The sequence below is a fragment of the Aeromicrobium sp. Root495 genome (genome assembly GCF_001426755.1).
Classification (GTDB): Bacteria; Actinomycetota; Actinomycetes; order Propionibacteriales; family Nocardioidaceae; genus Aeromicrobium.
This window is the reverse complement of the sequence record NZ_LMFJ01000001.1, coordinates 2,528,909-2,585,101: the sequence shown is the minus strand read 5'-3', so window position 1 is coordinate 2,585,101 and position 56,193 is coordinate 2,528,909. Positions and strand designations below refer to the sequence as shown.

General features: G+C 71.3%; 54 protein-coding genes (1 of these 54 running past the window's edge). 37 read left to right on the top strand and 17 right to left on the bottom strand.

The annotated features are described in order from the left end of the window. The 3 genes in view from ASD11_RS12905 to ASD11_RS12895 are tightly spaced (each overlapping or abutting the next) and all read left to right on the top strand, a layout consistent with a single transcriptional unit that may run on beyond the window. Positions 1-404 carry the 3' portion of a CDP-alcohol phosphatidyltransferase family protein gene (locus tag ASD11_RS12905; RefSeq protein WP_056287719.1) on the top strand. The gene continues 319 nt to the left of window position 1, outside the view, so 404 of the gene's 723 nt are visible here — the last part of the coding sequence; its start codon lies off the left edge, out of view; it ends in the stop codon at positions 402-404. Next, entirely contained in the window at positions 398-1,780 is a 1,383-nt protein-coding gene (locus ASD11_RS12900) for a hypothetical protein (RefSeq protein ID WP_056287717.1), read from the top strand. The genes ASD11_RS12905 and ASD11_RS12900 overlap by 7 nt, the downstream gene beginning before the upstream one ends. Further along, positions 1,770-3,284 (top strand): lipopolysaccharide biosynthesis protein, encoded by a 1,515-nt coding sequence (locus ASD11_RS12895; RefSeq protein ID WP_056287715.1) that lies wholly within the window; start codon positions 1,770-1,772, stop codon positions 3,282-3,284. Before ASD11_RS12900 ends, ASD11_RS12895 begins: the two co-directional genes overlap by 11 nt. Positions 3,285-3,579: 295 nt before the next feature. Here ASD11_RS12895 and ASD11_RS12890 read toward each other — a convergent pair whose 3' ends face one another. Continuing rightward, entirely contained in the window at positions 3,580-4,836 is a 1,257-nt protein-coding gene (locus ASD11_RS12890) for a hypothetical protein (RefSeq protein WP_056287713.1), read from the bottom strand. Between the two features lie 351 nt (positions 4,837-5,187). Here ASD11_RS12890 and ASD11_RS12885 point away from each other — a divergent pair, with 351 nt between their 5' ends. The 11 genes from ASD11_RS12885 (at position 5,188) to ASD11_RS12835 (ending at position 15,614) form a co-directional block, all read left to right on the top strand. Further along, positions 5,188-6,168 (top strand): sigma-70 family RNA polymerase sigma factor, encoded by a 981-nt coding sequence (locus ASD11_RS12885; protein WP_056287711.1) that lies wholly within the window; start codon positions 5,188-5,190, stop codon positions 6,166-6,168. Then, positions 6,152-7,048: a glycoside hydrolase family 16 protein gene (locus tag ASD11_RS12880; protein WP_056287708.1), complete on the top strand. Its 897-nt coding sequence runs from the start codon at positions 6,152-6,154 to the stop codon at positions 7,046-7,048. The genes ASD11_RS12885 and ASD11_RS12880 overlap by 17 nt, the downstream gene beginning before the upstream one ends. Before the next feature lie 139 nt (positions 7,049-7,187). Beyond that, positions 7,188-7,637: an adenylyltransferase/cytidyltransferase family protein gene (locus ASD11_RS12875; RefSeq protein ID WP_056287706.1), complete on the top strand. Its 450-nt coding sequence runs from the start codon at positions 7,188-7,190 to the stop codon at positions 7,635-7,637. Continuing rightward, entirely contained in the window at positions 7,634-8,578 is a 945-nt protein-coding gene (locus ASD11_RS12870) for a glycosyltransferase family 2 protein (protein WP_235503319.1), read from the top strand. Before ASD11_RS12875 ends, ASD11_RS12870 begins: the two co-directional genes overlap by 4 nt. A gap of 18 nt (positions 8,579-8,596) precedes the next feature. Then, positions 8,597-9,046 carry a UDP-N-acetylglucosamine--LPS N-acetylglucosamine transferase gene (locus ASD11_RS12865; RefSeq protein ID WP_056287701.1) on the top strand — a complete coding sequence of 150 codons (450 nt, stop codon included), beginning with the start codon at positions 8,597-8,599 and terminating at the stop codon, positions 9,044-9,046. Further along, positions 9,043-11,013 (top strand): exopolysaccharide biosynthesis polyprenyl glycosylphosphotransferase, encoded by a 1,971-nt coding sequence (locus ASD11_RS12860; RefSeq protein WP_056287699.1) that lies wholly within the window; start codon positions 9,043-9,045, stop codon positions 11,011-11,013. The genes ASD11_RS12865 and ASD11_RS12860 overlap by 4 nt, the downstream gene beginning before the upstream one ends. Before the next feature lie 84 nt (positions 11,014-11,097). Continuing rightward, a complete protein-coding gene (locus tag ASD11_RS12855) occupies positions 11,098-12,690 on the top strand; it encodes an AMP-binding protein (protein ID WP_162246487.1) in 1,593 nt (530 codons plus the stop codon). Positions 12,691-12,742: 52 nt separating this feature from the next. Then, entirely contained in the window at positions 12,743-13,129 is a 387-nt protein-coding gene (locus ASD11_RS12850; RefSeq protein WP_235503318.1) for a type II toxin-antitoxin system PemK/MazF family toxin, read from the top strand. Next, on the top strand, positions 13,126-14,247 hold the full coding sequence (locus tag ASD11_RS12845; RefSeq protein WP_056287692.1) for a YihY/virulence factor BrkB family protein: 1,122 nt from the start codon (positions 13,126-13,128) through the stop codon (positions 14,245-14,247). Before ASD11_RS12850 ends, ASD11_RS12845 begins: the two co-directional genes overlap by 4 nt. A gap of 11 nt (positions 14,248-14,258) precedes the next feature. Beyond that, positions 14,259-14,702 carry a cold-shock protein gene (locus ASD11_RS12840; RefSeq protein ID WP_056287690.1) on the top strand — a complete coding sequence of 148 codons (444 nt, stop codon included), beginning with the start codon at positions 14,259-14,261 and terminating at the stop codon, positions 14,700-14,702. A 69-nt stretch (positions 14,703-14,771) separates the two neighbouring features. Continuing rightward, the gene (locus ASD11_RS12835; RefSeq protein WP_162246486.1) at positions 14,772-15,614 is read left to right on the top strand and encodes a dioxygenase family protein; all 843 of its coding nucleotides are present in this window, start codon (positions 14,772-14,774) and stop codon (positions 15,612-15,614) included. Positions 15,615-15,623: 9 nt separating this feature from the next. Here the strand turns inward: ASD11_RS12835 and ASD11_RS12830 are convergent, their stop codons facing one another. Further along, positions 15,624-17,090: an MFS transporter gene (locus ASD11_RS12830; protein WP_156464716.1), complete on the bottom strand. Its 1,467-nt coding sequence runs from the start codon at positions 17,088-17,090 to the stop codon at positions 15,624-15,626. 66 nt (positions 17,091-17,156) lie between these two features. Between ASD11_RS12830 and ASD11_RS12825 the strand changes: the two genes are divergently transcribed. Beyond that, the gene (locus ASD11_RS12825) at positions 17,157-17,894 is read left to right on the top strand and encodes a DUF3027 domain-containing protein (protein ID WP_056287685.1); all 738 of its coding nucleotides are present in this window, start codon (positions 17,157-17,159) and stop codon (positions 17,892-17,894) included. 75 nt (positions 17,895-17,969) lie between these two features. Further along, complete coding sequence (locus ASD11_RS12820) at positions 17,970-19,565, top strand: MDR family MFS transporter (protein WP_056287683.1); 1,596 nt, start codon at positions 17,970-17,972, stop codon at positions 19,563-19,565. On the opposite strand, the gene ASD11_RS12815 is transcribed toward ASD11_RS12820, so the two are convergent. Continuing rightward, positions 19,513-19,896 (bottom strand): DUF6907 domain-containing protein, encoded by a 384-nt coding sequence (locus ASD11_RS12815; protein WP_056287681.1) that lies wholly within the window; start codon positions 19,894-19,896, stop codon positions 19,513-19,515. The two genes, ASD11_RS12820 and ASD11_RS12815, sit on opposite strands and share 53 nt — an antisense overlap. 155 nt (positions 19,897-20,051) lie before the next feature. Here ASD11_RS12815 and ASD11_RS12810 point away from each other — a divergent pair, with 155 nt between their 5' ends. Beyond that, on the top strand, positions 20,052-20,336 hold the full coding sequence (locus ASD11_RS12810; protein WP_235503317.1) for a helix-turn-helix domain-containing protein: 285 nt from the start codon (positions 20,052-20,054) through the stop codon (positions 20,334-20,336). 2 nt (positions 20,337-20,338) lie between these two features. Here ASD11_RS12810 and ASD11_RS18690 read toward each other — a convergent pair whose 3' ends face one another. Beyond that, positions 20,339-20,743, bottom strand: coding sequence for a DUF2530 domain-containing protein (locus ASD11_RS18690; RefSeq protein ID WP_235503316.1), 405 nt, complete (start codon positions 20,741-20,743; stop codon positions 20,339-20,341). A gap of 62 nt (positions 20,744-20,805) precedes the next feature. Between ASD11_RS18690 and ASD11_RS12800 the strand changes: the two genes are divergently transcribed. The 3 genes from ASD11_RS12800 to ASD11_RS12790 all read left to right on the top strand — a co-directional run bounded on the left by ASD11_RS12800 (position 20,806) and on the right by ASD11_RS12790 (position 23,956). Continuing rightward, positions 20,806-21,849, top strand: a complete 1,044-nt coding sequence (locus ASD11_RS12800) for a hypothetical protein (protein ID WP_056287679.1) — start codon at positions 20,806-20,808, stop codon at positions 21,847-21,849. Positions 21,850-21,938: 89 nt separating this feature from the next. Further along, positions 21,939-23,387, top strand: a complete 1,449-nt coding sequence (locus ASD11_RS12795; RefSeq protein ID WP_056287677.1) for an NCS2 family permease — start codon at positions 21,939-21,941, stop codon at positions 23,385-23,387. Positions 23,388-23,434: 47 nt separating this feature from the next. Further along, positions 23,435-23,956: a gamma carbonic anhydrase family protein gene (locus ASD11_RS12790; protein ID WP_056287674.1), complete on the top strand. Its 522-nt coding sequence runs from the start codon at positions 23,435-23,437 to the stop codon at positions 23,954-23,956. Positions 23,957-23,999: 43 nt separating this feature from the next. Here ASD11_RS12790 and serC read toward each other — a convergent pair whose 3' ends face one another. Beyond that, positions 24,000-25,112, bottom strand: coding sequence for a phosphoserine transaminase (gene serC / locus ASD11_RS12785; protein WP_056287672.1), 1,113 nt, complete (start codon positions 25,110-25,112; stop codon positions 24,000-24,002). A gap of 127 nt (positions 25,113-25,239) precedes the next feature. On the opposite strand from serC, the gene ASD11_RS12780 reads away from it, so the two are divergent. From ASD11_RS12780 to meaB, 4 genes are all read left to right on the top strand, one after another. Beyond that, positions 25,240-26,790: a polysaccharide pyruvyl transferase family protein gene (locus ASD11_RS12780; RefSeq protein ID WP_056287670.1), complete on the top strand. Its 1,551-nt coding sequence runs from the start codon at positions 25,240-25,242 to the stop codon at positions 26,788-26,790. Between the two features lie 79 nt (positions 26,791-26,869). Continuing rightward, positions 26,870-28,681 (top strand): methylmalonyl-CoA mutase subunit beta, encoded by a 1,812-nt coding sequence (locus tag ASD11_RS12775; protein ID WP_056287667.1) that lies wholly within the window; start codon positions 26,870-26,872, stop codon positions 28,679-28,681. A 76-nt stretch (positions 28,682-28,757) separates the two neighbouring features. After that, positions 28,758-30,941: a methylmalonyl-CoA mutase gene (gene scpA / locus ASD11_RS12770; protein WP_056287665.1), complete on the top strand. Its 2,184-nt coding sequence runs from the start codon at positions 28,758-28,760 to the stop codon at positions 30,939-30,941. A 4-nt stretch (positions 30,942-30,945) separates the two neighbouring features. Continuing rightward, the gene (meaB, locus tag ASD11_RS12765; protein WP_056287663.1) at positions 30,946-31,929 is read left to right on the top strand and encodes a methylmalonyl Co-A mutase-associated GTPase MeaB; all 984 of its coding nucleotides are present in this window, start codon (positions 30,946-30,948) and stop codon (positions 31,927-31,929) included. A 119-nt stretch (positions 31,930-32,048) separates the two neighbouring features. Here meaB and ASD11_RS12760 read toward each other — a convergent pair whose 3' ends face one another. Next, positions 32,049-33,209 carry an HNH endonuclease gene (locus ASD11_RS12760; RefSeq protein ID WP_056287662.1) on the bottom strand — a complete coding sequence of 387 codons (1,161 nt, stop codon included), beginning with the start codon at positions 33,207-33,209 and terminating at the stop codon, positions 32,049-32,051. Positions 33,210-33,415: 206 nt separating this feature from the next. Here ASD11_RS12760 and ASD11_RS12755 point away from each other — a divergent pair, with 206 nt between their 5' ends. After that, entirely contained in the window at positions 33,416-34,417 is a 1,002-nt protein-coding gene (locus ASD11_RS12755) for a trypsin-like serine peptidase (RefSeq protein WP_082554345.1), read from the top strand. Between the two features lie 377 nt (positions 34,418-34,794). Here ASD11_RS12755 and ASD11_RS12750 read toward each other — a convergent pair whose 3' ends face one another. Then, the gene (locus ASD11_RS12750) at positions 34,795-35,619 is read right to left on the bottom strand and encodes an aldo/keto reductase (protein ID WP_056287658.1); all 825 of its coding nucleotides are present in this window, start codon (positions 35,617-35,619) and stop codon (positions 34,795-34,797) included. Continuing rightward, on the bottom strand, positions 35,616-36,797 hold the full coding sequence (locus tag ASD11_RS12745) for an MFS transporter (protein WP_056287657.1): 1,182 nt from the start codon (positions 36,795-36,797) through the stop codon (positions 35,616-35,618). The genes ASD11_RS12750 and ASD11_RS12745 overlap by 4 nt, the downstream gene beginning before the upstream one ends. 107 nt (positions 36,798-36,904) lie before the next feature. On the opposite strand from ASD11_RS12745, the gene ASD11_RS12740 reads away from it, so the two are divergent. After that, positions 36,905-37,354, top strand: a complete 450-nt coding sequence (locus ASD11_RS12740; RefSeq protein WP_056287655.1) for a MarR family winged helix-turn-helix transcriptional regulator — start codon at positions 36,905-36,907, stop codon at positions 37,352-37,354. An 88-nt stretch (positions 37,355-37,442) separates the two neighbouring features. Here the strand turns inward: ASD11_RS12740 and ASD11_RS12735 are convergent, their stop codons facing one another. Continuing rightward, on the bottom strand, positions 37,443-38,558 hold the full coding sequence (locus ASD11_RS12735) for a citrate synthase 2 (RefSeq protein WP_056287654.1): 1,116 nt from the start codon (positions 38,556-38,558) through the stop codon (positions 37,443-37,445). Between the two features lie 50 nt (positions 38,559-38,608). Here ASD11_RS12735 and pdxH point away from each other — a divergent pair, with 50 nt between their 5' ends. After that, positions 38,609-39,262 (top strand): pyridoxamine 5'-phosphate oxidase, encoded by a 654-nt coding sequence (pdxH, locus tag ASD11_RS12730; RefSeq protein ID WP_056287652.1) that lies wholly within the window; start codon positions 38,609-38,611, stop codon positions 39,260-39,262. A gap of 12 nt (positions 39,263-39,274) precedes the next feature. On the opposite strand, the gene ASD11_RS12725 is transcribed toward pdxH, so the two are convergent. Next, positions 39,275-39,760 (bottom strand): TspO/MBR family protein, encoded by a 486-nt coding sequence (locus ASD11_RS12725; RefSeq protein WP_056287651.1) that lies wholly within the window; start codon positions 39,758-39,760, stop codon positions 39,275-39,277. A gap of 142 nt (positions 39,761-39,902) precedes the next feature. Between ASD11_RS12725 and ASD11_RS12720 the strand changes: the two genes are divergently transcribed. Together ASD11_RS12720 and ASD11_RS12715 are read left to right on the top strand one after the other, a co-directional pair. Beyond that, positions 39,903-40,577, top strand: a complete 675-nt coding sequence (locus tag ASD11_RS12720; RefSeq protein WP_056287649.1) for a DedA family protein — start codon at positions 39,903-39,905, stop codon at positions 40,575-40,577. Positions 40,578-40,648: 71 nt separating this feature from the next. Then, positions 40,649-41,920 carry an MFS transporter gene (locus tag ASD11_RS12715; RefSeq protein ID WP_200940130.1) on the top strand — a complete coding sequence of 424 codons (1,272 nt, stop codon included), beginning with the start codon at positions 40,649-40,651 and terminating at the stop codon, positions 41,918-41,920. On the opposite strand, the gene ASD11_RS12710 is transcribed toward ASD11_RS12715, so the two are convergent. Next, positions 41,917-42,624, bottom strand: coding sequence for a hypothetical protein (locus tag ASD11_RS12710; RefSeq protein ID WP_056287648.1), 708 nt, complete (start codon positions 42,622-42,624; stop codon positions 41,917-41,919). The genes ASD11_RS12715 and ASD11_RS12710 overlap by 4 nt on opposite strands. Before the next feature lie 16 nt (positions 42,625-42,640). Then, positions 42,641-43,993, bottom strand: coding sequence for a cryptochrome/photolyase family protein (locus ASD11_RS12705; protein ID WP_056287647.1), 1,353 nt, complete (start codon positions 43,991-43,993; stop codon positions 42,641-42,643). Between the two features lie 46 nt (positions 43,994-44,039). Between ASD11_RS12705 and ASD11_RS12700 the strand changes: the two genes are divergently transcribed. Next, the gene (locus ASD11_RS12700) at positions 44,040-44,732 is read left to right on the top strand and encodes a metal-dependent transcriptional regulator (RefSeq protein WP_056288885.1); all 693 of its coding nucleotides are present in this window, start codon (positions 44,040-44,042) and stop codon (positions 44,730-44,732) included. A 16-nt stretch (positions 44,733-44,748) separates the two neighbouring features. On the opposite strand, the gene ASD11_RS12695 is transcribed toward ASD11_RS12700, so the two are convergent. From ASD11_RS12695 to ASD11_RS12685, 3 genes are read right to left on the bottom strand one after another with little or no spacing between them, the layout of a single operon-like run. Next, on the bottom strand, positions 44,749-45,351 hold the full coding sequence (locus tag ASD11_RS12695) for a vitamin K epoxide reductase family protein (RefSeq protein WP_082554344.1): 603 nt from the start codon (positions 45,349-45,351) through the stop codon (positions 44,749-44,751). Between the two features lie 47 nt (positions 45,352-45,398). Further along, entirely contained in the window at positions 45,399-46,205 is an 807-nt protein-coding gene (locus ASD11_RS12690; RefSeq protein ID WP_056287644.1) for a DUF1295 domain-containing protein, read from the bottom strand. Beyond that, entirely contained in the window at positions 46,202-47,518 is a 1,317-nt protein-coding gene (locus tag ASD11_RS12685) for an SAM-dependent methyltransferase (RefSeq protein WP_200940129.1), read from the bottom strand. Before ASD11_RS12685 ends, ASD11_RS12690 begins: the two co-directional genes overlap by 4 nt. Before the next feature lie 109 nt (positions 47,519-47,627). Here ASD11_RS12685 and ASD11_RS12680 point away from each other — a divergent pair, with 109 nt between their 5' ends. The 3 genes from ASD11_RS12680 (at position 47,628) to ASD11_RS12670 (ending at position 50,375) form a co-directional block, all read left to right on the top strand. Then, the gene (locus tag ASD11_RS12680) at positions 47,628-48,074 is read left to right on the top strand and encodes a PGPGW domain-containing protein (protein ID WP_056287642.1); all 447 of its coding nucleotides are present in this window, start codon (positions 47,628-47,630) and stop codon (positions 48,072-48,074) included. 65 nt (positions 48,075-48,139) lie between these two features. Next, positions 48,140-49,381, top strand: a complete 1,242-nt coding sequence (locus ASD11_RS12675) for a S8 family serine peptidase (RefSeq protein WP_056287640.1) — start codon at positions 48,140-48,142, stop codon at positions 49,379-49,381. Between the two features lie 13 nt (positions 49,382-49,394). Then, on the top strand, positions 49,395-50,375 hold the full coding sequence (locus ASD11_RS12670) for a 1-aminocyclopropane-1-carboxylate deaminase/D-cysteine desulfhydrase (RefSeq protein ID WP_056287639.1): 981 nt from the start codon (positions 49,395-49,397) through the stop codon (positions 50,373-50,375). Positions 50,376-50,387: 12 nt separating this feature from the next. On the opposite strand, the gene ASD11_RS12665 is transcribed toward ASD11_RS12670, so the two are convergent. Continuing rightward, on the bottom strand, positions 50,388-51,380 hold the full coding sequence (locus ASD11_RS12665) for a DNA topoisomerase IB (RefSeq protein ID WP_056287637.1): 993 nt from the start codon (positions 51,378-51,380) through the stop codon (positions 50,388-50,390). Between the two features lie 58 nt (positions 51,381-51,438). On the opposite strand from ASD11_RS12665, the gene ASD11_RS12660 reads away from it, so the two are divergent. Further along, positions 51,439-52,833 (top strand): dihydrolipoyl dehydrogenase family protein, encoded by a 1,395-nt coding sequence (locus tag ASD11_RS12660; protein WP_056287635.1) that lies wholly within the window; start codon positions 51,439-51,441, stop codon positions 52,831-52,833. Between the two features lie 2 nt (positions 52,834-52,835). Further along, complete coding sequence (locus ASD11_RS12655) at positions 52,836-53,762, top strand: alpha/beta hydrolase family esterase (protein WP_162246485.1); 927 nt, start codon at positions 52,836-52,838, stop codon at positions 53,760-53,762. Here the strand turns inward: ASD11_RS12655 and ASD11_RS12650 are convergent. Further along, positions 53,749-54,303, bottom strand: a complete 555-nt coding sequence (locus ASD11_RS12650; RefSeq protein ID WP_056287631.1) for a TetR/AcrR family transcriptional regulator — start codon at positions 54,301-54,303, stop codon at positions 53,749-53,751. The two genes, ASD11_RS12655 and ASD11_RS12650, sit on opposite strands and share 14 nt — an antisense overlap. 63 nt (positions 54,304-54,366) lie before the next feature. Between ASD11_RS12650 and ASD11_RS12645 the strand changes: the two genes are divergently transcribed. Both ASD11_RS12645 and ASD11_RS12640 read left to right on the top strand, forming a co-directional pair. Continuing rightward, positions 54,367-54,834 carry a PaaI family thioesterase gene (locus ASD11_RS12645; protein ID WP_056287629.1) on the top strand — a complete coding sequence of 156 codons (468 nt, stop codon included), beginning with the start codon at positions 54,367-54,369 and terminating at the stop codon, positions 54,832-54,834. Between the two features lie 53 nt (positions 54,835-54,887). After that, a complete protein-coding gene (locus tag ASD11_RS12640) occupies positions 54,888-56,051 on the top strand; it encodes a PQQ-dependent sugar dehydrogenase (protein WP_056287628.1) in 1,164 nt (387 codons plus the stop codon). Positions 56,052-56,193: the final 142 nt, after the last annotated feature.

Below are 56,193 nucleotides of genomic sequence, written 5' to 3'. Positions count from 1 at the left end.
TGGCTGGGGAGTGGCTCGACCACGTCGTCGACGCCGGCCGTTTGCTGCTGTTCCACCTGGCCGTTGGCGCAGCGATCGTGCGTCACACCGAGCTGTCCCTCGCGTGGCTGCTCCTGCCGGCGGTCTTCGGCTGGCTGGCCTCGGTCCGCTTCTTCGCCCAGATCCTGGCCGAGCAGCTGCACCGCGCGGCGCCGGCACAGGAGGTCCCGGCCGCGCCCGAGCCCGTCACGTCGCGTTCCCCGTGGATCCAGCTCCCGGCCGACGCCGGCATCGTCAACGCCGTGCTCCTGCTGTGGCCCTGGACCACGATGTTCCTCCTGGGCTACGGGGCACTCGCCGCCGCCACGGCTCTGCTCACCGTCGCGACCTTCGTGCGCAAGCGCCGCGCGCTCAGGGCGTGGTGAGCACCACGGTCGCCGAGCGGTCCGATCGTCCCACCGTGGCGACCGGGCGAGCGGTCGACCTCCCGGCGTGGCCGGTCCTGGTCATGCTGTGGGGCTTCCCCGTCATGTGGCTCCTCGGCGTCACGGTGATCCCCATGGCCGTGTCCATGACCCTCGTCATGGTGTCCTTCCTCGTGCGCCACCGCGCCGCCGTGGTGGTCCCGGGCGTCGGGGCCTTCGGCGCGTTCGTCCTCTGGACGGTCCCCACGGCACTCATGCTCGACTCGGCCACACGAGCCATGGGCTTCGTGTTCCGCGGCATCATCCTCGTGTTCGTGCTGACGGCGTTCGTCTACACGATCAGTGCGGCCCGCACCCTCACCCGCCGGGCCGTCGTCTCGGGGCTCACCGTCGTGTGGGGCTTCACGATCGTCGGTGGCGTGCTAGGCATGCTGTTCCCCGGGGTCCGCCTCACCACGCCGGTCGGGATGCTGCTGCCCGGCGCGATCGCCGACAACTCCTACGTGCGCGACCTCTTCTTCCCGCCGCTGGCCGAGGTGCAGCACCCGTGGGGCTCTCCCACGGAGTTCGTCCGGCCCTCCGCGCCGTTCCCGTACGCCAACAGCTGGGGCGTCGCGGTGCTGCTCCTCACGCCGGTCGCCGTGGCGTGCTTCATGATGGCCCGCTCGTGGTTCGTGCGGTGCCTCCTGCTGGTGGCCGCGGTCGTGCTGGTGGCACCGGCCGCCGCCACGTCGAACCGAGGGATGTTCGCGGCGCTGGGCCTCTCGGCCGCCTACGTCGTGGTCCGCCTCGCCCTGCGCAACCGGGCCACGCCCGTCATCACCCTCTCCGTCCTGGGGGTGGCGGCCCTGCTGGTGCTCTGGTCCCGAGGGCTCTTCGACCAGATCTCCCAGCGCCAGGAGTACGGCCAGTCCAACGAGGCCCGGTTCACGCTCTACCGCGAGACCGTCGAGCGGACGCTCCAGTCCCCGCTCCTCGGCTTCGGCGCGCCGAGGCCGTCGACCGGCCAGGAGCTGTCGGTGGGAACGCAGGGATACGTCTGGACCCTGATGTTCAGCTACGGGTTCGTCGGGCTCGGGCTCTTCCTGCTCTTCCTGTGGGGCATCACGTGGCGGACGCGAGGCGCGGCGGACGACGTCGACGTCGTGCTGCACTCCGTGCTCGTCGTGGCCAGCCTCGTGATCCTGGTCTACGGCCTCGACATCATGCAGATGCTGTCGCTGGCCCTCGTCGCGGCGGTGCTGGTGCGGCGACGGTACGGGCTGGAGCCCGCGCCACCGCCGGCCCTGCACGGCGGCCCGGGACACGTCCGTCCAGGCCACGACGGTCCAGTCCACGACGGTCCAGGCCGCGACGGTCCGGCCCATGACGACTGAGGTCGCCGGGCCGGGGACGGCCGGCGCCGACCGGTCGCGCGGCGTGGGGGCCGTCGCCCTGGTGAACCTGGCCGCGGGCGGCGTCGGGTCCGTGATGGGGCTGCTCACGGCGGCTCTGATGGGCCGCACCCTGGGGGTCGACGGAGCGGGTGCCTACTTCGTGGTCGTGGCCGCCGCCGTCATCGTGGCCAACGTCGCCGAGCTGGGCGTCGACACCGGACTCGTGCGCTTCGTCGCGGCGGCCCGTGCCACGGGGCGCGACGGCGACGTCGTGGGCCTCGTCCGGTCGGGCACCCGCCCGGTCGCCCTGGTCGGGCTCGGCGTGGTGGTCGTCGGTCTCGTGCTGGGGCTCCTGGGTGTCCATCCGGACGCACTCCCCGGCTGGTCCGTCCCGCTCGTCGCCCTGGGTGCGGCGGCGTCGTCGATGCTCGCCGTCCTCCTCGCGGTCACGCGAGGGCTGGGCGACGCGCTCACCTACCCGGCCCTGCAGAACCTCGCGCTCCCGGTGTCGAGGCTCGTCCTGATGGCCGGCGTGGTGGCGCTCGGCGGCGGCGCGACCGGCGCGGTCCTGGCGTGGAGCCTGCCCGCGCTGGCGGTGCTGCTGGCGGCGGCGGGCCTCGTCCGGCGACGTCTGGGCACTCGTGCTGCTCCGTCGGGTCCCGGGGTGGCAGCACCCCGGCCTCCGACCCGGGAGCTGTGGCGATTCAGCGGGATCCGCGGTGTCTCGGCCGCGGTCGAGGTGCTCCTCGAGTGGGTCGACGTGCTGCTCGTGGGGCTGCTGGCCGGCCCCGCCGAGGCCGGCATCTACGCCGTCGTGACCCGCTGCGTGCGCGCCGGGGAGGTGGTCCAGCAGGCCGCGCGGCTCGTCATCGGCCCCACGGTCAGCGGCGCCTTCGCGCGCGACGACCGAGTCACGGTGCGCCGGGTCTACGGTCTCGTCACGGCCGCCATGATCTGGCTGGCCTGGCCCTTCTACCTCCTGCTCGCGGTCTTCCCCGGCTCGGTGCTGTCGGCGTTCGGCCCCGGCTTCGGCCCGGGTGGCCCGGCGCTCGCGGTGCTGGCCCTCGCCCTGGCGCTGGCCACGGCCGCCGGCGCGGTGCAGACCATCGTGCTCATGGCCGGTCGCAGCCGGTGGCAGCTGATGGACAAGAGCATCGCGCTCGCCGTCCTGGTCCTGCTCGACGTCGTGCTCGTCCCGGCGTGGGGCATCACGGGCGCGGCCGTGGCGTGGGCCGTCTCGATCGTCGTGGACACCGCGCTCGTGGTCTGGCAGGTGCACCAGGGACTCCAGGTCGAGCCGCACGGGCGGCCCATGCTGTGGGCCGCGGGTCTTGCGGTCGGCGCCGTGGCGGTCCCGGCGCTGCTCGTCCGACTGGCCTGGGGCGATCGTCCTGCGGCGATGCTCCTCACGATGGCCGTGCTGGTCCCGGCGTACCTGGCGCTGTCGTGGTCGCTCCGCGAGCGGCTGGGCCTCCCGGCCCTCCTCGCCGAGCGCCGCGCCTGACCCCCGCCCTGGACGAAGGATGAGGGTTCCTGGTCGCGTCGACGACCCCGATCCCTCGTCGTCGGTCCGGGGTGACGATGGGTGAGGGTTTCTGGTCGTGGTGGCGACCCGGATCCCTCATGGTTGTTCGGGGGTGACGATGGATGAGGGTTTCTGGTCGTGGTGGCGACCACCATCCCTCGTCGTTCGTCCCCGCCTGGAGAGTCCGTGGGGAACGACGAGGGGCCGGGGCCGCTGTGGCGACCCCGACCCCTCATCGTTCGTCCAGCCCCCGAGGGCCGGACCGCAGCTCGCGTCAGGCCAGGAGCGAGATCCGCTCGGGGGCCGGGGGGAACAGCACGGCCAGGCTGACGTCGGCCTGCTTGGAGTGCAGCAGCCCGATGAGGCGGCTCAGGTCGCTCGCGTCGTCGGAGGTGGTGCGGGCCAGGACGACGGAGTCGGAGCGCGTGCCGATGGCCACGCGCAGCGCGTCGGAGGACACGAGCGTGGTGTCGATGACGACGATCTCGCCCGACCAGAGGCTGCGCTTGCGGTCGGTGGGCCAGCCGCGGCTGATCTTGCCCTCGTTGACCGCACCGGCGTCGACGAGGCGGGCCGGCTGACCGCGACGGGCCAGGGCGTCGACGAACTCCTGGCCGGGTGCCGGACGACCGGGCGCGGACTCGGAGTCGAGCATGATGAGGAACGGGTCGTCCTCGGGCTGCAGCTGCGGCGTCATGAGCATGAAGGCCGCGATGTCCCACGTCTCGGCGCGGTCGACGTCCTTGGTGCCGTCGAGCACGAGCTCGCGGTTCACGCCGAGGAAGGCGTCGGTGGACGAGATGCCGGTGTCGACCTCGTCCTTGCGCACGAGGGCGACCGGGATGCCGATGAGGAGACCGAGCACGAGGCCGCCCAGGCCGAGGGGGAGGAAGCCGGGGGTGGCCTTGGCGGCGTAGCCGCGCGCCGGGCTGACGACCTCGCCCGGGTCGAGGTCGGCGGCGGTGAGCGCGGCGAGGCGACGGCTGAGCTCGTCGATCTGCACCTGACGCGTGCGGTTGGAACGCAGGGCCCCCAGCTCGTTGATGCGGTCGTCGACCTTCTTGCTCAGGTCGGCAGCGAGGTCGGTGGCGTCCTCCTGGCGGATCGTGAGGTAGGCCGCGGCGACCGCGTCGGCCCCGTCGCCGGCCTTCCTCGCGGAGTCGCCGTGGAAGGTGATGCGCAGCACCTCGGAGTCCGGGGTGGCGCTGACCTCGGTGGCGGACTGGACGTCGGAGGGGCTCACGCCGTCGTGGCGCTCCTCGAGCGACGCCGACGCGACCTCGGCGACGCGCCAGGAGCTGGCGATGGCCGACTCGGTGGCCATGGTGGGCGTGGAGGACCCGTCGTCCGAGGAGTCGTCCAGCACGCGCACGACGACCGACGAGGTGGCGGTGTAGCGGGCTGGGACGACCAGCGCTGCGACGAGTCCCAGGACGAGCCCGATGAGGGCCGCGGCCGCCAGGATGCTGCGGTGTCGGTTGAGCGTGCTGAGCACGTCGGTGAGCTGTGCCGGCTGAGCAGGTGTGCCCATGGATGTGATTCCTCTCGGTCCCCGGGAGCGCCCGGAGTGCCGTGGCGCTTCAGGAGGGGAGAGTCCCGGGGGCCTGGTCCGTGACGCAGGCCTCCAGGGGTGTGGATGAGTGCATCGTCACGTTCGCCGCAGTGCGGCAGGGTGAGAGGGGCCGAACGGCCCGGAACGACGGGGACCACCCGGCACTGTCCACGCAACCGGTTGACGACGAAACTTGTTCACGACGTGTCTTCCGGGTTGTCCCGACATGCAGGGGTGCCTAGTTTCCTTAAGTGCGTAACCACCAGTTACCTCGGGCCGTAGTCGTCCTCACCCAGGACGGGAGGCCTCCATGATCGGGGGATCAAAAAAGTGTCACGTGCTCCACTCACCACACCAGACCTGACGGTCGAGGTCATCTCCTCGCGCCGTCCCGTCCAGCAGGACCTCGACGAGGCCGGGACGTCGCTCGACGCCGTCGGCACCCTCGCCGATCTCGACGACCTGATGCTGCTCGACCTGGCCCGTGCCGGGAGCGAGGGCGCCTTCGACGAGCTCTACCGTCGGTACAGCTACCCGGCGCTGCGACTGGCGCGCCATCTCGGTCCGGCCGTCGAGGCCGACGACGTCGTGGCCGAGACCTTCGCCCAGGTGCTGGACCAGGTACGTCGGGGCCGCGGACCGCAGACCGCCTTCCGGGCGTACCTCTTCACGTCGGTGCGCCACGAGGTCGGCCGTCGGCTCAAGCAGCGGGCGCGGGTGCGTGTCACCGACGAGCTCGAGGAGCTCGACGGCACGGCCACCCTCCACGGCGGCGGCCTCGAGGGCGTGGAGCAGGAGCTCGTGCGCGACGCCCTGGCCCAGCTCCCCGAGCGCTGGCGCCTCGTGCTCTGGCGCGTGGAGGTGGAGGGACTGCGTCCCCGCGAGGTCGCCGAGGAGCTCGGCATCCGGCCCAACGCCGTGTCGGCCCTGGCCTACCGGGCCCGGGGTGCGTTGCGCCAGGCCTACCTCGACGCCCACGTCACCCGCACGATCGACTCGCTGCCCGCTGCGTGCCGCCCCGTCCGGGTGCTCCTCGGTGGACGCGCGCGCCAGTCCCTGACCCGCCGCGACCGGCAGGTCGTCGACGCCCACCTCGACGCGTGCTCCGGCTGCCGGGGTGCGCTCGCCGAGCTGCGCGACGTGAACCGCCACCTCGCGGACGCCGTCCCGCGCACGGCCGCGCCCGCTCCGGTGCGCCCCGTCGCCGAGGCCGGGCCCGCCCTCGACCAGCAGGCATCGGTCCACCCGCTCGGACGAGATCGTCACGACCAGCGGTGCGGCTGTCTCGAGGGACGTGCGCGCATCGCCTGAGCGACGTCGGCGGACCCTCCTCCTGGGCGTCGCAGCGACCCTCGTGGCGGGCCTGGCCGGGTGGACGTGGCTGTCGCGCGACGGGTCCGGGACCTCCACCGGTCCCGCGGCGTGCTCGAGCGGGCAGCTCCGGTCGCTCGACCTCAGCCGTCAGGACCAGGGCCGTCTCGCCTGGTCCGACGACTTCGACGGGCCCACCGTGGACCGCGATCGATGGACGGTGCGCGACGACACGTCGCTGTCGTTCGACCAGGCACGGATCGAGCGCTCCGCCGTGAGCGTGAAGGACGGCCGGCTGCGCATCACGGCCCGCTCCGGCGGCACGCCCGAGCGCCCGGTCGTCACGGGCTACCTCGACACGATCGGTCACCACGAGCAGCGCTACGGCCGGTGGGAGATGCGAGCCCGTCTGCCCGTCGACGCGGGTCGATCCCGCGCGCTCTGGCCGGCCTTCTGGCTCCGCGAGACCGACGGTCCTGCCGAGATCGACGTCATGGAGGCCTGGGGGACCCCCGTCACCGACGGGCGCTCGCTCCCGGGCTCCGCGGCCTGGGCCGTCCACTCCGACACCGAGAGCGGCCCGGGCTCGCAGAGCCTGCGCGGCTGGTCGGCGCCGGACCTCCAGCTCGACCGCGGCCTGCACGACTTCGCCGTGGACCGCGTCCCCGGGTGTCTGCGGTTCTCGGTCGACGGCCGGACCACGGGCGTCGTGCAGACGCGTGACGCCCCGTGGCTCGCCTCCACCGGCGCGCTCAACATCCGGCTGAACCTCCAGGTCGGTGGCGCGTACTGGGGCCGGCTCGACCCCTCCCGCCCAGGCACCACGCGGCTTCCGGCCACGTTCGAGGTCGACCGGATCCGGGTCTACCTGCCCCGTTGACCCGGGTCCTCGCCGGGACAAGTCGGGCCGTCCGGCGCGTCATGACCGGCCGTCTCGACGCTCTCCTCCTCTGAAGGACGCAGCACGCGTCATCAAGGGGGAGGGAACCAGTGACACCTCAGCTCGGGAGACCGATCGCATGAACGCCGCAGCCCAGAAGTTCGGCGTCGGCTATGCGAGCGGCGTCTACGACATGTTCCACGTCGGCCATCTCAACCTGCTCCGCCGCGCGCGGAACCACTGTGACCACCTCGTGGTGGGCGTGGCGAGCGACGAGTACGTGGCCTACCTCAAGGGTCGTCCTGCCGTCGTGCCATGCGACGAGCGGATCGACATCATCTCCGCCCTCGGCATCGTCGACGAGGTCGTGATCGACCGTCACGCCGACAAGCGCCAGATCTGGCACCAGCGCCCGTTCGAGGTCATCTTCAAGGGCGACGACTGGCAGGGCACGCCGCGGGGTGCGCGGCTCGAGCGCGAGATGAGTGAGCTCGACGTCGCCGTCGTCTACTTCCCCTACACGACCCACACGAGCAGCACCATGCTGCGCTCGTTCCTCTCCGCGCACGAGCTCCAGGTCGAGCGGTGAGCAGCGTGCCGAGGACGGCGGTGGACGTCGCGTCCGCCCCCGTCACGGCGGTCGTGCCCACGCACCGCCGGCCCGAGCTCATGCGTGCCGCGGTGCAGAGCATCCTGAGCCAGGACTACGCGGGACCCATCGAGGTCGTCGTGGTGTTCGACGCCTGCGAGGCCGAGCTCCCCGACGTCGAGCTGGCCGCCGACCGCACCCTGCGCGCCGTCGTGAACGAGCGGACGCGTGGTCTCGCCGGCGCCAGGAACGCCGGCATCCTGGCCGCCTCCCACGACTTCGTGGCCTTCCTCGACGACGACGACGTCTGGCTCCCGGGCAAGCTGGCCGCCCAGATGCCGCTCTTCGAGGCCCATCCGCAGGCCCGCCTCGTGGGCACCGCGTCCCGGTTCGACGACGGCCGCCGCGGTCACGACCGCCTCGCGCCGTCCGACCTCATCACCCACGGCGACCTGGTCGAGGACCGCATCACGGCGCTCCACTCGAGCAGCTTCGTGTTCCGCCGCGCGGCCCTCGTGGGGGAGATCGGGCTGATCGACGAGGAGCTGCCGCGCGGCTACGGCGAGGACACCGACGTCCTGCTGCGCGCGTCGGCCGTCGCCGACATCCCGCTCGTCAACCGTCCGCTCGTCTCGGTCCGCTGGCAGGGCCAGTCGTACTTCCTCGGCCAGTGGGCCCAGTACGCCCAGGCGCTCACCTACCTGCTGGCCAAGCACCCCGACATCGAGCAGTCGCCCGCGGCGGCAGCGCGCCTGCGCTCGCAGATCGCCTTCGGTCTGGTGTCCTCGGACCAGCGCCGCGAGGGCCGCGAGGTCGCTCGCCAGGTCCTGCGCGTCCAGCCCACCAACCTGCGCGCGTGGCTCGCCCTGGCCATCGGCCTGCGCCTCGCCACGCCGCACTTCGTCCAGGCGGCAGCCCGCCGTCTGGGCAAGGGAATCTAAGGAAGCAGGAACACGTCGATGAAGATCTTGATCGCATGCTCGTCCGGGGGTCACCTCGCCCAGGCGCTGGCGCTCAAGCCCTGGTGGGAACGTCACGAGCGGCTCTGGGTCACCGGCCCCACCGCGGACGCCCGCATGAAGCTCGCCCGCGAGCGCGTCGTCGAGTGCCACTACCCCACCCAGCGGAACGTGCCCAACCTGCTCCGCAACGCTCGTCTCGCCCGCCGGATCCTGCACGAGTGGAAGCCCGACGTGGTCTTCAGCACGGGTGCGGCGGTCGCGGTCCCCTTCATGTGGCAGGCGCACGCGGTGGGCGCCCGCACCATCTTCATGGAGACCGTCGACCGCATCGACAAGCCGTCGCTCACGGGCCGGCTCGTCTACCCGGTCGTCGACGAGTACCTGACGCAGTGGGACCAGCTCGTCGAGCGCCTGCCGAAGGCACAGAACGTCGGCGTCGTCCTGTGAGGAAGCCGTTCACCGTCGCCGCCAGCGTCGGGACCTATCACCATCCGTTCGACCGGTTCGTCGACTGGCTCGAGCCGTGGGCCGCCGCCCACCAGGCCAAGGTGATGTTCCAGCACGGCTCCACGCGGCCCATCGAGGGCGCCGACAACCACGAGATGCTCGACTCCCGGGCTCTCCTGGAGCACTACCGCAGCGCCGACGTCGTGGTCCTCCAGGGCGGCGCGGGCGGTCTCATGGACGCCCGCAAGGCCGGTCGCATCCCCATCGTCGTGCCGCGCGTCCCCGTCGACGACGAGGTCGTCGACGACCACCAGGTCGTGCTGAGCCGACGGCTCGCCGCCATGGGACTCATCCACGTCGCCGAGACGCAGGAGGAGCTCGACCGGCTCCTTGCCGGGGTGCTCGACGGCAGCGTGCCGTCCCGGCTCTCGTCGCAGCGGCCCACCCAGGGCGTGTCCGAGGCGGTCCGGCACCTCAGCCGTCCCGTGGGCCGCCCGCGTCCCACCGCCCAGCAGTCGCTCGAGCGCCGCTCCACGGCGCGCCCCTCGGGTCCGTCGCCCCGCGTCACCGACGACCAGCCGTTCGGCGAGCACTACCTGCGCGCCAGCCACGAACGCTCGGCGCGGTCCCTCGGCTCGAGCCTCAGGGCTGCGGTGCAGCAGGGTCTGCTCGGCTACGTCGGCGCGTTCGTCGCCGGACTGGTCGCGCTGCGTCAGCTCTCCGTGGGCCAGCCCACGGCCGCCGTCACCACCGCGTCCATCGCGGTGTGGCTCGTCTACTCCTTCTGCGCGCTGCCCGCCTACGAGCGGGCCCGCTCGCTCGTCCCGGCCACGCGGCTCGTCGCGGCGGCGGGTGTCGTCCTGCTCGGGCTGGTGCTGGCGGCCGTCACCGACGTCCCCGACCTGAGGCAGGGACTCGCGGCGACCCTCGTCGCAGCGGCGGTCCACGCCGGCGCCGCGCTGCTGAACCGTCGCGTGCTGCGTCGTCAGCGCACGGTCGTCGTGGGCGAGCAGGGTCGCTCCGCCGAGCTGGTGAGGCGGTGGCAGGACGACCCGGACATCGAGGTCGTGGCCACGTGCGTCTGGCGGCAGGGGGCCGAGCGGATCCCGGCCGGCGCCATCGGCTCCATCGACCGCGTCGTCCCCGAGGTGATGGGCGCCGTGGCGCGTCACCGGGCCACCACCGTGGTCGTGGCGGCCGACGCGGCTCTCACGTCACCCGCCCTGCGCCACCTCGCGTGGGCCATGGAGCGCGTCGGCGTGGAGAGCGTGGTGCTCACCGACCTCAACGACCACGTCGAGTACATCCGACCCCGCCAGCTGGGGGGTCAGGTCGTGCTGGGCATGCGCCCGCCCAACCACCACCTCGTGTCGGCCGGTGTGAAGTCCGGCTTCGACCGGCTGGCCGCGGCCCTCGCGCTCGTGGTCATCTCGCCCCTGCTGCTCCTCGTCGGGCTGGCCGTGCGGCTGGACTCTCCTGGCCCGGTGATCTTCCGCCAGGTCCGGACCGGTCGCGACGGTCATCCGTTCACGATGCTCAAGTTCCGCACCATGACCGCGGACGCCGAGGAGCGCCTCGCCGACCTCGCGCTGTACGACGAGGGGGCCGGCCCGCTCTTCAAGCTGACCAACGACCCGCGCATCACCCGGGTCGGGCGTCTCCTGCGCCGGTCCTCGCTCGACGAGCTGCCACAGCTCGTCAACGTCCTGAGGGGCACCATGTCCTTCGTCGGCCCCAGGCCGGCCCTTCCCACCGAGACCGCCGAGTACAGCGAGTGGATGTGGCGCCGTCTGCACGTGCGCCCCGGCATCACCGGACTGTGGCAGGTGAGCGGCCGTTCGCGGCTCACGTGGGAGGAGTCCATCCGCGTCGACCTCCAGTACGTGAACACCTGGAGCCTGTGGCTCGATGCGCGGATCCTGCTCCGGACCTTCGGTGCGGTGCTCACCCGCGACGGGGCGCTCTGAGCCCAGGTCCCGGTACGAGGGGCCGTCCCTGTCACTCGTTGTTACACTCGCGAGGATTCCTGGCTGACGACGATGTGGAGCACGATGAGCGACCTCACGTACAAGGTGAAGGTGTTGCGGCAGATCGGGCTCCTCGCGCCCCAGCCGCCCCACCGGCTCCTCAAGGCCGGCATCAAGCTGGCCACCTGGGGCCCCGGGTTCCCCGCCGCCGTCGGCGCGGCCGCGGCCCGGTTCCCGAACCAGGCCGCCATCATCGACGATGCGGGCGAGCTCACGTGGAAGGAGCTCAGCGCCGAGATCAACCGCACGAGCGCCGCGCTGAAGAAGCGAGGCGTCGGGGTGGGCGACGGCGTGGCGGTCCTGTGCCGCAACCACCGCCACATGGTCGTCGCGATGGTCTCGATCATGCAGATCGGCGGCAAGGTGCTGCTGCTCAACACCATGGCCAGCGCCGGCCAGCTGTCCGAGCTCGCCAAGCGCGAGAGCGCCCAGCTCACGATCCTCGACCAGGAGTTCCTCGAGGTCGCCAAGGACGTCGACCGCGAGGCGGTCGTTGTGGCGTGGGAGGACGACGACTCGCACGGACTGCCCACCCTGTCCTCGCTCGCGGCCGACGAGTCCTCCAAGGACCACAAGAAGCCCGAGCGCCCCGGTGGCATCGTCATCTTCACGTCCGGCACCACGGGCCTGCCCAAGGGCGCCAACCGCAAGGAGCCGGAGAACCTCGACCCGCTCCTCACGTTCTTCGGGTCCATCCCGTACCGCGGCAACAGCACGGTCGTGCTCGCCGCGCCGCTGTTCCACTCCTGGGGCCTGCTGAACTTCGGGTTCGGTCTCTCCACCGTCCCCACCTACGTGCTCCGCCGCAGGTTCAAGCCCGAGCAGGTCCTGCGCGACATCGACCAGTACAAGGCCAAGGTGCTCGTCGTGGTGCCGCTCATGATGCAGCGCCTCGTCGACGCCGACCCCGCGGTCATCGAGAAGACCGACGTCTCCAGCCTCACCATCACCGCCTCGAGCGGCTCGGCGCTGGCCGGCGGCCTGGCCACGCACTTCATGGACACCTTCACCGACTCCGTCTACAACTTCTACGGCGCCACCGAGACCGGCTGGGTCTCCATCGCCTCGCCCGAGGACCTGCGGGCCGCTCCCGGCACGGCCGGCCGCGTCCCGTGGCGCACCGTCGTCAAGGTGCTCGACACCGACGGCAACGAGGTGCCCGCGGGTGAGACCGGCGTCATCTACGTGGGCAACGAGATGCAGTTCGGCGGCTACACCGACGGCAACTCCAAGGACTTCCGCGACGGCCTGATGCACTCGGGCGACGTCGGCTACTTCGACGAGGACGGACGCCTGTTCGTCGCCGGACGCGACGACGACATGATCATCTCCGGCGGCGAGAACGTCTTCCCGCGTGAGCTCGAGGACGCCCTCATCGACCACCCCGACATCTCCGACGTCGTGGTCACCGGGATCCCCGACGAGTCCTGGGGCCACTGCCTCGCGGCGTACGTCGTGGTGAAGAACGGCAAGAGCCTCGACCAGGACGCCGTCGTGGCCTACGCCAAGGAGCACGTCGCCCGGTTCGCCGTGCCCCGCAAGGTCAAGTTCCTCGACGAGCTGCCCCGCAACCCCACCGGCAAGGTCATGAAGCGAGAGCTTCCTGACTTCGACTGACCACGGCGGCGAGGTCCGGCTCGCGGACCGACGCGTGTGGCAGGCTGGCGCCGTGGACCGCACCTACGCCCCGGAGCCGGACGGACGTCCCGACCCCGGCGAGGTCGTGTGGGCCTGGGTCCCGTTCGAGGAGGACGCGTCTCAGGGCAAGGACCGTCCGGTGCTGCTCGTGGCGCGCGACGGCGAGCGTCTGTTCGGCCTCCCGCTCACGTCCAAGGACCATGACCGCGACGTCGAGCAGGAGGCCCGGGCCGGTCGTCACTGGCTCGACCTCGGCACCGGCGCGTGGGACGGCCAGGGCCGACCCAGCGAGGTGCGGCTCGACCGTCTGGTCGAGGTCGACCCCGAGTCCGTCCGACGTGAGGGCGCCGTGCTCGACCAGGCGCGCTTCGAGGCCGTGGTCGCCGCGGCCCAGGAGCACCTGGGCACGTCGCGGTGAGCGCGCTCTCCCGGGTCGACGACTTCCAGCGGTCCCACCCCGTCATCGGCTTCCCCCTCGGCGTCATCTACAAGTACTTCGACGACCAAGGCCCGTACCTGGCCGCGATCATCAGCTACTACGCCTTCATCGCTGTCTTCCCCCTCCTGCTGATCGCCAGCTCGGTGCTGGGCTTCTTCCTGCAGGACGACCCCGAGCTCCGCAACCAGCTGCTCAAGACGGCTCTCAGCCAGTTCCCGATCGTCGGCACCCAGCTCGAGAGCCAGGACGGTCTGCGCGGCAGCACGTCGGCGATCGTGCTGGGGTCGATCACGGCGCTGTACGGCGCCATGGGCCTGGGCCAGGCCTGCCAGAACGCCGCCAACATCGCCTGGTCGGTCCCGCGCAACAGCCGGGCCAACCCGATCCTGATGCGACTGCGCAGCATCCTGTTCCTCGCGATCGCGGGCCTCGGCATCCTGGCCCTCGCGGTGTCCACGTCTGTCCTGGCGAACCCCGACGCCTTCGGCGACACCATCGAGCCGGCCATCCGTTGGGTGGTGCGGCTCCTGGGCTTCGCCCTGACGACGCTCATCTTCGTGGCGCTCTTCCGGCTCGTGAGCCACGGACGCGCCGGGACCCGCTCGGTCCTGCCCGGCGCCGTGTTCGCGGCCGTGGGCTGGCAGCTGCTCCAGCTGGGCGGCAACGCCTACGTCGAGCACGTCATCAGCAATGCGGAGAAGACCGTGAACGGGACGTTCGCGCTCGTCCTCGGGCTCATCGCCTTCATCTTCGTGGCGGCCGTCCTGGCGGTCCTGGGCCTGGAGATCAACGTCGTCCTGCGCCGCCGGCTCTACCCGCGGGCCCTCCTCACGCCGTTCACCGACCGCGTCTCGCTCACGACGGCCGACATCAAGGCCTACACGGCCTACGCGAAGGCCCAGCGGCACAAGGGCTTCCAGTCCATCGAGGCGCGCTTCGAGAAGACTGCGGAGACCGACACCGAGAGGACGGCCGACGAGACGTCCGTCGCGCAGGCCCCGGCGGCCGCGCGCCCGGCCGCCGTCGGTCCTCCCGTGGCAGCGCCGACGTCGGCGTCTCCCACTAGGCTGGAGTCGCACAGCCACGACCAGACGTAAGGACGACAGCGATGCCCACGGGCCGAGTGAAGTGGTACGACACCGAGAAGGGTTTCGGTTTCCTGACCCAGGACGACGGCGGAGACGTCTACGTCCACTCCGACGCGCTGCCCTCGGACGTCACCACGCTCAAGGCCGGGGCCCGGGTCGAGTTCGGCATCGCCCAAGGACGCCGCGGCGACCAGGCCCTGCAGCTGCGCGTGCTGGAGCCGGCCCCCTCGGTCGAGCGCAGCCAGGCCGCCCGGGGCGGCGGTCGCGGTGAGCGCGGACGCGGGGGTCGAGGTCCTGCCGCCGGCCCGCGCAAGACGCCCGAGGAGATGACCGTCATCGTCGAGGACCTCATCAAGGTGCTCGACGACCTCGGTGAGGGCTACCGCCACGGCCGGCGTCCCGACGCCCGGTCCACGCGGCCGGTGGCCCAGCTGCTGCGGGCCCTGGCCACCGAGCTGGACTGAGAGCACACCCGGTCGGTTCGGGTGATGGTCTACACTGGTAGTTGAACGTTCTACTACTGGATGGACGCCATGTCGCTCGCACCGCCTCCGGGCCCCTCGTACTCCCTCTCCGCGCTGGAGGACCGTCTCGTCCCGAGCGAGCGGATGCCGGTGCTGTTCGTCGGGCACGGCAACCCCATGCATGCCATCAGCGACAACCACTACACGCGGACCTGGCTGGCCGAGGGGGAGCGGCTCCCCGAGGCGCAGGCCATCGTGGTCATCAGCGCCCACTGGCTCACGCCGGGGCAGACCCACATCACCGACGCACCGCGCAACCCGGTCATCTACGACTTCGGGGGCTTCCCCGACGAGCTGTTCCAGGTGCAGTACCCCACCGAGGGCGACCCGGCCGTGGCTCGGCTGCTCGCCCGCCAGCTGGTGGAGTACGAGGCGCAGCTGGACGCCCAGTGGGGCCTCGACCACGGGACGTGGAGCATCCTGAAGTTCCTCGAGCCCGAGCCGCACGTGCCGGTCCTGCAGATCAGCCTCGACTACTCGATGCCGTTGCCGCGGCTGTACGAGCTCTTCTCGCGGCTGCGGTCCCTCCGTCGTCGGGGCGTGCTGTTCATCGGGAGCGGCAACATCGTGCATGCGCTGGGCCGGGCCCGGTGGGAGCCCCGGGCCGAGCCCTGGGACTGGGCCACCCAGTTCGACGCCGACACCGCCTCGGCCCTGCAGGAGCGCCGGCTCGAGGCGCTGCTCGACCCCTACCGGACCTGGAGCGAGGCCCGCATCGCCGTGCCCACCGACGACCACTACCGCCCGATGGTCGCGTCGCTGAGCCTCCTCGAGGACGCCGAGGAGATCCGGTTCTTCAACGAGTCCATCGACATGGGCTCCATCGGGATGCGCAGCTTCGTCACGGCCTAGCGGGACGGCCTAGCCGCCTGCAGCGGCGGCAGGTGCTGTGGCCTTGGCGCTGCGGGCCCGGGTCAGCACGAGGGCCAGCCAGCCCACCAGGATCACGGTGGCGACCGCCATGGCGAGCCGGGTGGGGGTGTCGAGAAGGAACAGCCCGATCCCGAGCAGTCCGCCGAGCACCCAGGAGAGCTGCAGCAGCGTCTCCGAGCGCGCGAACATGGAGGTGCGCACCTCTTCGCGGACGTCGCGCTGGATGAGCGCGTCGAGGCTCAGCTTGCCGAGTGACTGGCAGAGCCCTGCCGTGAGGCCGAGGACGATGGCGGTGGGCCAGCGCAGGTAGAGGGCCACCAGGGCGAACACCGCGACGTCGAGCACCAGCACCGCGATGACGATGCGGTGCGGGCTGCGGGACCGGGTCCACGAGCCCAGGACGACGCCCAAGGTGTTCCCGGCGCCCGCCCCGCCGATGACGAGGCCCATGAGGATCGTGGCGTTGCCCGTCCAGCCGATGAAGTCCGGGGGCTCGCGCAGGGTGAAGGCCATGAAGATCGTGAGGAACCCCGTGAGCAGCCGGAGTCCGGAGTTGCTCCGCAGCGCGTCGACGACGTGCCGCGAGACCACGATGCCCGGGCGGCGGGCGTCGCCGCGCTCGAGCGACTCCTCGCCCTCGTTGGAGTCCACGCGGGGCGGCAGCAGGATGGCCAGCACCGTGCCGACGACGAAGAGCACCGCCGCGTACCGCAGCGACCAGGGCGCGCCGATGGCTGCCGCTCCCACGGCCAGCGGTGCGGAGATGGCCGCGGCGCCGGTGCCGGTGAGCGAGATGCGGGAGTTGGCCTTGACGAGGGTGAAGTCCGAGGGCAGCAGGCGCGGCACCGCGGCCGCCCTGGTCACCCCGTAGGCCTTGGACGCCACGAGGCAGCCGAGCGCCGCGAAGTAGAAGGCCGACGACTCCTCCTGCACCGCTCCGGCCAGGACCCAGCAGCAGAACGCACGGATCGCGAGCGTGCTGCCGATGGCCCAGCGGCGACCTCGCCGGAACCGGTCGAGGAACGGACCGATGAGCGGGGCGACGATGGCGAAGGGGAGCATCGTGAGCACGAGGAACAGCGCGACCTGGGCGCCGGCCTCCTCGGTGGGCACGGTGAAGAAGAGGGTGCCGGCCAGCGACACGGCGACGGCGGCGTCGCCCGCGGTGTTGAAGGCGTGGAGCTCGAGGAGCCGGGAGAGCCCGCTCTCGCCCGCGCCGCCGGCGTGCGTGAAGCGTCGAGCCCCCGTGAAGGCGCCGGTGCCACCCTTGGCCACGACACGACCGGCGCGTCGCGCAGTCCTGAACCGCGGCGGGACCGGGCCGGAAGGGCCGGTCTCGGCCTCCGGCATCGGCTGCGCCCCGGCGGGGCGGGCGCGCGGCCACGGGTCGCCCTCGTCCGGGTCGCGCGGGGTCAGCGGCGGGAATCGCCGGGTCGACTCGTCGGGCTCCTCCATGCCCCCATCCTGCCGGACGGGCGGCCGGGTTTGGGATCGACTCGTCGGTGCGGGACAATCGGGACCATGTCCAGCGAAACCACGCTCACCGCCGCGGTCGACCTCGCTCGCCAGGCCATCGGCGACGTCGCCGAGGCCGCCTGGGTCGGCGACCACCTGCGGTTCGTCGACGACGGCGACGGCCTGGGGACGCACCTCTTCGCCTCTCTCCAGCCCGGCTACCGCGGCTGGGCCTGGGGCGTCAGCCTCTCGGCGCTCGACGACGCCGTCACGGTGAACGACGTCGTGCTGCTGCCCGGCGACGACGCCCTCGTGGCACCGGCCTGGACCCCGTACCGGGAACGCATCCAGCCGGGCGACCTCAGCCCCGGCGACATCCTTCCGCCCGAGGACGACGACGTCCGGCTCGTGCCCTCGTGGTCGGAGGGCGACCACCTCGAGACCGTCGACCGCTACTTCGCGCGCGAGGTCGGTCTCGGCCGCCCCTGGGTGCTCTCGCTCGAAGGACGCGACCAGGCTGCTCAGCGCTGGCACGAGGGCGACCAGGGCCCTGAGTCCCCCCTCGCCCAGCAGGCGCCGGGCTCGTGCCACTCGTGCGGCTTCCTCGTGAGCCTCGCCGGCCCCCTGGCCGACACCTTCGGCGTGTGCGCCAACGGCATGGCCAACGACGACGGTCGCGTCGTGGCGTTCACGCACGGCTGCGGCGCCCACTCGGGTGCGCGGCTGAGCCGGGCCGCCTCGCCGCAGGAGCTTCCCCCGCCGGTCTTCGACACCCTCACGAACGACGAGATCGAAGCTCGCTGAGCAACGTCGCCTGAATCACGTCCGTCACGGCCCCGACGGTTTGCGTGAGCCTGCGTCGGCATATATCGTTGCATTATGCAACAAAAAACTTCTGACTCCCCGGTCGGCGACGAGCTCGCGAGCCTGGCCGGGACCGTCGACACCGTCGTCGACGCCCCCGCGGCCTCCGCCGAGCTGACGCACCGCCAGATCCTCGAGGTGCTGATCGGCCTGCTGGCCGGCATGTTCACGGCACTCATCAGCTCGACGATCGTCTCCAACGCGTTGCCCACGATCATCGCCGACCTCGACGGCTCGCAGACCCAGTACACGTGGGTCGTCACCGCCTCGCTGCTCACGATGACCGTCTCGACGCCCATCTGGGGCAAGCTGTCGGACCTGTTCAACAAGAAGGTCCTGGTGCAGACGGCCCTCGTCATCTTCGTCGTGGGCTCCGTCCTGGCGGGGGCTGCGCAGAACGTCCCGTGGCTCATCGCCTGTCGTGCGGTCCAGGGGCTCGCGATGGGCGGCCTCGTGGCCACGGCCCAGGCGATCATCGGCTCGATCATCCCGCCGCGGCAGCGTGGCCGGTACAGCGGCTACATGGGTGCCACGATGGCCGTCGCCACCGTGAGCGGACCCCTCCTCGGTGGCGTCATCGTCGACACCCCCGGGCTCGGCTGGCGCTGGTGCTTCTACGTGTGCGTGCCGCTCGCGGTCATGAGCCTCGTCGTGCTGCAGCGCTACCTCCACCTGGAGACCGTCCGCCGTCACGTGCAGCTCGACGTCTGGGGCGCGGTGTGGATCTCGGTGGCGGCGTCCCTCCCGCTCCTGTGGGTCACCTTCGCCGGCGACTCGTTCGACTGGATCTCCTGGACGACCGCGGCCTACTGGGCCGGCACCCTCGTGGCGGTGGCCCTCGTGATCTGGGTGGAGTCGCACCACCCCGAGCCGCTCGTGCCGCTGCACGTCGTCCGCGAGCGCACCACGTCGCTCGCCATCATCGGCAGCATCGCCGTGGGCATCTCGATGTTCGGCGGATCGGTCTTCCTCGGCCAGTACTTCCAGGTGGCGGGCGGCCACAGCCCGACCGTGGCCGGTCTGCTGAGCATCCCCCTCATGACCGGGTCGCTCGTGGGCACGCTGGTGAGCGGTCAGCTCATCACCCGCTTCGGCCGCTGGAAGAGGTTCCTCGTGCTGGGGTCGGCCCTGCTCGTGGTGGGGCTCAGCCTGCTCTCGACGGTGGACCACACCACGCCGGAGTGGCACGCCATGGCATCGATGGGCGTCATGGGCATCGGCATGGGCATGCTGCTGCAGAACTACGTGCTGGCCGTCCAGAACACCGTCTCGGTCCAGACCGTGGGCGCCGCGAGCGCCACGGTGAGCTTCTTCCGCTCGCTCGGCGGCACCGTGGGCGTCTCCGTGCTCGGAGCGATCCTGGCCAGCGACGTGAAGCGGACCGTGAGCGACCAGCTGGGATCGTCGTCCTCCGGCGGAGGCGGGTCGCTGCTCGACGTGAAGAACCTCCCTCCCGCTGCGGCGGAGGTGGTGCGCGGCGCCTACGGCGACGCGACGGGCAACATCTTCCTGGTGGCAGCGATCGTCTCGGTGGTGAGCCTGGTGGCGGCGCTGGCCATCAAGGAGATCCCTCTGCGGACGACCGTGGACCGGGGTCCGAGCGAGGACTGAGCACGCCGGGCGCGCTGCCGGACGAGACGGCGTGCAGGGTGTGGCCGAGGGCGTCGTGCAGGAGCGCGGCGCCCTCTGGCGTGAGCCGCAGGAGGAGCGGTGCCTCCGCCTGCTGGAGGCTGATGGTGGTCCCTGAGCCGACCGGCCGCTCCGCGACGGTGATGAGCACGTCCTGGACCTCGTGCGCGCCGGGCGCGAGGGTGACGGCGACGTGGTGCGCCGCGCCCCGGTGCACCCGGTCCTCGGGGTGGTCGTCGTCGTGATGGTCCAGCTCGCACCAGGGCGGGCACGGGTGGGCCTGCCAGGAGAAGACCGGTGGTCGAGATGCCATGCGACTGCCTTCATGAAGGGTTTCGTGGTCGTGACCGTAGGCGTCGGCACCGACACGCAGGACGACGGCCGCGGGTCGGGGACCCGTGCCGCACCCCGCACCCAGGTGCCCATACCAGTATGTGCATACGTGGGGGTCATCCTGAGGATGCTGGTGTGGTGCCGATCGCCCCCCTGCCCCCGGAGTGGATCACGTACACCCGCGAGCTGGGCCTCGCGCTCCAGCAGGCCAGGACCCGACGAGGGATGAGCCAGGAGCGGGTCGCCCACGCCGCCGGCATCTCGGGCTTCACCTACCAGAAGTTCGAGAAGGGCGAGTCCCGCCCGGGGACGCCCATGAACCCGCGCCTCACCACGCTGGTCGCGCTGTGCTCGGTGCTGGAGATCTCCCTCGTGGAGCTGCTCCCCGCCGACCCTCCGGACCTGGGTCTCGGTCGCTGAGGTCAGTCGGCGCGACGGCGGCCGGGCTGGCTGCGCAGGGCGTTGCGTCGGCGACGGCAGTACTCGATGCCGATGAGCCCCAGTCCGAACCCGGCCAGTGCCGTCCAGAGCCACCAGGCGCGGCCGTCCTCGTCGAGGGTGCCCAGGAACGGGAGCAGCGCGATGGCCGCGACACCCCACACGACGGTGCCGACGGTCATGGTGCGGACGCCGTCGACGTCCATGGGGTCGACCTGGGCCACGCGGTGGGTCTTGCGACCGATCTCCAGCTCGGTGACCTCGGGCCGGCCGAACTCGTGACGACGCGCAGCCCGCTCGAGGCGGGCCAGCTCGCGGTGACCCAGCTTGCGCTCGATGGTCTGCGGGCCGTCCTCGGGGCGGATCTCGAGGTCCTCCGGTTCGGTCACCCCGCCAGGTTACCCGCCCGCGCGGACGGGGTGTCGGCAGCAGGCTGGCATCCTGGTGCCCGATGAACCCTCGCCACCGCCGCCTGCTGATCCCCGGCCTCCTCGTCGTCCTCGTCGTCGTCGTGGTGGTCTCCTCGATCGCGCGCCGGGCCGAGGCGGCCACCCTCGGGCAGGAGGCCACCCCGTCCAGGGTCGTCAGCACCATCGATGACCCGCGCATCACGGAGTCGAGCGGCCTCGCGGTCAGCACCCGCCACGCCGACCTCGCCTACACGATCAACGACTCCGGCCACGGCCCCGAGATCTTCGCGCTGCGCGTCTCCACGGGCGAGGTCGTCGGCGTCACGACGGTCACCGGCGTCACGTGGCGCGACACCGAGGCCATGGCGCTCGACGGCGACGGTCGGCTCTGGGTGGCCGACACGGGCGACAACGACGGCGTGCGGCGCGACGTCGCGCTCTACGCCCTCGACGAGCCCGGCGAGGGTCAGCACTCCGTCGGGGCGACCCGCTACCCCGTCCAGTACTCCGACGGCTCCCAGGACGTCGAGTCCCTCGCGATCGACCCCACCACCGGGCGCAAGGTCCTGGTCACGAAGGGGCTGCTCGACGGTCAGGTGCTCACCCTGCCCGAGAAGCTCAGCGAGACCGAGCCCAACGTCCCGGAGGACACGGCAGCGGCGTCTCTCCTGCTCGCCACCGACGCCGCCTGGAGCCCCGACGGCCGCTGGCTCGTGGTGCGCAACTACCTGCAGGCCTCGACCCTCGACACGAGGACGTGGAAAACGGTCTCCACCGTCACGCTGCCGGGGCAGGAGCAGGGCGAGACGGTCGCGTTCGAGCCGGCCGGCACGTCGTACCTCATCGGCAGCGAGGGCTCGCGCTCCGAGCTGCTCCGCATCGGGTTCTCGGCGGGGAAGCAGGCGGCGCCCGTCCCCACCGCGACCGTCGCGCCGTCGAGCCCGCAGGGTGCCGGGACCGAGGCCGAGGAGTCATCGGCGCTCCGGCCCTCCTCGGCCGAGATCGTGACGGGTGCGGGCGTCGGTGTCGCCGTGCTGGTCGTCCTGGCCGCAGCGACCCTCCTGTGGCGCCGGTCCCGACGTTAAACCTGCGTGACGGCGGCGGGGGAGCCTGGCTTCCTGCGCCGCGGTTCTGACATGCTCAGCCCTGCTGCGAACCATCGGACAGGAGCCACATGAGCACGTCGGTCGACACCTACTTCAAGATCACGGCGAGGGGGTCGTCCGTCGCCCAGGAGGTGCGCGGCGGCGTCGTCACCTTCCTCACGATGGCCTACATCATCGTGCTGAACCCGATCATCCTGGCCAACGCGGCGGACGCCGACGGCAAGTTCCTCGGCGGTGGCTCCGAGCCCGGCTCGGGATTCGCGACCATCGCGGCCTGCACGGCCCTCGTGGCGGGTCTGCTCTGCATCCTCATGGGAGCCGTGGCCAACTTCCCGCTCGCGCTCGCCACGGGTCTGGGTCTCAACGCGTTCGTGGCCTTCTCCGTGGCCTCGCAGATGACGTGGGCCGACGCCATGGGCCTCGTCGTGCTCGAGGGCATCATCATCCTGGTGCTCGTGCTCACCGGATTCCGGAAGGCCGTCTTCGACGCGGTGCCGGCGCAGCTCAAGACGGCCATCGCCGTCGGCATCGGCCTCTTCATCACGTTCATCGGCCTGGTGGACGCGGGCTTCGTCCGGTCCACCGGCGCCGCCTCGCCGCCCGTCGGGCTGGGCATCGGCGGCGACCTCGTCGGATGGCCCGTCCTGGTGTTCAGCCTCGGCGTCCTCATCATGATCGCCCTGCACGCGCGCGCCGTCCCCGGCGCCATCCTCATCGGCATCGCCGTGACCACGGTGATCGCCTTCGTCGTCGAGAAGATCGCCGACGTGGGACCGACCGTCGCCAACGGCGAGGTCGTGAACCCCAAGGGGTGGAACCTCAACGTCCCGTCCCTGCCGGACCAGCTGTTCGAGAAGCCGGACTTCTCCCTGCTCGGCGAGTTCTCCCTGTTCGGCTCCTTCGAGCGGGCCGGCTTCGTCACGGCCGCTCTGCTGGTGTTCACGCTGCTGCTGGCCGACTTCTTCGACACCATGGGGACGATGACGGCCATCGGCGCCGAGGCCGGCCTCAACGACGAGGACGGCTCTCCCGAGGGCGCTCAGAAGATCCTCGTGGTGGACTCGGTCGCGGCGATCGCCGGTGGCGCGGCCGGCGTCAGCAGCAACACCTCGTACATCGAGTCGGCCGCCGGTGTCGGTGACGGAGCCCGCACGGGCCTCGCCAGCATCGTCACCGGTCTGCTCTTCCTCCTCTCGACGATCGTCGCTCCGCTCGTGCAGCACATCCCCAGCGAGGCGGCGGTCCCCGCCCTCGTGCTGGTCGGCTTCCTGATGATGAGCCAGGTGACCGGGATCAGCTGGGACGACCTGGAGATCGCCATCCCGGCGTTCCTCACGATCGTCCTGATGCCCTTCACCTACTCCATCACCGCGGGCATCGGTGCGGGCTTCATCGCCTACGTCCTGCTCAAGGTCGTGAAGGGCAAGGCCGCCGAGGTCCACGCGCTGCTCTGGGGCATCGCGGTCCTGTTCGTCGTCTACTTCTCGATCGACCCCATCACGCGCTGGATCACCTGAGCCTCGTGCGAGCGACGCGGGACGTCGGCCCTCGCTAGGTTGGATCCATGCTGATCGACCTGGGTGACGGCCGACGTCCTCGTGTCCCTGCGTCCGCGTTCGTGGCCCCCAACGCCACGCTCGTCGGCTCCGTCGAGCTGGGGGAGGGCGCGAGCGTCTGGTACTCCGCCGTGCTGCGTGCCGACAACGAGCCCATCGTGATCGGCCCCCGCTCCAACGTGCAGGACGGCTGCGCCTTCCATGTCGACCAGGGCAAGCCCGTGACGCTCGGGGAAGGCGTCTCGGTGGGGCACAACGCCGTCGTGCACGGCGCCACGATCGAGGACCACTGCCTCATCGGCATGGGTGCGGTCATCATGAACGGCGCGGTCATCGGCGCCGAGACGCTCGTGGCGGCCGGCGCGCTCGTGACCGAGGGCATGGAGGTCCCGCCGCGCTCCCTCGTGGCGGGCGTGCCGGCCAAGGTCCGGCGCGAGCTCACGGAGGCCGAGGTCGAGGGTCTGCACCGCAACGCCTTCGTCTACGAGGAGCACCGCGAGCTGCACCGCGGCGGCACCGTCGTCGACTGACCGGTCGACGACTGACCCGTCGACGAATGGCCGGCGACGAGGACTAGGCGCGCAGCTGGTCCACGACCCAGTCGATCGAGCGCGTGAGCGCCTCCACGTCGTCGGGGTCGATGGAGGGGAACATCGCGATGCGGAGCTGGTTGCGGTTCAGGCCGCGGTAGCCGTTCACGTCGACGATGCCGTTCTCGCGGAGCGCGTCCTCGACGTCGGAGGCGGCCACGCCCTCGAGGTCGATCGTCCCCACGACGAGCGACCGATCGGCGGGGTCGGTCACGAACGGGGTGGCGTAGTCGCTCGCCTCGGCCCACGCGTACAGGCGCTGCGAGGAGTCGGTGGTCCGCCCCACGGCGAAGTCGAGCCCGCCCTGGGCGTTGAGCCAGTCGAGCTGGTGCGCCATCAGGAAGTACGTGGCGATGGCGGGGGTGTTGTAGGTCTGGTTCTTGCGCGAGCTGTCGATGGCCGTGGGCAGGTCGAGGAACCCCGGCACGTAGCGTCCCGAGGCAGCGATCCGCTCGGCCCGCTCGACGGCGGCCGGCGACATGAAGGCGATCCAGAGCCCGCCGTCGGACGCCAGGCCCTTCTGGGGCGCGAAGTGGTAGACGTCGGTCTGCGTCACGTCGACCGGCAGCCCGGCCGCGGCCGACGTGGCGTCGACGACGACGAGTGCGTCGTCCTCGATCCCGTCGGGGCGGACCACGGGGACCATGACTCCCGTGGAGGTCTCGTTGTGCGCCCAGGCGTAGACGTCGACCCCGGCGGGCGCCTCGGGCACCGGGTGGGTGCTGGGGTCGGACTCGCGGAGGTCGGGGTCCTCGAGGAACGGCGCCGCCGCCACGGACGAGGCGAACTTGCGGGAGAACTCGCCGTGGACCAGGTGCTGGCTCCGGCGCTCGACGAGCCCGAAGGTGGCCGCGTCGAAGAAGGCGTGCGAGCCGCCCACGCCGTGCACGACGTCGTACTCCTCGGGGACCGAGAAGAGCTCGCGCAGCCCTGCCGAGACGTGCCCGACCAGGTTCTTGACCGGGGCCGAGCGGTGCGAGGTGCCCATGAGCGACGTGCCGGTGTCGGCGAGGGCCTGCAGCGCGGCGGGGTCGATCTTGGACGGCCCGGACGCGAACCGGCCGTCGCGGGGGAGCAGCGCCTCGGGGATCTTCACGTCCTCATTCTCGCACCGGCCCGGAAGAGGCCCAGGAGCGCCTCGCTGTCGGTGCGCGGCGCTCGACCAGGTCCTGGCGCGGTCCGACCTCGGTCGCGTGGCAGGATTGGCGGGTGGAGAGGAACACATGACGAGCAGCGCCCCGAACAACCCGCGCATCCTGGTCCGCTCGAGCATCGCGCCGCACGAGTCGGTCGGTCCCGAGGCGGCTCACGCGCGCAAGTCGATGGGCACGTTCGCGGGGAACGTCGGCAACCTGCTCTTCATGGACGCCGTGTACCGGACGGTCAACACCAACGACGCCACGGTCGTGGCCGACGCCCTCACCACCGAGGGCAGACGGATGACCCAGGCGCACATCGATCGCATCAACGACGAGTTCGACCTCTTCGTCGTGCCGCTGGCGAACGCGTTCCGCGAGAGCTTCATCGGTGTGCTCAACCGCTTCTCCGACGTCATCGAGAAGCTCACCATCCCGGTGGTGGTCACGGGCATCGGCGCCCAGACGCGTTTCGACTGGGAGGACGACTTCGCGAGCCCTGAGCTCAAGGAGGCCTCGAGCCGCTTCGTGCGTGCCGTGCTGGATCGTTCCGCGTCCATCGGTGTCCGCGGCGAGCTCAGCGCGGAGTTCCTGGGGAAGCTCGGCTTCGGCGACGACGTCGTCGAGGTCATCGGGTGTCCGTCCATGTACGCCGACGGACGCACACCGATCATCGAGAAGAAGGTGGCCGGCCTGACGTCCGAGAGCCCCATCGCGCTCACCATCACCCCGCGCGTGGAGGGCGCCGTGGACCTGATGGACCGCACCGCCGACGCCTACCCCAAGATGATCTACGTCCCGCAGGAGAACCGGGAGCTGGCACTCCTGCTGTGGGGCGAGCGGGTCGGTGGGATGCCGGAAGGTTTCCCGCGCGACACCGATCACCGGCTGTTCCGCGAGGACCGCATCAGGTTCCCGCTCGACGCTCCCGGGTGGAAGGCGCTGCTGCGCGAGCAGGAGTTCGTGTTCGGCGGACGGATCCACGGCACGATCGCTGCCATCACCGCGGGGACTCCGGCGGTCCTCCTGGCGCACGACCATCGGACGCGCGAGCTCGCCGAGTACCACGGCATTCCCTGGGTGCAGACCCAGACCCTCGCCCCTGACCTCGAGGCCGGCCGACTCCACGACGAGGCCGACTTCTCCACCCTCAACGCGCGACGCGACGAGACCTTCGAGCGGTGGGTCTCCTTCCTGGACCGCAACGGTGTGCCGCACGTCCACACGCCGGGCCGGGAGAACCCCGCGTACGCCGAGCAGATCGCGTTGCGTTCGCCCATGCCTCCCGTGGGGCCCATCACCTCGGCCGGGCCGGAGCAGCTCGTCTCTCGCCTGCGTTGGCTGCGTCAGGGGATGGACGGCGACCAGCTCCGACCCGTGCGGGCCTACCACGCCCAGTTCCAGCCGGCGGGGTCCGGCATCCACAGCGTGAACCACCACATCAGCACGCTCACGAGCCAGCAGAAGGGGCAGGCCAAGGAGCTGGCCCGTCTCCAGAAGCTCGCTGCCGGCCAGTCGGCCCAGATCGAGCGACTGACCTCGCTCGTGGAGTCCCGCAGCGGTGGTTGGTTCCGCCGGACGGCCGTCGCTCTGCGACGTCGTGCGGGTGCTGTGAAGCGTCGGCTCGCCCGGGGCTGACGCCCTCGCGCCACGGTGCGCAGGCCTCGCGACGTACGTCACGCCGCGAAGCCGAAATGTGGCCGTTACGATGCCCCCTATGGCATCTGAGCAGGTTGACGTCCCTCTGGCCGAGGGACTCTCCGCGTCGCTGGACCAGTGGGAGAAGGCCACCGCAGCCGTCCTCCGCAAGACCAGGCGACTCGCGGACGACGCACCCGACTCCGACGTGTGGGCCACGCTCACCCGGACCACGCTCGACGGGATCGGCATCGCGCCCCTCGGCACCCCGTCCCTGACGGCGGACCTCCCGCCCGTCGGCCTGCCCGGCCAGGCACCCTTCACGCGAGGCACGGCCGCGACCCGCGAGCTGGACGGGTGGGACGTCCGGGCCTGGTTCGTCGACCCCGACGTCGACCGCACGGCGCAGCACGTCGTCACCGACCTCGAGAACGGCGTCAACTCGCTCTGGATCGGCGTCGGCGACGGAGCCGTCCCGGCCGAGGCGCTCGCGCGGGTCCTCGAGCCCGTCTTCCTCGACCTCGCCGCCGTGGTCGTGGACTCGCCGGACGCCCCGCTCGAGGCCGCCCGCGCCCTCGACGCCGTCCTCGCCGACCGGGGCGTCACCCCGGCACCCGGCACGAGCTACGGCGCCGACCCCCTCGGCTCGGCGCTGCGCGGCACCGGCGAGTCCGGACTCCCCGTGGCCGTCGAGGTCGCCCGTCTGGCCGCGGCCCGCGGGGCCCGCGGCGTGGTCGTGGACGGCACGGCCGCCCACGACAGCGGTGCGTCCGACGTCCAGGAGCTGGCGTGGACCCTCGCCGCCGGCGTCGCCTACCTCCGGGCCCTGGTGGAGGGCGGCTTCTCGGTCGACGAGGCCGCTGCCCAGCTCGACTTCCGCTACGCGGCCACCGACGAGCAGTTCCCGACCATCGCCAAGCTGCGCGCCGCCCGCCGACTCTGGGCCCGTGTCACGGAGCTGAGCGGCGTGTCCGAGGCCGACCGCGGTCAGCAGCAGCACGTCGTCACGTCGCGCCCGATGATGTCGGGCTACGACCCCTACGTGAACATGCTCCGCACCACCGTGGCGTCCTTCGCCGCAGGCGTGGGCGGAGCCACGAGCGTCACCGTGCTGCCGTTCGACGAGCCGCTCGGCCTCCCCGAGCCGTTCAGCCGGCGCATCGCGCGCAACACCTCGAGCCTGCTCATCAGCGAGTCGCACGTGGCCGCGGTCACCGACCCGGCCGGCGGGGCCCACGGCGTCGAGAAGCTCACCGACGACCTCGCCCGCGCCGCCTGGGAGCTCTTCGGCGAGCTGGAGCAGGCAGGCGGCGTGCCGGCGTCCCTCGACCTCGTGCGCGACAAGATCGCGGCCACCGTCTCCGAGCGTGGGCTGCAGATCGCGAAGCGCGAGCGTCCCATCACGGGAGTCTCGGAGTTCCCCAACCTGCACGAGGAGCTCCCCGAGCGTCGCCCGTACGGACGTGAGCTGCCCGTGCACCGCTACGGCGTCGAGTTCGCCGAGATGCGCGACGAGCGACTCTCGCAGCCCGTCTTCCTCGCCACGATGGGGCGGGTCGCGCAGCACACGGCCCGCGCCACCTTCGCGGCCAACCTCTTCGCGGCCGGCGGCATCGACACCGTGACGGCCGGCCCCACCGAGGGCGTCGAGGACGTGCTCGAGGCCTACCGCCAGGCCGACAGCCCCCCGGTGGTCTGCCTCACCGGCCCCGACGCGCTCTACGCCGCCTGGGGCCCAGACCTCGTCAGCGCCCTCCGTGAAGGGGGCGCCCGCCACGTCGTGGTGGCCGGCAAGGCCGATGCCGTGGGCACCGACGTCGACGACTCCGCAGCCATGGGCCTCGATGCCCTGGCCTTCCTGCGCCGTACCCGAGAGGAGCTGTCGGCATGAGCGAGCGCCAGCGAGCGAAGATCGAGGTCCTCATGCCGAGCACCTCCTACCGTTTCCTTCTCGAGGAGGTGTCGGCATGAGCATTCCTGCGTCCTTCGCCGGCCTGCCGCTGGACCCCGAGGAGCCCTACGGCTCCGACCCCGCCGCCTACGCGGCCGCCACCGACGGCGCCACGCCGTGGGAGGCGCCCGAGGGCATCGCCGTGAAGGGCCTCTACACGCCCGACGACCTCGACGGCCTCGACGCCCTGGACACGCTCCCGGGCCTCGCGCCGTTCCTGCGTGGGCCATACCCGGCCATGTACACGACGCAGCCGTGGACGATCCGTCAGTACGCCGGGTTCTCGACGGCCGAGGAGTCCAACGCCTTCTACCGCCGCAACCTCGCGGCCGGCCAGAAGGGCCTCTCGGTGGCCTTCGACCTCGCGACGCACCGCGGCTACGACTCCGACCACCCGCGCGTGAAGGGCGACGTCGGCATGGCCGGCGTGGCCATCGACTCCATCTACGACGCGCGCCAGCTCTTCGACGGCATCCCGCTCGACGAGATGTCCGTCTCCATGACGATGAACGGCGCCGTGCTACCGGTGCTGGCCCTCTACATCGTGGCGGCCGAGGAGCAGGGCGTGAAGCCCGAGCAGCTGTCCGGGACCATCCAGAACGACATCCTCAAGGAGTTCATGGTCCGGAACACGTACATCTACCCGCCGTCGCCGTCGATGCGGATCATCTCCGACATCTTCGCGTACACGGCGGCCAAGATGCCGCGGTTCAACTCCATCTCCATCTCCGGGTACCACATCCAGGAGGCCGGAGCCACGAACGACCTCGAGCTGGCGTACACGCTGGCCGACGGTGTGGAGTACATCAGGGCCGGTCTCGACGTCGGCCTCGACATCGACGCCTTCGCGCCCCGCCTGAGCTTCTTCTGGGCCATCGGCATGAACTTCTTCATGGAGGTCGCCAAGCTGCGTGCGGCCCGGGCCCTGTGGGCGCGGCTCGTGAGCGACTTCGAGCCCAAGAACGCCAAGAGCCTGAGCCTGCGCACGCACAGCCAGACCTCGGGCTGGAGCCTCACGGCGCAGGACGTCTTCAACAACGTGCAGCGCACGGCCATCGAGGCCATGGCGGCCACGCAGGGCCACACGCAGAGCCTGCACACCAACGCCCTCGACGAGGCCATCGCGCTGCCCACCGACTTCAGCGCACGCATCGCCCGTAACACCCAGCTGCTGCTGCAGCAGGAGTCGGGCACCACGGGCACCATCGACCCGTGGGGCGGCTCGTACTACGTCGAGAAGCTCACGCACGACCTGGCCAACCGCGCCTGGGCGCACATCCAGGAGGTCGAGAAGGCCGGCGGCATGGCCAAGGCCATCGAGCAGGGCATCCCCAAGATGCGCGTCGAGGAGGCAGCCGCCCGCACGCAGGCCCGCATCGACTCCGGCCAGCAGGTCGTGGTGGGCGTCAACACCTACCGCCTCGCCGACGAGGACCCGCTCGACGTGCTCAAGGTCGACAACGCCTCGGTGTACAAGCAGCAGGTGGCCAAGCTGGAGCGGCTGCGCGCCGAGCGGGACCCCGAGGAGGTCCAGCGGACCCTCGACGCCCTCACCGCCAGCGCCGAGCGCGGGGCCCGCAAGGACGGCACGCTCGAGGGCAACCTCCTGGCCCTCGCGGTCGACGCCGCCCGCGCCAAGGCCACGGTCGGCGAGATCTCCGACGCCCTCGAGAAGGTCTACGGGCGTCACCAGGCCGTGATCCGTACGATCTCTGGTGTGTACCGCACCGAAGCCGGCCAGGGCGGCAACATCGCCAAGGTGGTCGAGGCCACCGAGGAGTTCGAGGAGGCCGAGGGTCGTCGCCCCCGCATCCTCGTGGCCAAGATGGGCCAGGACGGGCACGACCGTGGCCAGAAGGTCATCGTGACGGCCTTCGCCGACATGGGCTTCGACGTGGACGTGGGACCGCTCTTCTCCACGCCCGAGGAGGTCGCGCAGCAGGCGGTCGACGCCGACGTCCACATCGTCGGTGTCTCCAGCCTCGCCGCCGGCCACCTCGCCCTGCTCCCCGAGCTCAAGACTGCGCTCGAGGAGCTGGGACGCGGCGACATCATGGTCGTCATGGGTGGCGTCATCCCGCCCGACGACGTGCCCACGCTCAAGGAGATGGGGGCTGCCGAGGTCTTCCTCCCCGGCACCGTCATCGCCGACTCCGCGCTGAGCCTGCTCGACAAGCTCCGCACGCAGCTGCAGCACTGATCCGATGGCGGTCCCCGACGTCGCTGCACTCGTCTCCGGCATCCGGGACGGGCAGCGGGCTGCGATCTCACGAGCCATCACGCTCGTGGAGTCGAGGCGTCCCGACCACCGGGCGGCGGCACGCGAGCTCCTGGCCGAGCTGGCGCCGCTCGCCGGCGGTGCCGTGCGTGTGGGAATATCCGGTGTCCCGGGTGTCGGCAAGTCGACTTTCGTCGAGGCGCTCGGCATGCACCTCGTCAAGAACGACCACCGGGTCGGCGTGCTCGCGGTGGATCCGTCGAGTGTCCGGACCGGCGGCTCGGTGCTCGGCGACAAGACCCGGATGGCGTCGCTCGCGGTGCAGCCGGACGCCTACATCCGACCCTCGCCCAGCGCCGGGACCTTGGGAGGCGTGGCTCGGGCCACCTCTCAGGCCATGACGGTGCTGGAGGCAGCAGGCTTCGACGTCGTGCTGGTCGAGACGGTGGGTGTGGGTCAGTCCGAGGTCACGGTGTCCGGGATGGTGGACACCTTCCTGTTCCTCACCATCGCCAGGACCGGCGACCAGCTCCAGGGCATCAAGAAGGGCATCCTGGAGATCTCCGACGTCCTGGCGGTCAACAAGGCCGACGGCGAGCGGGTGCTCGAGGCCGAGACCACCTCCAAGGACCTCGCCGGGGCCCTGCGCCTCGTCTACGCCGGGACCAACAGCTGGGTGCCGCCGGTGCTGACCTGTTCGGCGCTCGAGAACACCGGCATCGACACGGTGTGGAGCCGCATCATCCGTCACCGTGAGTTCATGGGATCCCAGGGTCTGAAGGAGAAGCGCGCCCAGCAGCAGCTCGACTTCACGTGGGCTCTGGTGCGCGACGAGCTGGACCAACGCCTGCAGACCGACCCGCGCGTCAAGGCCGTGCGGGCCGAGGTGCGCGCAGCCATCCTCGACGGCACGATGCCTGCTGCCACGGCGGCCGACGAGATCCTCGCGGCCTACGACTCCCGGGACTGATTGGTCCCTCGGCGTCGCCATCTCAGGCCGCTCGGGGCAGGGCGGTGCTGCGGGCGTGGGTGAAGGTGAAGCCCTCGCGGTAGGTGCCAGTGATGTTGAGCTGTTCGTCGTGGACGAGGCTATGCTCCCCCACCGCTACGCGCCTCGTGTGGGGGTACCCCCAGTTTTCTGCAGAGGCCGAGCATGGTGTCGAGGGTGGTGGTGCCGCCGTGTGACCACCAGATGACGTGGTGGATGTGTCCGATGGGGTGGTGGCAGCCGGGGTTGGCGCACTGGCCGTGTTGTCGGTGGCTGATCCCGATGCCCTGGCGTTCGGTGGCGTGTCTCTTGGAGTCGCCGACGTCGAGGACCTCGACCTTGCCGTTGACGGTGTCGATGAGCAGGGGGGTGACTTCGGCGTTGCAGAGGAGGTAACCGGTGAAGTTGCGTCCGACGGGGCCGAAGCCTTCGAGGTGGATCGGGGTGGCGTCGAGGTCGAGCAGCGGGCGCTGGTCGGTGGGGGCGTAGATGTCCTTGAGCTGGTCGGCGGTGACGGTGACCCTGAGGTTGGGACGGAACCCCCGGTCGGCCGGGAGGCCGTTCCTCAGCACGCTGTCCAGGAGCTCGTCGAGGCCGTCCATGCGACGTTCGGCCGGGGTGCGGTCGTCGCCGGCGTCGCGGGGGACGGACCAGGACCGCAGGGCGATGTCGAGCTTGGTGCCGGTCTCGATGCCGAGGTGGCCGGTGAGGAACCAGCCGTCGGGCAGGCGGGTCAGGCTGATGTCTTGCTTGTCCATCCCGGCGAGCCAGGCCTCGTCGAGGGCGTCGGGGTGAGCGACGGCGCGGACCTCACGGATCTTGGCGAACAGCTCGCGTGGTGTGGTGAGCGTGGCCAGGGTCAGGAGAGGGACCTCGAGGGAGTGGGTCTGGTCCTCGCCGATGTGCTTCAGCGAGAACGTGAACGCTGTGACGTGGCGCTCGCCGATCGTCCCGGCCAGGGCGGCCTCGCCGACCTCGGGCAGCTCGGTCATGGTCCGGGCGTTACGCACGAGCTGACGGGTCAGGCCCGCGTCCTGGCCGAGCTCGCGCCGGGCCCACGTGGCGATGCTCGAGGCGCCCTCGGCCTCGTGGGCCTTGGTCTGGTCCATGTCGGCCAGCACGAAGGACAGCTGCGCCGTGAGTGAGTCGATCGCCTTCCGCACGGCCTTCGCCGTGGATCCCGGCCCGGCCGTGACCGAGCGCAACGACGCGACGACAGCCCGCATCGCCTCGATGGTCGGCTCAGGATCCGGAATGGTCATGGCTCCACTGTGTCGAACATCTGTTCGACACGCAAGGTCGGGAACGTACTTTCTCGATGGTTCGAAAGGACTAGGCCGGAACTAGTCCTAAATAACTAGACCGGGCATCAAAGTCAAGACTGCACCTTGCCGTCCCGGAGGGCTAGCGTCAGGTCGCACAGGCCTCGCGCAGTCGGTGCAGGGTCGTTCCAGGGGGGAACCACACGATGATTCGACGATCACTCGTCGCAGCGTCGGTCCTCGGCGTCATGAGCGCTGCAGGACTCGTCAACGGAGCTGCCACCGCGGCCACCGGTCCCGGCGCCGAGGCGCCGGACAACACCGTCAGCAAGACGATCAGCAGGACGGCGCAGGAGCGGACCAAGGGCTACTGGTCCTCCTCGCGCATGAAGAAGGCCAGGGACGCGAGCGTCCTGGTCGAGGGCAAGTCCAAGAACGTGGGTCCGGGCAAGGTCGCTCGAGGCAGCGCCAAGATCATCGGCGGCACCTCGACCGCCGTGGCGCCCAAGGTGCGCCAGGCCGCCTACGGAGGCGGCTACTACACGGGTGGCGGAAAGGTCGTCCAGACCACCGGCAAGATCTTCTTCACCCTCGCCGGGAGCGACTACGTGTGCTCGGGCAGCTCGACCGTGGCGGCCAACAAGAGTCTCGTGCAGACGGCCGGCCACTGCCTCAACGAGGGGCCCGGCGGCTTCGCCACCAACTTCACCTTCGTCCCGGCCTACAACAACGGGGCAGCGCCGTACGGCCAGTTCGCCGCCACGAACCTCTACACGTCCACGCAGTGGGCCAGCAGCGGCGACTTCGACTACGACATCGGCTACGCCAAGGTCGGGACCTCGGGCGGCAAGACCCTGACCGACGCGGTCGGCGCCCAGGGCGTGGGCTTCAACCTGGCCCGGGGCCAGTACACGTACTCGTTCGGCTACCCGGCCGCATCGCCCTATGCCGGCGAGAAGATCGCCTGGTGCCACGGGACAGTCGTAGCCGACACCTACGGGGGCAGCTCCGACCAGGGTCTGGCCTGCAACATGACCGGCGGATCCTCGGGCGGACCGTGGTTCAGCGGCTACAGCACCTCGACGGGCGTCGGGACGCTCACCTCGGTGAACTCCTTCAAGTACACCGCCGGTCCGCAGTCGGGCAACATGTTCGGCCCGTACTTCGGCTCCGTGGTCCAGGGCGTCTACAACCAGGCGCAGGGCTAGACAGGGCCTGATCCGCAGAGCACGACCGCGGCCCCGGGGGACGGTACCCCCGGGGCCGCGGTTGCGCTCTGCAACCGGGGTGTGACCTCGCCCGCGCAAATTAACTAGCCCGAACTAGTTACAAAGGACTAGTCGATGCGATACAGTTCTTCTATTGCTGAATAACGCAGAACATGAAGCGCCTCGGGGGGGTGCTTCACATTCTGCGGCAGGGATCAGTCGTCTCGGGGGGGATGACTGAACTCACGAGAGCCGGCCATCTGGGGGATGGTCGGCTCTCGCATTTCTCCCCCGGCACCTTCCTTCCGCCAGCCCCGGTCCGAGGACCGAAGGCCGTGCACTCGGGGCGGAAGGCAGCGCCGGGGGAGGGGAGTGCGTCAGTTGAAGGCGGCCGGGTCGGGCCCGTGACGCAGGTCGTGGTTGAGCTCGCTGATGGCGTCGATCTCGGCGCCGGTCAGGGAGAGCTCGGTCGACGCGAAGTTCGAGGCGATGCGCTCGGTGGTCACCGACTTGGGGAACACGATGTTGCCCAGCGCCAGCTGCCAGGCCAGCACGACCTGTCCGGCCTCGGCGTCGTGCGCAGCGGCGATGTCGGTGATGATCTTCTCGTTCAGGATCTTGCCCTGCGCGAGCGGGCTCCACGCCTCGGTCTTGATGCCGTGCTCGGCGTGATAGGCGCGCAGCACGTCCTGGGTGAGGCTGGGGTGCAGCTCGATCTGGTTGACCGACGGCGTGGTGAGGCCCTCGTCGGCCAGGCGCTGCAGGTCCTGGACGCGGAAGTTTGAGACGCCGATGGAGCGCACGCGTCCGCTCGCGAACAGCTCCTCGAAGACCTTCCAGGTCTCCACGTAGAGGTCGCGCTCGGGCGTCGGCCAGTGGATGAGGTAGAGGTCGAGGACGTCGAGACCCAGCTTCTCCATGCTCTCGTCGAAAGCCTTCTGGGTGGAGTCCTTGCCCTGGTCGTCGTTCCAGAGCTTCGTGGTCACGAACAGCTCGTCGCGGGCGATGCCGGAGGCGCGCAGGGCGGCGCCCACCTCGGCCTCGTTGCCGTAGATCTTGGCGGTGTCGATGTGGCGGTAGCCGATCTCGAGCGCCTTCTCGACGGTGGCCTGGGTGTCGGCCGGGTCGATCTGGAAGACACCGAAGCCGAGCTGCGGGATCTGGACGCCGTCGTTGAGCGTGACGGTGGGGACCGAGGTCATGAAAGAGCTCCTTCAAGGATGGGTGAGGGGCTGGCAGAACGGCGAGCATCCGCCGTTGCCACCAGCATGACAACCGTGGCCAGGCCCGCAAGCGCAGAACCGACCCACAGTGGTGAGGTGAAGCCGAGTCCGGCTCCGATCGTGAGGCCGCCCAGCCAGGCACCCAGGGCGTTCCCGAGGTTGAAGGCGGCGATGTTCGCGCTCGAGGCCATGGTGGGGGCATCGGGTGCGTACGACATGACGCGCATCTGCAGGGCGGGCACCGTGGCGAACCCGACCCCGCCGAGCAGGAAGAGACCAGCGAGCGCGGCGGGCCGGCTGTCCGCACCGGCCGCGAAGGCGGCCAGGACGACCGTGAGGCCGGCGAGGGTGACGAGCAGCGTCCGCGGGAGGTTCCGGTCGGCCGCCCGGCCGCCGACCAGGTTGCCCACGAGCAGCCCGAGACCCATGAGGACGAGCAGCCAGGGGATGGAGGACGACGCGAACCCGGAGACCTCGGTGAGCGTGTAGGCGATGTAGGAGAACGCGCCGAACATGCCGCCGAAGCCCAGGACGGTGAGCACCAAGGACCACCACACCTGGCGCGCGCGGAAGGCGCCCAGCTCGCGGCGCAGGCTGGGAGCCTCCTGCTCGACCGGCAGCCGGACGAGCAGCGCGATGCCGACGAGGGCGACGACCCCGATGGCCGAGATGGCGTAGAAGGTGGACCGCCAGCCGAGCTGCTGCCCCAGGAACGTGCCGAACGGGACGCCCAGCACGTTGGCCAGCGTGAGGCCCGTGAACATGATGGCGATGGCGCCGGCCTTGCGCTCCGGCGCGACGAGGCCGGCCGCCACGACGGAGCCGATGCCGAAGAACGCGCCGTGGCACAGCGCCGCGACGACGCGGCCGGCCAGCATCACCTCGTACGTGGGTGCGAGCGCCGACGTCAGGTTGCCCACGACGAAGAGCACGAGCAGTCCCATGAGGGCTGTGCGGCGCGGGAGCCGGGTCACGGCGGCGGTCAGGCCGAGCGCGCCCACGACGACGCCGAGCGCGTAGCCGGTGATGAGCCAGCCCGCGGTGACCTCAGAGACACCGAAGTCGGTCGCGACCTCCGGGAGGAGGCCCATGATGACGAACTCGGTGAGCCCGATGCCGAAGCCGCCGAGAGCCAGGGCGACGAGTCCGAGAGGCATGTCCACTCCGATGCAGAAGATGAATGAAGGCGCACGCAGGTAGTTGCAGGCGCGTCATAAATAGTTGCACGCGCCGCCTTTCGTCGCAAGTCGGGTATTCTTGCGTCATGGGCATCTCGGACGACGCGGTGGAGATCCGCGCGCAGGGCTGGCGGACCCTCGCCGCAGTGCACGGCCTCATCGACGCCGAGCTGGAGCGGGACCTGCAGGCCGAGCACCGGCTCTCGGTGGTGGAGTTCACCGTCCTCGACGCGCTGAGTCGCCAGGACGGCTGGCACATGCGCATGCAGCAGCTGGCCCGAGCGGCCGCCCTCAGCAGCAGCGCCACCACCCGCCTCGTGAACCGTCTGGAGGACCGCGGGCTGCTCACCCGCGTGCTCTGCAAGGACGACCGCCGAGGGATCTACACCGAGCTCACGCCGGCGGGGCGCGAGCTGTTCGAGCAGGCCACTCCCACGCACGATGCGGCGCTCCAGCGCGCCCTGGAGGCCGCCGAGTCCACGCCGGAGCTGGCGCCGCTCGTCGGCGCGCTGCACGCCCTCCCTGCCGTCCTCTGACGTCGCAGACCCAGCTCAGCGCCCCAGCTACGCAGGACGCCCCCGTCCCATGAGGACGGGGGCGTCGTGACGCAGATGCGGTGCGAGGTCAGCTGTTGGCCCACTCCGGGTTCCAGCCCTCGACCTCGTCGGCACGGCGCGAGGCCGGGCCCGTGTAGATGGCCGACGGGCGGATGAGGCGCCCGGTGCGCTTCTGCTCCAGGATGTGCGCGCTCCAGCCGGCGGTGCGGGCCGACGTGAACATGGCCGTGAACATGTGCGGCGGGATCTCGGCGTAGTCGAGCATGATCGCTGCCCAGAACTCGACGTTGGTCTCGAGCACGCGGTCGGGACGACGCTCGCGGAGCTCCTTGAGCGCGGCCTCCTCCAGCGCGGCGGCCACCTCGGCGCGAGGAGCGTTGAGCTCCTTGGCCGTGCGGCGCAGCGTGCGGGCGCGGGGGTCCTGCGCGCGGTAGACGCGGTGGCCGAAGCCCATGAGGCGCTCGCCGGAGTCGAGGAGCTTCTTGACGTAGCCCTCGGCGTCGCCGGACTTCTCGACCTCCTCGATCATCGTGAGCACGCGGGCCGGGGCGCCACCGTGCAGCGGGCCCGACATGGCGCCCACGGCGCCGGAGAGTGCGGCCGCTGCGTCGGCGCCCGTGGAGGCGATGACGCGGGCGGTGAAGGTGGAGGCGTTCATGCCGTGCTCGGCGGCCGAGACCCAGTAGGCGTCGATGGCCTTGACGTGGTCGGGGTTGACCTCGCCGCGCCAGCGCATGAGGAAACGCTCGGTGACGGTGCTGCACTGGTCGATCTCGCTCTGCGGCACGAACGGCTGGCCGACGCCGCGAGCGGCCTGGGCGACGTACGACAGCACCATGACGGCGGTGCGGGCGAGGTCCTCGCGGGCCTGCACGTCGTCGATGTCGTAGAGCTGCTTCATGCCCCAGGCGGGTGCGGTGAGCGCGATGGCGCTCTGCACGTCGGCCCGGATGTCGCCGGAGTGGACCGGGATCGGGAAGGGCTCCGCGGGCGGCAGGCCCGGGTCGTACGTGCCGTCGACCAGCAGGCCCCAGATCTTCTCGAACGGGACGCGCCCGACGAGGTCGTCGATGTCGACGCCGCGATAGCGCAGGGCCGACCCTTCCTTGTCGGGCTCGGCGATCTCGCTCTCGAAAGCGATGACTCCCTCAAGCCCGTGGTGAACCGTTACGCCATCAGTCATACCGGACATTGTGCCCTGCCTCACGGCTTGCCGGGTCCTAGGGTGAGGTCATGGAACACCGTGACGACGCCCGTCCCGACCTCGCCGCGATGCGCACCGAGTACTCCCGCGCGGGCCTGGACGAAGAGTCCGCAGGTCAGGACCCCTTTGCCCTCTTCGACGAGTGGCTCGCCCAGGTGGTGGCGGCCGGGGTGCACGAGCCCAACGCGATGGCGCTGGCCACCTCCACGGCCGACGGTGCGCCGTCGGTCCGCATCGTGCTGCTGAAGTCGTTCGACGCGTCCGGTGCCGTGCTCCACACCAACTACGCCTCCCGCAAGGGCCAGGAGGTCGAGGAGAACCCGCGGGCCGCCGCGGTCCTGCTGTGGCACGAGGTCCAGCGGCAGGTGCGCATCGAGGGTCCGGTCTCCCGGCTGAGCCCCGAGGAGTCCGACGCGTACTTCCTCTCCCGCCCCGAGGGAGGGAGGGTGAGCGCCGCGGCCTCCCCCCAGTCCCAGGTGGTGGCCGGCCGCGAGGAGCTGCAGCGTCGCTGGGACGAGGCAGCCGCTTCCGAGGCCGCGGGTCAGCGCCCCGACGGCTGGGGCGGCCTGCGCATCGCGGTCGAGTCCATCGAGTTCTGGCAGGGCCGGGAGAACCGCCTGCACGACCGCATCCGGTTCCGTCTCGACGACGGTGAGTGGGTCAAGGAGCGGCTGGCTCCGTGAGTCGGTGCGACGTCAGTTCAGGACGGCGATGCCGGTGTTGAGGCACGTCGCGTAGAGGATCCAGGCGAGGTAGGGCGCGAGGAGCCACGCCGCGGCGCGCGAGTGCTTCCGGAAGGTGAGGATCGTCCAGACCACGGCGGCGTCGAGGGCGAGGATCACGACGAGGCCGGGCCACAGCAGCTCGAGCCCGAAGAACACGGGTGTCCACGCCAGGTTGAGGGCGAGCTGCACCCACCACGGGGTGAGCGGGGCACCGGCGCGGTACGCCAGCCAGCCGGACACGGCGATCAGGGCGTACAGGACCGACCACGTCGGTCCGAAGACGGCGTTCGGCGGGTTGAACCACGGCTTGTCGGCGTCGGCGTACCAGCCGTCGACCTGACCGGCGGTGGCGAGCCCACCCAGCGCGGCCACGGCGAAGCACGCGGCGAGGAAGCCCAGCAGGACCAGCAGGGAGCGGCGAGAGGTGGGGGAGCCGGCGGTGGTCGTGGCACTCATGCTCCAAGCCGACCACAGATGACTCGGGATCGCCTCCGCGCGTGCGCGTCGAACCCCGCCTGACCTGCGGCGATGCCGAGGATTCACCTCGTGGACACCACGAGGTCAGTCGCTCGTCGGCTCGGTGGCGCACGGTCGAGGCATGGCAGCCATCACCTATCTCCTGGCCTACGGCCTGGCGTTCGCGGAGTCGGGCCTCGGCCTCGGCATGGTCGTCCCCGGGGAGACCGCCGTGGTCGTCCTGGCGGCCACGACGGACTCCACGCCGCTGCTCGTGCTCCTGGGCGTCGCCGTGACCCTGGGCGCTTGCTCGGGCGACCACGTGGGCTACTGGCTCGGCCGGCGATACGGGGACGCGCTCCGCGAGTCTGCGCTCGTGGCGCGCGTCGGGCGCCGCCCCTTCGACCGGGCCACGGATCTTCTCTCCCGGCACGGCGGCACGGCGGTGTTTCTCACGCGCCTGGTACCGGTGGTCCGGACCCTGACCCCGGCGGCCGCCGGTGCCTCGGGCCTGCCCTATCGACGCTTCCTGCCGGCCAGTCTCGCGGGGTCGGCGCTGTGGGCCTCGCTCTACGTCGGTGGCGGTGCCGCCGCGACGATGCTGTGGCACGCCGGCGAGGACGCCTTCGGGCGGGCCGCCTGGCTGGTCCTGGTGGCGGCCGCCCTGGCGATCCTCCCGGTGCTCGGCCTGCGCACCCGGGTGCCGATGCGTCCGGAGCTGCCGGCCCTGGACGTCAGCAGCATCGAGCTCGGCCGTGAGGCCCGGCACCGTCGAGCAGCCTTCTCGCCGCTCATCGGCGACGTGCAGATCTCCTAGCCGCTGCTCGCGCTCCGGGTGCCGGTCGGACCGGTCAGGGCGTCCGAGGTGGGCGGTGGCAGGATCGAGCGGTGAGCAGGCTGACCGAGATGGTGACCGACGTCCGGCCTCTGCGGGAGTCGCCGGCCTACCGTCGCCTCTGGATCGGCCAGACCATCTCCGGCTTCGGTCAGCAGATGTCGATCGTCGCCGTGGCGTTCGAGGTCTACCAGCTCACCGAGGAGTCCTTCTACGTCGGCCTGGTGGGCCTCGCGGGGCTCCTTCCCCTCGTGCTCGGCGGGCTCTACGGCGGGGCCCTCGTCGATGCCTTCGACCGGCGGACCGTGGCCCTGCTCTCGGCCCTGGGGCTGTGGGCGTGCTCCATGGCGCTGGTCCTGCACAGCGCCTTCGACGTCCGATCGATCGGCGTGCTCTACGGGATCGTCGCGGTGCAGGCCGCCTTCTTCGCGGTGAACAACCCGGCCCGGGCCGCGATGCTCCCGCAGCTGCTGCCGGCGCACCTGCTGCCCGCAGCCAACGCGCTCGGGATGGCCGCGACCAACCTGTCCTTCACCGTGGGGCCGCTGCTGGGCGGCCTGCTGATCGCCTGGAAGGGCGTGGAGGCGGCCTACCTGGCCGACGCCGTCCTGTTCGTGGCGGCCCTGTACTCGGTGTTCCGGCTCCCGGCCATGCCTCCGGCCGTGAAGAAGGGCGTGCCCGGCCTGCGCTCGGTCACGGAGGGGCTGCGGTTCCTCAAGAACGCGCCCAACGTGCGGATGACGTTCATCATCGACCTCTTCGCCATGGTCTTCGCCCAGCCGCGAGCCCTGTTCCCCGCGCTGGCGCTCACGGTCTTCGCGACGGGCCCGTCCACGCAGGGCCTGCTGCAGTCGGCGCCGGGCATCGGTGCCGTCATCGCGTTCGCCGTCTCGGGCTGGATCAGTCGGGTGCACCGGCACGGCGTCGCGGTCGCGGTCTCGGTGGTGGTCTACGGCGCCTGCGTGCTCCTGGCCGGGCTCGCCGCACTGTCCGACGGAGAGATCTCGACCCAGCTCGCGCTCTGGGGCTGCGTCGCCTTCCTGGCGGGCTCCGGTGCCGCCGACATGGTCAGCGCCGCCTACCGGTCCACCATCCTGCAGACGGCGGCACCCGAGGAGATGCGTGGGCGGATGCAGGGCGTGTTCATCGTCGTCGTCGCGGGCGGTCCCCGCCTCGGCGACTTCGTGATCGGCTCGCTGGCGTCGCTCACGTCGGAGGCCGTGGCCATGGCCACGGGCGGTGTGCTCTGCATCGTCGGCGTGCTGCTGTCGGTGGCCGCGCAGCGGCGGTTCCTCGCCTATGACTCGCGCGAGCCGACGCCCTAGGGCGTGAAGCCGGCGGCGTCGACCTGGATCCAGGTCTGCTCGGCGCGCCCCAAGAGGTCGCCTCCGGGGGAGTAGAGCGCCGTGGCCGTGAAGAACTTACGACCCTCCTGGCTCCTGAGCAGGCCGACGGAGCGCAGCTGCTCGCCCGCCGACGGCCGACGCACGACCTGGGCAGTCATGCGGCCCAGGACCATGACCTGCTGCGTGAAGTCGGCCGCCCACCCGCCGGGGCAGTCCAGCGCGGCCCACGTGGTGGGCTCGTCGAGCACGCCGTCATGTCCGGCGACACCCGGCGCGACCGTCCAGGGTCCGGCCGTCCTGCCGTCGTGGGTGGGACCGGTGAAGAGGCGCAGCGCATCGCCCTCGTCGCGGGCGGTGCCGCACGTGAAGCAGTGAGCGAACGGATGGTGCCGGAAGCCGGGATAGGCGGCCAGGCCCTGCTCGGCCTCGTCGGCGTCGGGGCAGGCGGGTGGCTCGACGTCGAAGGACCCGGGGACGGCAGAACCCACCACGGCGCCGCCCGCAGTCAGCAGCCGGAGCTCGTCGCCGTGCCGCTCCCACGACAGGCCGACGTCGAGCGGCGGGGGCTGGCGCAAGGTGGAGGTGACCACCTCGGCGCCGTGCTCGGCCGCCAGCAGGCCACTCACGTAGCCGCCGTTGCCGCTGTGGTCCGGACCGTTGAAGCGCGCCGCGATCGTCACCATGACAGCAATCTACGGGTCAGCGCAGGGCCTCGTACCGGCGCAGGGACTCAAGCCGCTCCGCAGCGTGGTCGACGAGGGGAGCGGGGTACCCGGCGGGCGGCTCGTCGAGCAGCCAGGGCTCGTGGACGTGCTTCGTGGGGACGTCGGCCAGCTCGGGGACCCACCGTCGGACGTAGGTCCCGTCGGGATCGAACTTCTTGCCCTGGGTCGTGGGGTTGAAGACACGGAAGTAGGGCGAGGCGTCGGTGCCGCACCCCGCCGTCCACTGCCAGCCGTGCTGGTTCGACGCGAGGTCGCCGTCGACGAGCCACTCCAGGAAGTGGGCGGCCCCGTGCGTCCACTCCAGGTGCAGGTCCTTCACCAGGAAGCTGGCGACGATCATGCGGACCCGGTTGTGCATCCAGCCCTCGGCGAGGAGCTGCCGCATCCCTGCGTCGACGATGGGAAAGCCGGTGCGGCCCTCCTTCCAGGCGTTCAGGTCGTCACCGGGATGGTCGTACTCCATGGCCTTGAAGCGCCGGTCGTAGTAGTCGAAGGCCGAGTCGGGCCGGTGGTGCAGGACGTCGGCGTAGAACTCGCGGAAGGCCAGCTCGCGCGCGTAGGCGTCGGCTCCCTTGGAGCGCAGCGGCGCGAGGTCGGCGAGGAGCGTCCGTGGGTGGATGGAGCCCCACTTGAGGTGCACCGACATCCGCGACGTCTCGTCGCGGCCGGGGAGGTTGCGCACGTCGTCGTACTCGCCGACCTGCTCGAGGTACTCGGCCCACCGGCGCCGGGCGGCCTCCTCGCCGAGCGGCGGAAGGGTGACGCCGCCAGGTACCTCGACGTCGGGGATGCGATGGGTCCGGCCCTCGGGACGGATCCACGGGACGGACTCCGCCGGGGCGGCCGGCGCCCGCCACCCGTGCTCCTTCCACGCCCCGAAGAACGGGGTGAAGACGCGGTAGTGGGTGCCGTCGCCCTTGGTGACCCGTCCCGGCGTCACGGCATAGGCCGACCCCGTGCGGACGAGTGGGACGTCGAGCGCAGCGAGAGCCTCCTCGACCGCGCCGTCGCGGCGGGTCCCGTAGGGCGTGGGCGCGGCGGTGACGTGGACGGACGTGGCGCCGGCCGCCTTCGCGACGCGCGGCACCTCGACGGCGGGGTCGCCGTGCACGACGTGCAGCCCGCCGATGCGCTCGTCGAAGTCGGCGAGCAGCCGCACGAGCGCGGCCTGGCGCACGGTGCGGCGCTCGCCCCAGAAGTGGTCGTCGAGCACGAAGAGGGGGACGACGCCCTCGGGGCCGGCCTCCATGGCCGCTCGGAGGGCCGGCTGGTCGGCCAGCCGGAGGTCGGCCCGGAACCACATCACGGAGGTCGTCACGGCCTCCATCTTGGTCGTGACACGGGGAGTCGGCACGTCGTGGAACAATGGCGGCGTGAGCGAGCTGATCGACACCACCGAGATGTACCTGCGAACCGTCTACGAGCTCGAGGAGGAGGGGATCGTCCCCCTCCGTGCGCGCATCGCGGAGCGGCTGCACCAGAGCGGCCCCACGGTCAGCCAGACGGTGGCCCGCATGGAGCGCGACGGCCTCCTCACGGTCGAGGGCGACCGGCACCTGGAGCTGTCGGACAAGGGTCGCCAGCTGGCCACCCGCGTCATGCGCAAGCACCGGCTCGCCGAGCGCCTGCTCACCGACATCATCGGTCTGGAGATCGAGTTCGTCCACGAGGAGGCGTGCCGCTGGGAGCACGTCATGTCCGAGCAGGTCGAGCGCCGGCTCGTCGAGCTCCTCGAGCACCCCACCGAGTCGCCCTACGGCAACCCCATCCCGGGTCTGTCCGAGCTGGGCGACGACGAGCGGCCCGAGACCAGCTTCCTGGCCGGCCTCGAGACCCTCAACGCTGCCGTGCGCTCCACCGACGTCCCTGTCCGTCGCATCGTGCGCCGCATCGCCGAGGAGATCCAGAAGGACACCGAGGTCATGTCGGTGCTGCGCCGCGTCGGCGCGCTGCCCGGTCAGGACGTGCTGGTGTCCAAGGGTCACGACGGCGTGATCGTCGCCCGCCAGAGCGAGACCGCGGAGATCGACACCGACGCCGCGGCCCACATCTTCGTCTCGGAGTAGGCCCGTCCGGGGCCGGTCAGGCCCAGAGCCGGTCGCCGAACCGGAACCAGACCGCCGCGGCCACGGCCACGTACCAGAGCAGCACCATCAGCAGGGTCCAGTCCTCGAGGAGCCGCGTGGCGCGTGCTGCCGGGCGAGTGCGCAGCAGGAACGTCCGTGTGGTCAGCACGAAGATCGGGATCGTGACGACCCAGACCGCGATGCAGTAGGGGCAGAGCCGCTGCAGCACGACGATGCTCTGGACCTGGAGCCAGGTGATGAGCACGATCGCGGCCGAGGCTCCGAGCTGCAGGCCGCTCAGGACCACCAAGGGGAGCCGCCCGCCGAGGGCGGCCACCGCGGCGAGGCTCATGACGACGCTGAACCCGACGATCCCCAGGAACGAGTTGGGGAAGCCGAACAGCTCGGACTGGGCGGAGCCGACCACGGCGGAGCAGCTCACGAACGCGTTGAGGTCGCAGCCTGCGCTGAACGTCTCGCCTCGCGCTGCAGCCTGGAGTGCCTCGATCTTGTCGTGGGTCAGGACGAGCGAAGCAAGCAGTCCGACCGCAGCGAGCAGCGCCAAGAACAGCCCGTTGCCCGACGTCGACGGTCGGTCAGCAACATTGGTTCCAGGCATGATGGAACCATACAGGTGTGGTGCGCTGGGAGTGCCCTCGAAGAGGGTCAGGCCTTCTTGGGCGGGAGGGGGATGAAGCCGCTCGTGCGACGCACGTACTCGTCGTAGCCGGGCTTGCTCTGCTTCATGCCCTTCTCGTTGAGCGAGGCGCCGGTGACCTTCGTGAGGAAGATCGTCATGGCGATGGGGCTGATGACCGTGATGACGCCGGCCCAGCTGGAGGCCGCCACGAGCCACAGGCCTGTCCAGACGGCGGCGTCGCCGAAGTAGTTGGGGTGGCGGGTGTAGCGCCAGAGCCCTTGGTCCATGAGCTTGCCCTGGTTCTCGGGGTTGCTCTTGAACGTCGCCAGCTGCCAGTCGCCGACGGACTCGAAGAAGAAGCCGACGGCCCAGACGAGCACGCCGACCAGCGTGAGCCAGCCGATGGAGCCCTCGTTGTTGACGCCCACCATGATCGGCGTGGCCACGAGGAACATCGCGATGCCCTGGGGCAGGAACACCCGCCGCAGTGCGACCTGCTCGAACGAGCGGCCGTCCTCGTCGGCGAGGGCCTGGTAGCGAGGGTCCTCGGCCTTGCCGTTGTTGCGGCGGTGCAGGTAGGCGGCGAGCCGGATGCCCCAGATGCCGGTGAGGACCAGCAGCAGGAGGGCCGGGCCGGGCATGCCCTCGCCCCGGTCGCCGGAGACCACCGAGACGATCGCGACGGCCACGAAGCCGAGTCCCCACAGCGTGTCGACGACGGTGAGCTTCTTCTGCCGGTGCGAGATGGCCAGACCGGCCGCCATCACCACGACGACGGTCACCAGGCCGGCGACCAGGGTCACGACGGACTGCGAGACGTCGTTGTCGATCATGAGAAGTCTTTCAGCCAGGCGAGTGGGGAGGTAGGCATCGAGGCTACGCCGTCGGGCGAGGGCTTGACGGCCAGGACCTGGTCGACGCCCATGCGGTTCTCCTCGAAGGCGAGCGAGCCGCCCGCGAGGTAGAGGCGCCAGACGCGCGCCTGCTCCTCACCCACGAGCGCGACGGCCTCCGACCAGTTGGACTCGAGGTTGTCGAGCCAGGCCGCCACGGTCTGGGGGTAGTGCTCACGCATGGCCTGCACGTCGCGGATCTCCAGACCCGGCTCGGCGATGAGGCCGAGGGTCTTGGCGAGGGGCTTCATGTGCATGTCGGGCGCGATGTAGGTCTCGATGAACGGCCCGCCGCCGGGCCGGTCGCCCTTGGCGCCGTTGCTGCGCGACATCTGCTGGATCAGCACGCGTCCGCCGGGACGCAGGTAGCGGTGGATGGAGCTCGTGAAGACCTTGTACTCCTCGTCGCCCACGTGCTCGCCCATCTCGACGGAGGCGATGGCGTCGATCTGGCCGTCGCGCACCCCGGACTCCGAGAGGTCGCGGAAGTGGCGCAGGCTCACGTTCACCTGGTCGGAGAGCCCGCGCTCGGCGGCCTTCTTCAGGACGAAGTCGCGCTGCTCGGACGACAGGGTCACGCCGGTGACGTGCACGCCGTAGTGCTCGGCGGCGAAGAGGGTCAGCGATCCCCAGCCCGAGCCGATGTCCACCATCCGCATGCCGGGCTGGAGCCCGAGCTTGCGGCAGATGAGGTGCAGCTTGGCCGTCTGCGCCTCCTCGAGGGTCAGGTCGGGGGAGTGGTGGAAGCCCGAGGAGTAGGCCATGTTCGGGTCGAGGATGAGCTCGTAGAAGTCGTTGGAGAGGTCGTAGTGGTGCGAGATGGCGGCCCGGTCGCGCTCGCGGCTGTGCAGCTCACCGGTGAGGACCGACTCCGAGGCCGGGATGGGCGGACGACGTCCGACGATGCCGAGGCGGAGCGCGAGCCCGACCGCGCGGGCGACGAGACGCGGCGTGATGTGGGGGCGGCCGGCGTCCTCGTCGGCGGCGCGAGCGTCGCGCACGGCGTCCCACATGACGCGCAGACCGTCGGAGACGTCGCCCTCGAGGTCGATGTAGCCCTGGACGTAGGCGCGGGCGATGCCGAGCTCGCCGGGCGAGTAGAGCACGTGGCGGATGGCGCGCTTGTCGTGGATCACCAGCACGGGACCGGTGGGGTCACCGGCCTCGGACCCGTCCCAGGCCCGCAGGCGGATGGGCAGGCGCATGCCGAGGGCGTCCTCGGCGAGGGACAGGAGGGAGGAGGCGGCGTTCACACCGAACAGTGAACCGCGCGCGCCCGGCCGGCGCCAACCGAAACATGGTCGCGACGACGTGATCTGCATCCGCCCACGAGGGCGGGGAAGGTGCTGTCATGCTAGGTGCATGAGCACGCGGGCGCGACTGGGCGGATGGTTCAGACGCACCGGCAGCGAGGTGCTCGGGTGGATCCTCGTCCCGGTCGGCATCATCCTCATGCCTGCACCCGGACCGGGCACGCTCGTGCTGGTCGCCGGGGTCGCGCTGCTGGCGCCGCACCACGCCTGGGCCCGGCGGATCCTCGAGCCCCTGCGGCGCAACGCGATCGAGGCGGCTCGGTACGGCGTGGCCACGATCCCCCGGATCGTCGTGAGCGCTCTCGGCGGCGTGTGGCTCGTGGTCCTCGCGTACGTGTGGTGGCGCTCGCCGGAGATCCCCGAGTTCGACGTGCTGGGCGTGGGCTTCGGCCCGCGTCTCCCGGCGGCCGGGTGGGTCACGGCGCTCGGCCTGCTCGCCTCGGCTCTGGCCGCTTGGGGGCTGCTCGTCTACAGCGTCCTGCGCTGGCGCGACTGACTTCTTACCCCTGCGGTCGCGGCGAGCCCGTCCTACGATGTGCGGGCACCCACCAGGAGATCCTCATGGCCCCGCACTCCACGACTCCGCCCCGCACCTCCCGCGTCCGACGCCTCCTCGCATCGGTGAGCGCGCTCGTGCTCGCCGGAGCGCTCGTCAGCGCCGCCTCCCCGGCCCAGGCCGACGACTCGCTCGAGGACCAGGTGGCGGCCATCATCGGCTCGGTCCTGCGCGGCGACCCGCTGCGTGTGGTGGTCACGCGGACGTCGGCCGACGGACGGCCCACGTTCGACACCACCGTGGTGTCCACGCTCGAGGCCGCCACCGCGCTGGTCCGCACGGCCCTGGCGCAGGGGCAGACGGTCTCCATGGCGCGTCCGGCCCGCGCGCTGCAGTCCAACGACACCGGCCGCCCCCGCCAGTGGGGACTGACCCGCCTTCGTGCGGAGAGCCTGTGGAGCACCACCACGGGCGGGGCCAACCGCAGCAAGGGCAACCGGCAGGCCACGGTGGCCGTCCTCGACACCGGCGTGGCCGCGCACCCCGACCTCGGCGCCAACCGCCTCACGGGCCGTGACTTCGTGGCCCCCGGGACCAGCGCGGCCGACCCCAACGGGCACGGCACGCACGTGGCGGGCGTCATCGCCGCCATCGCCAACAACCGACGCGGCATCGCGGGGCTCGCCCCGCACGCCAAGATCCTTCCCGTCCGGGTGCTCGGCGCCGACGGGGGAGGCACCACCGACGTCATCGCGCGAGGCGTCGTCTGGGCCGCCGACCGTGGTGCCCAGGTCATCAACCTCTCGCTCGCCGCCGACCGGTCCGACGTCGCTCTCCAGCGCGCGGTCCGGTACGCCCAGGGCAGGGGCGCGCTGGTGGTCGCGGCTGCGGGCAACGACGGCGAGGGGTGCTTCCTGTTCGGGTGCCCCACCCAGTACCCCGCGGCGTACGCCGACGTCGTCGGCGTGGCTGCGGTGAACAGCTCGCTGGAGCGGGCGAGCTTCTCCAGCTTCGGCTCGTGGGTCGACGTCGCGGCTCCCGGAGACGTCGTCCTCTCGACCATCCCGTCCTCGCAGCGCCTGGGTGGCGACTGCGACGGGCGGCTCTACTGCGCCCTGAGCGGCACCTCGATGGCCGCGCCCCACGTGGCGGCCGCGGCCGCGCTCGCCTACTCCGAGAAGGGCTGGCGAGGCACCGCGATCGCCCGCCGGTTGTTCTCCACCGCCTCCGACCTCGGGTCGTCGGGACGCGACGACTCCTTCGGTCACGGGCTCGTGAACCCGAACGCCCTGATCCGGTCGAGATGACACAATCGGCGGCGTGAGCCTCCTCGCCGACCGGTTTCCCGACGCCGATCTGCCGTGGGTCTCCCTCGGCACCGGTCCCACTCCGGTGCACCGGCTCCAGCTGCCGGGACTGAGCACAGAGGTGTGGGTCAAGGACGAGGCAGGCTTCGGCGACGGCGGGTGGGGCGGCAACAAGGTCCGCAAGCTGGAGTGGATCATCCCCGAGGCGCGTCGCCGGAAGCGCACGACCCTCTTCACCGTCGGCGGCATCGGCACGCACTGGGGCCTCGCGGCGGCGCTCTACGGCTCCGAGCACGGTCTTCGCACCGTGCTGGGGCTCGTCGACCAGCCCGTCGACGACCACGTGCGCGACCAGACCAGGCGGCTCGACGCCTCGGACGCCCTGGTCCACCGGTTCACGTCGGTCAACCGGCTCAAGATGGCCGCACCCTTCCTGCTGGCTCGCTACTCCTCGCGCGGCCGGCTCCCGTACTACCTCCCGGCGGGAGGTTCGTCGCCCGTCGGCACGCTCGGCTACGTCGAGGCGGCGCTCGAGATCGCGCAGCAGGTGGCGGACGGCGTGCTCCCTGAGCCCGGCGTCGTGGTGACCGCGGTGGGCTCGGGCGGCACGGCGGCCGGTCTGGCCATGGGCCTGCGGATGATGGGTCTGCGCACGAGGGTCATGGGGGTCGTCGTGAACGACTCGTTCCGGCTGGACCGTGTGGTGGTGGCCGACCTCGCGCGCCGGACGGCCGAGCTGCTGCGCTCGCGTGGCGTCGACCTGGGAGCCTTCGACATCGGACCGAACGACCTCGACGCCGACGACCGGTGGCTCGGCGACACCTACGGCGCCACGACCCCCGAGGGCCTCGAGGCCCAGCAGCTGGCCGAGCAGGCCGGGCTGCACCTCGAGCCGGTCTACACGGCCAAGGCCCTGGCCGCCGTCCGCGACCTCGACGAGCGCGGCGTCCTCGACGGCCCCGCGCTGTTCCTCCAGACGCACGGGTCGCGCTGAGACGCCTTCGGCTCAGGCGTGGTCGAGGAGCTGCAGCACCTGCTCCTCCAGCGTCCGGCTCACGGGCGCCCCGGGCGAGATGGACCGGGTGCCGGCAGCCACGGTGATGCCGTCCTGGAAGAGGTCGACCACGCGAGGGTCGACGTACGAGGCCCGGGCGATGGTGGGGGTGTTGCCCAGGTGCTCGCCGACCGTCCGCATGGCGGCGGCCACCGAACGCCTGCGAGCGGTCTTGGTGGACGCGTCAGCGGTGGAGAGGGCGTGCGCCGCGATGACGGTGCCGCGCCACGTGCGGAAGTCCTTGGCCGAGAAGTCGTCGCCGAGCAGCTGCTTCACGTACGCGTTGACCTGGCTCGCGCTCAGGTCCTTCCAGGACCCGTCCTCGCGGTAGGCGAGCAGTCGGTCGCTGCCGCCCCTGCGGCGCCGGAGCTGCTCGAGCAGGGCCACGACGCGCTTGTCGCGGACGGTGACGCTGAGTTCCTGGCTGGACTTGGCCGTGTACTCGAAGGTGATGCCGGCGCCGTCGCTCGTGACGTGGGACTTCTCGACGGTCGTGAGGCCGTAGCTGCCGTTCTCGTCGGCGTAGCGGTCGGACCCGATCCTGAAGATGCCGACGTCGAGCAGGCTGAACGCGGTCGCGGTGACCGTGGTGAGGTCGGGCTCGGTGCCGAGGTCGCGCCGTGCCTTGGCGCGACGGGCGATGAGGGCCTGCGCGAACGCCTCCATGTGCACGAACTTCTCGGCGTCGCGGCGCTCGCGCCACGCCGGGTGGTACAGGTACTGGCGCCGACCGGCGTCGTCGGTGCCCACGGCCTGCAGGTGGCCGTTGGGTGCCGGACAGATCCAGACCTCCCGCCACGCCGGAGGGATGACGAGCTCCTTGCAGCGCTGGACGTCCTCGGCGGGCAGGGGCGCGCCGTCGGCGTCGAGGTAGCGGAAGCCCCGGCCGTGGCGCAGGCGCGCCCACCCGGGTGAGCTGGACGAGACACGGCGGAGACGGACCACTCTCCGACGCTAAGGGCCCCGGGTGGTCCTCGCACCGCGACGGCGGCACGATGGACCCATGACGGACGAAGCGGCATCGGTGCGACAGTGCGACGTGGTGGTCATCGGGCTCGGTCCGGGCGGTGAGAACCTCGCCGGTCGCCTGGCCCGAGAGGGGCTCGACGTCGTGGCGGTGGAGTCCGGTCTCGTCGGCGGGGAGTGCCCCTACTGGGGCTGCATCCCGTCCAAGATGTTCATCCGTGCCGCGGGCGCCCTGCAGGAGGCCCGCCGGGTCCCAGGGCTGGCCGGGTCGGCCCAGGTGGAGCCCGACTTCTCGCTCGTCGCCCAGCGCATCCGCGACGAGGCCACCGACGACTGGGACGACACCGTGGCGGCGGACCGGCTCACCGCGGCCGGCGCCACGCTCGTGCGGGGTCGCGGCCGTCTGACCGGCCCTCGTCGCGTCGAGGTGGACCTGCCCGACGGCTCGGCGGAGGGCCCCGTGGTCCTGGAGGCACGCAGGGGAGTGGTCCTCAACACCGGTACCGATGCCGCCGTGCCGCCCATCGACGGCCTGGCCGACACGCCGTTCTGGACCAACCGCGAGGCCCTCGAGGCCACGGCCGCGCCCGCCTCGCTCGTCGTGATCGGCGGCGGCGCCATCGGTCTGGAGCTGGCGCAGGCCTACGCGCGCTTCGGCACGGAGGTCTCGGTGCTCCAGTCCGGACCGCGCATCCTCGCGCCCGAGGAGCCCGAGTCCTCCGCCCTCCTGCGCGAGGTCTTCGAGGAGGAGGGCATCGGCGTCCACACCGACGTCTCCATCGACGCCGTGGCGCACGACGGAGAACGGTTCCACGTGACGCTCGGCGACACGACGATCGAGGCCGAGCGCGTGCTCGTGGCAGCCGGTCGTCGTCCCCGACTCCACGGCATCGGCCTCGAGGAGGTCGGCCTCGACCCCGACGCCCGCCTGGTCGTCGACGACTCGATGCACGTCGAGGGGGTCGACGGGCTCTGGGCCATCGGTGACATCGCCGGCCGCGGCGCCTTCACCCACGTCTCCATGTACCAGTCCGAGCGGGTCGCCAAGGTCATCCTCGGCGAGCCGGTCCCCGAGTACGACTCGAGCTTCCCGCGTGTCACGTTCACCGACCCCGAGGTCGGCGGGGTCGGGCTCACGGAGAAGCAGGCGCGCGACCGGGGGATCAACGTGGCCGTCGCCTCCACGAAGCTGGAGGAGAGCAGCCGCGGCTTCGTGCACGGACCCGGGAACCGCGGTCTCGTCAAGCTCGTGGTCGACGCCGACCGTGGGGTCGTCGTGGGTGCCACCAGCATCGGCCCGTCCGGTGGCGAGACGCTCTCGGCGCTCGCCGTCGCCGTCCGTGCCGAGGTCCCGCTCGATACCCTGCGCAACATGATCTACGCCTATCCCACGTTCTGGCGGGCCATCGAGTCCGCGCTCCCGGAGGCGTGACCGTGCGTGCTGTCGGCGCCGTCCTCGCGGTCGTCGTCGCGCTCGGGCTCGTCGCGTGCGGGGGCTCGGACGACGCGGAGCGCCCCAGGGGCACGGGGAGCGCCACGACCTGCCTGTCGCCCTACGACGCGGGCGTGTCCGAGCACTCCGTCACCGTGGACGGGAAGCGCCGGACGTACCTCGTCGCGGCGCCCGACGAGCGCGTCCTGAAGGGGACCCTCCCGGTCGTCTATCTCTTCCACGGACTCGGCAGCACCGCGGCCGACGTCATCGACTACACGGGCCTCGCCGCGCTGGCCGACGAGCGCAAGTTCCTCCTCGTGGCCCCCGCGGCCAAGGGCAAGGACCGCGAGTGGGACGTCACGGGCATCGCCAAGGGCAAGGGCCAGGACGCCACCTTCATCGACGACGTGGCCCGCGAGGTGGGCTCGCAGGACTGCGTCGACGACGACCGCCAGTTCGCGGTCGGCCTCTCGAACGGCTCCGGGGTGTCCATCGCCCTCGCGTGCCAGGGGCCGTCGTACCTCAAGGCCTACGCGGGCGTGGCCACCACGTTCTACTCCTCGGCGTGCGACGGGTCGCCGCCGGCGTCGATCATCTACTTCCACGGCACCGGCGACGAGGTCGTGCCGTTCGAGGGTGGGAAGACCCCCGCGTTCGACGTCCGTGCCGTCCCCGACGTGCTGGCCGACTGGGCCGACCACGACGGCTGCGCGGCCGACCCGACGCTCAAGCAGATCGGCAAGGACGTGGAGCGCTCCACGTGGCGCGACTGCGACGACCAGGCCCGGCTCGAGGCCTACGTGGTCGACGGTGGAGGCCACACGTGGCCCGACGCCGCCGTGCCCTACCCCACGCTGGGCAAGACCACCAGGACGATCGATGCGGCGACGCTGATCCTCGGGTTCTTCGGCATCACGAAGGGCTGACGAGCCCGCGCAGCACGACGCGCGCGTCCTCCAGAGGAACGGTGCTCCGCAGCGCGCGGCACTGCAGCAGCGCGCCCTCGACCGCGCTGACCACGAAGCCTGCGAGCCGCCGTGCCTCCTCGGGGTCGCGGTCCTGGCCGAGGAGTCCGGCGAGCTCGTCGGTCCAGCCGGTGAACACACGTCCCGCAGCGTCGGTGGTCGCGCCCGTCTCGTCGAGCGCGGCCGCCGCCACGGGGCACCCACGTCCGAAGTCGTGCTTGGTGAGCGTGGCGACCCACCAGTCCACGAGTGCGTCCAGCAGCGAGCCGGCCGTGCCGTCGGAGGTCCGCGCGACGTGGCGGGCCGCGCGACGGCCCGCCGAGCGGGTGGCCTCCGCGACGAGGTCGGCCTTGCCGCCGGGGAAGTGCTGGTAGAGGGAGCCACGGGCTGTGCCGCTGCGCTCCAGGACCTCCGCGACCCCGGTCCCGTGGACGCCGCGCTCGCGCAGCAGCGTGATGGTGGCCTCGACGAGGCGGTCGCGGGCTCCGGGTCGGGTGGGCACGGCCCCACTATAGACCGATCGGTCTATAGTGGGGCCGACCACTGACCGACCGAGAGGCGTCCCATGACCGCCAACGCACTGTCCCCCGAGCAGCTGGAGCACCTGGGCCGGCTCGACGGCCTGGAGTTCCTGCGCACGGCGTTCTCGCTCGAGGACCGCCCGCGCTTCATCGGAGACCTCCTGGACCTGCAGGTGGAGGAGATCGAGAAGGGCCGCGTCTCGTTCTCCGTGCCCACCAAGCAGGACTTCACCAACCCGCTGGGCGTGCTGCACGGCGGCATCTGCGCCACCCTGCTCGACTCGGTCATGGGCTGCGCCGTCCACACGACGCTCGAGGCCGGCGTCGGCTACGGGACGCTCGAGCTCAAGGTGAACTACATCCGGACCGTCCCGATCGACGGCGCGCGCCTCGTGGGGACGGGCACCACGATCCACGTCGGACGCCAGGTGGCCACGGCGGAGGGGCGCGTCGAGGACGCGAAGGGGCGGCTCGTCGCTCACGCCACGACCACCTGCATGATCTACCGCTGAGGTCCCGCCCGGGCAGGGGTGCGACCTCGGTCACATCCACCCATACTGGGTCGATGAAGCGCTTCAACCTCCTGGCCGCCTGTGGATCCGCCGTCGCGCTCGTGGGCAGCCTCGGCCTGGCCGCGCCGGCCCAGGCCGCGGACGAGCCCGACCTGCGCGTCCAGGTGGTCCGGTCGGGACTCGTCCACCCCTGGGCGCTGGCCTTCCTCCCCGACGGCTCGCTGCTCTACACGCAGCGCTCTGCCAAGTCGGTCACCCTGCGCGGGCCTGACGGCAAGGTCACCACGGTCCTGTCGAGCCCCGGGCGCATGTGGGCCGGCGGCGAGACCGGACTCATGGGCATCGAGCGTGCCAACGACTTCGCCACGTCGGGGCGCTTCTTCACGTGCCACGGCTGGCGGTCGGGCACCTACCAGGACGTCCGGGTCGCGGCCTGGAGGCTCAGCACGACCACCAAGAAGGTCTCCTTCGAGCGCAACCTCGTGACAGGCCTTCCGTCCACGACGGGTCGCCACGGCGGCTGCGCCCTGCAGCGCGGCGACGGCCACGTGCTCTACATCGGCACGGGCGACGCGGCCACGGGCAAGAACCCGCAGAACCTCGGCTCGGGTGGCGGCAAGGTGCTGCGGGTCGACGACCGTACGGGCGCCGGCTTCGCCACCAACCCGTACGGCACCAGCAGGATCGCCATGAAGAGGCGGATCTGGACGTACGGTCACCGCAACGTGCAGGGGCTCACCCGCCAGCCCGGCGGTCCGATCTGGTCGGTCGAGCACGGCAGCTACCGCGACGACGAGGTCAACGCGATGGTCAAGGGCGGCAACTACGGCTGGAACCCCGTGCCGCGGTCGTCGGGCGACCCGTCCTACAACGAGGGTGCGAACTCGCCCATGACGGACTTCTCCCTGCCCGGCGCCCAGCGACGCGCCTCGTGGTCGTCGGGCGACCCGACGGTCGCCTCGAGCGGTGGCGCGTTCATCACCGGGTCGCAGTGGGGGAGCCTCGACCGCGCCATGGCGGTCTCCATGCTCAAGGGCGAGCACCTGCGGTTCCTCGTCTTCGACCAGGGCTTCAAGCTCGTCCGCCAGTACCGCCCGAAGGAGCTGGACGGCACCTACGGTCGCCTGCGGGCCGCCGAGGCGGGCCCGGGCGGCGCGCTCTGGGTGACCACGTCCAACGGCTCGAACGACAAGATCCTCAAGATCACGCCGCGCTGACGCGTGGGCCCGGAAGGTGGACGCCGGGTGAACCCGACGCAAACAAGTTGAGCGTTGAACAAGTTTTGCGTCGAGTCGTCCGGCGGTCCGACGCCGCTCTTCTTACGCTCGAATCTCCGGAACCACCGAGAACGAGGAGAAA

Coding starts and splice junctions, on each gene's coding strand:
- ASD11_RS12895 (WP_056287715.1), top strand. CDS start 1,770: ATGACGACTGAGGTCGCCGGGCCGGGGACGGCCGGCGCCGACCGGTCG.
- ASD11_RS12890 (WP_056287713.1), bottom strand. CDS start 4,836: ATGGGCACACCTGCTCAGCCGGCACAGCTCACCGACGTGCTCAGCACG.
- ASD11_RS12875 (WP_056287706.1), top strand. CDS start 7,188: ATGAACGCCGCAGCCCAGAAGTTCGGCGTCGGCTATGCGAGCGGCGTC.
- ASD11_RS12865 (WP_056287701.1), top strand. CDS start 8,597: ATGAAGATCTTGATCGCATGCTCGTCCGGGGGTCACCTCGCCCAGGCG.
- ASD11_RS12855 (WP_162246487.1), top strand. CDS start 11,098: ATGAGCGACCTCACGTACAAGGTGAAGGTGTTGCGGCAGATCGGGCTC.
- ASD11_RS12840 (WP_056287690.1), top strand. CDS start 14,259: ATGCCCACGGGCCGAGTGAAGTGGTACGACACCGAGAAGGGTTTCGGT.
- ASD11_RS12835 (WP_162246486.1), top strand. CDS start 14,772: ATGTCGCTCGCACCGCCTCCGGGCCCCTCGTACTCCCTCTCCGCGCTG.
- ASD11_RS12830 (WP_156464716.1), bottom strand. CDS start 17,090: ATGGAGGAGCCCGACGAGTCGACCCGGCGATTCCCGCCGCTGACCCCG.
- ASD11_RS12825 (WP_056287685.1), top strand. CDS start 17,157: ATGTCCAGCGAAACCACGCTCACCGCCGCGGTCGACCTCGCTCGCCAG.
- ASD11_RS12820 (WP_056287683.1), top strand. CDS start 17,970: ATGCAACAAAAAACTTCTGACTCCCCGGTCGGCGACGAGCTCGCGAGC.
- ASD11_RS12815 (WP_056287681.1), bottom strand. CDS start 19,896: ATGGCATCTCGACCACCGGTCTTCTCCTGGCAGGCCCACCCGTGCCCG.
- ASD11_RS12800 (WP_056287679.1), top strand. CDS start 20,806: ATGAACCCTCGCCACCGCCGCCTGCTGATCCCCGGCCTCCTCGTCGTC.
- ASD11_RS12795 (WP_056287677.1), top strand. CDS start 21,939: ATGAGCACGTCGGTCGACACCTACTTCAAGATCACGGCGAGGGGGTCG.
- ASD11_RS12790 (WP_056287674.1), top strand. CDS start 23,435: ATGCTGATCGACCTGGGTGACGGCCGACGTCCTCGTGTCCCTGCGTCC.
- ASD11_RS12780 (WP_056287670.1), top strand. CDS start 25,240: ATGACGAGCAGCGCCCCGAACAACCCGCGCATCCTGGTCCGCTCGAGC.
- ASD11_RS12775 (WP_056287667.1), top strand. CDS start 26,870: ATGGCATCTGAGCAGGTTGACGTCCCTCTGGCCGAGGGACTCTCCGCG.
- scpA (WP_056287665.1), top strand. CDS start 28,758: ATGAGCATTCCTGCGTCCTTCGCCGGCCTGCCGCTGGACCCCGAGGAG.
- meaB (WP_056287663.1), top strand. CDS start 30,946: ATGGCGGTCCCCGACGTCGCTGCACTCGTCTCCGGCATCCGGGACGGG.
- ASD11_RS12760 (WP_056287662.1), bottom strand. CDS start 33,209: ATGACCATTCCGGATCCTGAGCCGACCATCGAGGCGATGCGGGCTGTC.
- ASD11_RS12755 (WP_082554345.1), top strand. CDS start 33,416: ATGATTCGACGATCACTCGTCGCAGCGTCGGTCCTCGGCGTCATGAGC.
- ASD11_RS12750 (WP_056287658.1), bottom strand. CDS start 35,619: ATGACCTCGGTCCCCACCGTCACGCTCAACGACGGCGTCCAGATCCCG.
- ASD11_RS12745 (WP_056287657.1), bottom strand. CDS start 36,797: ATGCCTCTCGGACTCGTCGCCCTGGCTCTCGGCGGCTTCGGCATCGGG.
- ASD11_RS12740 (WP_056287655.1), top strand. CDS start 36,905: ATGGGCATCTCGGACGACGCGGTGGAGATCCGCGCGCAGGGCTGGCGG.
- ASD11_RS12735 (WP_056287654.1), bottom strand. CDS start 38,558: ATGACTGATGGCGTAACGGTTCACCACGGGCTTGAGGGAGTCATCGCT.
- pdxH (WP_056287652.1), top strand. CDS start 38,609: ATGGAACACCGTGACGACGCCCGTCCCGACCTCGCCGCGATGCGCACC.
- ASD11_RS12725 (WP_056287651.1), bottom strand. CDS start 39,760: ATGAGTGCCACGACCACCGCCGGCTCCCCCACCTCTCGCCGCTCCCTG.
- ASD11_RS12720 (WP_056287649.1), top strand. CDS start 39,903: ATGGCAGCCATCACCTATCTCCTGGCCTACGGCCTGGCGTTCGCGGAG.
- ASD11_RS12710 (WP_056287648.1), bottom strand. CDS start 42,624: ATGGTGACGATCGCGGCGCGCTTCAACGGTCCGGACCACAGCGGCAAC.
- ASD11_RS12705 (WP_056287647.1), bottom strand. CDS start 43,993: ATGGAGGCCGTGACGACCTCCGTGATGTGGTTCCGGGCCGACCTCCGG.
- ASD11_RS12695 (WP_082554344.1), bottom strand. CDS start 45,351: ATGCCTGGAACCAATGTTGCTGACCGACCGTCGACGTCGGGCAACGGG.
- ASD11_RS12690 (WP_056287644.1), bottom strand. CDS start 46,205: ATGATCGACAACGACGTCTCGCAGTCCGTCGTGACCCTGGTCGCCGGC.
- ASD11_RS12680 (WP_056287642.1), top strand. CDS start 47,628: ATGAGCACGCGGGCGCGACTGGGCGGATGGTTCAGACGCACCGGCAGC.
- ASD11_RS12675 (WP_056287640.1), top strand. CDS start 48,140: ATGGCCCCGCACTCCACGACTCCGCCCCGCACCTCCCGCGTCCGACGC.
- ASD11_RS12660 (WP_056287635.1), top strand. CDS start 51,439: ATGACGGACGAAGCGGCATCGGTGCGACAGTGCGACGTGGTGGTCATC.
- ASD11_RS12645 (WP_056287629.1), top strand. CDS start 54,367: ATGACCGCCAACGCACTGTCCCCCGAGCAGCTGGAGCACCTGGGCCGG.
- ASD11_RS12640 (WP_056287628.1), top strand. CDS start 54,888: ATGAAGCGCTTCAACCTCCTGGCCGCCTGTGGATCCGCCGTCGCGCTC.